At 43.5% G+C, this 54,956-nt stretch carries 45 protein-coding genes and 1 pseudogene; 35 read left to right on the forward strand and 11 right to left on the reverse strand.

Annotated elements, in window-relative coordinates; translation table 11 throughout:
- The first annotated feature begins 119 nt into the window (after window positions 1-119).
- Window positions 120-500 carry a CidA/LrgA family protein gene (locus HMPREF9389_RS04430; RefSeq protein ID WP_002929967.1) on the forward strand — a complete coding sequence of 127 codons (381 nt, stop codon included), beginning with the start codon at window positions 120-122 and terminating at the stop codon, window positions 498-500.
- On the forward strand, window positions 493-1,188 hold the full coding sequence (locus tag HMPREF9389_RS04425; RefSeq protein WP_002897855.1) for an LrgB family protein: 696 nt from the start codon (window positions 493-495) through the stop codon (window positions 1,186-1,188). Before HMPREF9389_RS04430 ends, HMPREF9389_RS04425 begins: the two co-directional genes overlap by 8 nt.
- 42 nt (window positions 1,189-1,230) lie before the next feature.
- On the opposite strand, the gene HMPREF9389_RS04420 is transcribed toward HMPREF9389_RS04425, so the two are convergent.
- Window positions 1,231-2,064 (reverse strand): hypothetical protein, encoded by an 834-nt coding sequence (locus HMPREF9389_RS04420; RefSeq protein ID WP_002929969.1) that lies wholly within the window; start codon window positions 2,062-2,064, stop codon window positions 1,231-1,233.
- Window positions 2,065-2,078: 14 nt separating this feature from the next.
- Window positions 2,079-2,786 (reverse strand): ABC transporter ATP-binding protein, encoded by a 708-nt coding sequence (locus tag HMPREF9389_RS04415; protein WP_002900663.1) that lies wholly within the window; start codon window positions 2,784-2,786, stop codon window positions 2,079-2,081.
- A 180-nt stretch (window positions 2,787-2,966) separates the two neighbouring features.
- On the opposite strand from HMPREF9389_RS04415, the gene HMPREF9389_RS04410 reads away from it, so the two are divergent.
- The 5 genes from HMPREF9389_RS04410 to HMPREF9389_RS04390 all read left to right on the forward strand — a co-directional run bounded on the left by HMPREF9389_RS04410 (window position 2,967) and on the right by HMPREF9389_RS04390 (window position 10,354).
- Window positions 2,967-6,077 carry a DNA polymerase III subunit alpha gene (locus HMPREF9389_RS04410; RefSeq protein ID WP_032906709.1) on the forward strand — a complete coding sequence of 1,037 codons (3,111 nt, stop codon included), beginning with the start codon at window positions 2,967-2,969 and terminating at the stop codon, window positions 6,075-6,077.
- Between the two features lie 84 nt (window positions 6,078-6,161).
- Window positions 6,162-7,172, forward strand: a complete 1,011-nt coding sequence (pfkA, locus tag HMPREF9389_RS04405; protein WP_002929981.1) for a 6-phosphofructokinase — start codon at window positions 6,162-6,164, stop codon at window positions 7,170-7,172.
- A 56-nt stretch (window positions 7,173-7,228) separates the two neighbouring features.
- The gene (pyk, locus tag HMPREF9389_RS04400; protein ID WP_002929995.1) at window positions 7,229-8,734 is read left to right on the forward strand and encodes a pyruvate kinase; all 1,506 of its coding nucleotides are present in this window, start codon (window positions 7,229-7,231) and stop codon (window positions 8,732-8,734) included.
- 183 nt (window positions 8,735-8,917) lie between these two features.
- Window positions 8,918-9,475 (forward strand): signal peptidase I, encoded by a 558-nt coding sequence (lepB, locus tag HMPREF9389_RS04395; protein ID WP_002929998.1) that lies wholly within the window; start codon window positions 8,918-8,920, stop codon window positions 9,473-9,475.
- A 141-nt stretch (window positions 9,476-9,616) separates the two neighbouring features.
- A complete protein-coding gene (locus HMPREF9389_RS04390) occupies window positions 9,617-10,354 on the forward strand; it encodes a hypothetical protein (protein WP_032906476.1) in 738 nt (245 codons plus the stop codon).
- 32 nt (window positions 10,355-10,386) lie between these two features.
- On the opposite strand, the gene HMPREF9389_RS04385 is transcribed toward HMPREF9389_RS04390, so the two are convergent.
- Window positions 10,387-11,583: a cation diffusion facilitator family transporter gene (locus tag HMPREF9389_RS04385; RefSeq protein WP_032906478.1), complete on the reverse strand. Its 1,197-nt coding sequence runs from the start codon at window positions 11,581-11,583 to the stop codon at window positions 10,387-10,389.
- A gap of 258 nt (window positions 11,584-11,841) precedes the next feature.
- Between HMPREF9389_RS04385 and pcrA the strand changes: the two genes are divergently transcribed.
- From pcrA to HMPREF9389_RS04345, 8 genes are all read left to right on the forward strand, one after another.
- Window positions 11,842-14,124 carry a DNA helicase PcrA gene (gene pcrA, locus HMPREF9389_RS04380; RefSeq protein WP_002930004.1) on the forward strand — a complete coding sequence of 761 codons (2,283 nt, stop codon included), beginning with the start codon at window positions 11,842-11,844 and terminating at the stop codon, window positions 14,122-14,124.
- The gene (locus tag HMPREF9389_RS04375) at window positions 14,121-14,519 is read left to right on the forward strand and encodes an NUDIX hydrolase (protein ID WP_002930006.1); all 399 of its coding nucleotides are present in this window, start codon (window positions 14,121-14,123) and stop codon (window positions 14,517-14,519) included. Before pcrA ends, HMPREF9389_RS04375 begins: the two co-directional genes overlap by 4 nt.
- A 98-nt stretch (window positions 14,520-14,617) precedes the next feature.
- A complete protein-coding gene (locus HMPREF9389_RS04370) occupies window positions 14,618-15,898 on the forward strand; it encodes an O-acetylhomoserine aminocarboxypropyltransferase/cysteine synthase family protein (RefSeq protein WP_002930009.1) in 1,281 nt (426 codons plus the stop codon).
- 159 nt (window positions 15,899-16,057) lie between these two features.
- Window positions 16,058-16,984, forward strand: a complete 927-nt coding sequence (locus tag HMPREF9389_RS04365; RefSeq protein WP_002930010.1) for a glycosyltransferase family 2 protein — start codon at window positions 16,058-16,060, stop codon at window positions 16,982-16,984.
- 24 nt (window positions 16,985-17,008) lie between these two features.
- Window positions 17,009-18,232 carry a hypothetical protein gene (locus HMPREF9389_RS04360; protein WP_002930011.1) on the forward strand — a complete coding sequence of 408 codons (1,224 nt, stop codon included), beginning with the start codon at window positions 17,009-17,011 and terminating at the stop codon, window positions 18,230-18,232.
- Window positions 18,233-18,341: 109 nt separating this feature from the next.
- Window positions 18,342-19,196 (forward strand): dTDP-4-dehydrorhamnose reductase, encoded by an 855-nt coding sequence (gene rfbD / locus HMPREF9389_RS04355; protein ID WP_002930012.1) that lies wholly within the window; start codon window positions 18,342-18,344, stop codon window positions 19,194-19,196.
- 280 nt (window positions 19,197-19,476) lie between these two features.
- Window positions 19,477-20,235 (forward strand): triose-phosphate isomerase, encoded by a 759-nt coding sequence (tpiA, locus tag HMPREF9389_RS04350; RefSeq protein ID WP_002930013.1) that lies wholly within the window; start codon window positions 19,477-19,479, stop codon window positions 20,233-20,235.
- A 64-nt stretch (window positions 20,236-20,299) separates the two neighbouring features.
- Complete coding sequence (locus HMPREF9389_RS04345) at window positions 20,300-24,178, forward strand: GBS Bsp-like repeat-containing protein (protein WP_002930017.1); 3,879 nt, start codon at window positions 20,300-20,302, stop codon at window positions 24,176-24,178.
- A gap of 33 nt (window positions 24,179-24,211) precedes the next feature.
- On the opposite strand, the gene HMPREF9389_RS04340 is transcribed toward HMPREF9389_RS04345, so the two are convergent.
- The 4 genes from HMPREF9389_RS04340 to HMPREF9389_RS04325 are packed head-to-tail and all read right to left on the reverse strand — an operon-like array spanning window position 24,212 to window position 28,788.
- Window positions 24,212-25,447, reverse strand: coding sequence for an aminoacyltransferase (locus tag HMPREF9389_RS04340; protein ID WP_002930019.1), 1,236 nt, complete (start codon window positions 25,445-25,447; stop codon window positions 24,212-24,214).
- 14 nt (window positions 25,448-25,461) lie between these two features.
- Window positions 25,462-26,676: an aminoacyltransferase gene (locus HMPREF9389_RS04335; RefSeq protein WP_002930021.1), complete on the reverse strand. Its 1,215-nt coding sequence runs from the start codon at window positions 26,674-26,676 to the stop codon at window positions 25,462-25,464.
- Complete coding sequence (gene yidA, locus HMPREF9389_RS04330; protein ID WP_002930022.1) at window positions 26,676-27,485, reverse strand: sugar-phosphatase; 810 nt, start codon at window positions 27,483-27,485, stop codon at window positions 26,676-26,678. Before yidA ends, HMPREF9389_RS04335 begins: the two co-directional genes overlap by 1 nt.
- A 1-nt stretch (window position 27,486) precedes the next feature.
- Window positions 27,487-28,788, reverse strand: a complete 1,302-nt coding sequence (locus tag HMPREF9389_RS04325) for an HD domain-containing protein (protein WP_002930024.1) — start codon at window positions 28,786-28,788, stop codon at window positions 27,487-27,489.
- Between the two features lie 115 nt (window positions 28,789-28,903).
- On the opposite strand from HMPREF9389_RS04325, the gene HMPREF9389_RS04320 reads away from it, so the two are divergent.
- From HMPREF9389_RS04320 to HMPREF9389_RS04310, 3 genes are all read left to right on the forward strand, one after another.
- The gene (locus tag HMPREF9389_RS04320; RefSeq protein ID WP_002930028.1) at window positions 28,904-29,290 is read left to right on the forward strand and encodes a DUF1934 domain-containing protein; all 387 of its coding nucleotides are present in this window, start codon (window positions 28,904-28,906) and stop codon (window positions 29,288-29,290) included.
- 285 nt (window positions 29,291-29,575) lie between these two features.
- On the forward strand, window positions 29,576-32,272 hold the full coding sequence (locus tag HMPREF9389_RS04315; protein ID WP_032906480.1) for a cation-translocating P-type ATPase: 2,697 nt from the start codon (window positions 29,576-29,578) through the stop codon (window positions 32,270-32,272).
- 88 nt (window positions 32,273-32,360) lie between these two features.
- Entirely contained in the window at window positions 32,361-33,152 is a 792-nt protein-coding gene (locus HMPREF9389_RS04310; protein ID WP_002930030.1) for a DUF2785 domain-containing protein, read from the forward strand.
- On the opposite strand, the gene HMPREF9389_RS04305 is transcribed toward HMPREF9389_RS04310, so the two are convergent.
- A complete protein-coding gene (locus tag HMPREF9389_RS04305) occupies window positions 33,146-34,006 on the reverse strand; it encodes a metallophosphoesterase (RefSeq protein ID WP_002930031.1) in 861 nt (286 codons plus the stop codon). The genes HMPREF9389_RS04310 and HMPREF9389_RS04305 overlap by 7 nt on opposite strands.
- A 311-nt stretch (window positions 34,007-34,317) precedes the next feature.
- On the opposite strand from HMPREF9389_RS04305, the gene prfB reads away from it, so the two are divergent.
- The 3 genes from prfB (at window position 34,318) to ftsX (ending at window position 37,069) form a co-directional block, all read left to right on the forward strand.
- Window positions 34,318-35,413, forward strand: a protein-coding gene (gene prfB / locus HMPREF9389_RS04300) for a peptide chain release factor 2 (RefSeq protein WP_097677707.1) whose coding sequence is annotated in 2 segments (ribosomal slippage) — window positions 34,318-34,389 and window positions 34,391-35,413 — 1,095 coding nt in all. Because the reading frame shifts where the segments join, the coding sequence is not laid out codon by codon here.
- 44 nt (window positions 35,414-35,457) lie between these two features.
- A complete protein-coding gene (gene ftsE, locus HMPREF9389_RS04295; protein ID WP_002895890.1) occupies window positions 35,458-36,150 on the forward strand; it encodes a cell division ATP-binding protein FtsE in 693 nt (230 codons plus the stop codon).
- Window positions 36,143-37,069: a permease-like cell division protein FtsX gene (gene ftsX / locus HMPREF9389_RS04290; protein WP_002930032.1), complete on the forward strand. Its 927-nt coding sequence runs from the start codon at window positions 36,143-36,145 to the stop codon at window positions 37,067-37,069. Before ftsE ends, ftsX begins: the two co-directional genes overlap by 8 nt.
- Window positions 37,070-37,151: 82 nt before the next feature.
- Here ftsX and HMPREF9389_RS04285 read toward each other — a convergent pair whose 3' ends face one another.
- Window positions 37,152-37,787, reverse strand: coding sequence for an MBL fold metallo-hydrolase (locus tag HMPREF9389_RS04285; protein ID WP_002930033.1), 636 nt, complete (start codon window positions 37,785-37,787; stop codon window positions 37,152-37,154).
- Between the two features lie 135 nt (window positions 37,788-37,922).
- On the opposite strand from HMPREF9389_RS04285, the gene HMPREF9389_RS04280 reads away from it, so the two are divergent.
- From HMPREF9389_RS04280 to HMPREF9389_RS04235, 11 genes and pseudogenes are all read left to right on the forward strand, one after another.
- Window positions 37,923-40,367 (forward strand): bifunctional DnaQ family exonuclease/ATP-dependent helicase, encoded by a 2,445-nt coding sequence (locus tag HMPREF9389_RS04280; RefSeq protein WP_002930034.1) that lies wholly within the window; start codon window positions 37,923-37,925, stop codon window positions 40,365-40,367.
- A gap of 99 nt (window positions 40,368-40,466) precedes the next feature.
- Window positions 40,467-41,447, forward strand: a complete 981-nt coding sequence (locus HMPREF9389_RS04275) for a YeiH family protein (RefSeq protein ID WP_002930035.1) — start codon at window positions 40,467-40,469, stop codon at window positions 41,445-41,447.
- 12 nt (window positions 41,448-41,459) lie between these two features.
- Window positions 41,460-42,692, forward strand: a complete 1,233-nt coding sequence (locus HMPREF9389_RS04270; RefSeq protein ID WP_002930036.1) for an FtsW/RodA/SpoVE family cell cycle protein — start codon at window positions 41,460-41,462, stop codon at window positions 42,690-42,692.
- Between the two features lie 72 nt (window positions 42,693-42,764).
- Window positions 42,765-43,313: a DJ-1 family glyoxalase III gene (locus HMPREF9389_RS04265; RefSeq protein ID WP_002930039.1), complete on the forward strand. Its 549-nt coding sequence runs from the start codon at window positions 42,765-42,767 to the stop codon at window positions 43,311-43,313.
- Window positions 43,314-43,547: 234 nt separating this feature from the next.
- On the forward strand, window positions 43,548-44,114 hold the full coding sequence (locus HMPREF9389_RS04260; protein ID WP_032906715.1) for an HAD-IA family hydrolase: 567 nt from the start codon (window positions 43,548-43,550) through the stop codon (window positions 44,112-44,114).
- Window positions 44,115-44,126: 12 nt separating this feature from the next.
- Window positions 44,127-46,076, forward strand: a complete 1,950-nt coding sequence (gyrB, locus tag HMPREF9389_RS04255; protein ID WP_002930044.1) for a DNA topoisomerase (ATP-hydrolyzing) subunit B — start codon at window positions 44,127-44,129, stop codon at window positions 46,074-46,076.
- A gap of 86 nt (window positions 46,077-46,162) precedes the next feature.
- A complete protein-coding gene (gene ezrA, locus HMPREF9389_RS04250; RefSeq protein WP_002930045.1) occupies window positions 46,163-47,887 on the forward strand; it encodes a septation ring formation regulator EzrA in 1,725 nt (574 codons plus the stop codon).
- Window positions 47,888-47,980: 93 nt separating this feature from the next.
- Window positions 47,981-48,650, forward strand: a pseudogene (locus HMPREF9389_RS0111315) (hypothetical protein).
- A 75-nt stretch (window positions 48,651-48,725) separates the two neighbouring features.
- Window positions 48,726-49,412, forward strand: coding sequence for a hypothetical protein (locus HMPREF9389_RS04245; protein WP_002930050.1), 687 nt, complete (start codon window positions 48,726-48,728; stop codon window positions 49,410-49,412).
- A gap of 96 nt (window positions 49,413-49,508) precedes the next feature.
- The gene (gene serB, locus HMPREF9389_RS04240; RefSeq protein WP_002930051.1) at window positions 49,509-50,156 is read left to right on the forward strand and encodes a phosphoserine phosphatase SerB; all 648 of its coding nucleotides are present in this window, start codon (window positions 49,509-49,511) and stop codon (window positions 50,154-50,156) included.
- 9 nt (window positions 50,157-50,165) lie between these two features.
- Window positions 50,166-51,284: a glycerate kinase gene (locus HMPREF9389_RS04235; RefSeq protein WP_002930053.1), complete on the forward strand. Its 1,119-nt coding sequence runs from the start codon at window positions 50,166-50,168 to the stop codon at window positions 51,282-51,284.
- Here the strand turns inward: HMPREF9389_RS04235 and HMPREF9389_RS04230 are convergent.
- Window positions 51,281-51,619 (reverse strand): nuclear transport factor 2 family protein, encoded by a 339-nt coding sequence (locus tag HMPREF9389_RS04230; protein WP_002930055.1) that lies wholly within the window; start codon window positions 51,617-51,619, stop codon window positions 51,281-51,283. The two genes, HMPREF9389_RS04235 and HMPREF9389_RS04230, sit on opposite strands and share 4 nt — an antisense overlap.
- 1 nt (window position 51,620) lies before the next feature.
- Window positions 51,621-52,070 carry a DUF1694 domain-containing protein gene (locus tag HMPREF9389_RS04225; RefSeq protein WP_002930058.1) on the reverse strand — a complete coding sequence of 150 codons (450 nt, stop codon included), beginning with the start codon at window positions 52,068-52,070 and terminating at the stop codon, window positions 51,621-51,623.
- Window positions 52,071-52,278: 208 nt separating this feature from the next.
- Here HMPREF9389_RS04225 and eno point away from each other — a divergent pair, with 208 nt between their 5' ends.
- The 3 genes from eno to HMPREF9389_RS04210 all read left to right on the forward strand — a co-directional run bounded on the left by eno (window position 52,279) and on the right by HMPREF9389_RS04210 (window position 54,756).
- Window positions 52,279-53,583: a surface-displayed alpha-enolase gene (gene eno, locus HMPREF9389_RS04220; RefSeq protein ID WP_002897814.1), complete on the forward strand. Its 1,305-nt coding sequence runs from the start codon at window positions 52,279-52,281 to the stop codon at window positions 53,581-53,583.
- A gap of 80 nt (window positions 53,584-53,663) precedes the next feature.
- Window positions 53,664-54,254 carry a hypothetical protein gene (locus tag HMPREF9389_RS04215; protein WP_002930059.1) on the forward strand — a complete coding sequence of 197 codons (591 nt, stop codon included), beginning with the start codon at window positions 53,664-53,666 and terminating at the stop codon, window positions 54,252-54,254.
- Window positions 54,255-54,351: 97 nt separating this feature from the next.
- Window positions 54,352-54,756 (forward strand): PaaI family thioesterase, encoded by a 405-nt coding sequence (locus HMPREF9389_RS04210; RefSeq protein ID WP_002930060.1) that lies wholly within the window; start codon window positions 54,352-54,354, stop codon window positions 54,754-54,756.
- The last annotated feature ends 200 nt before the right edge of the window (window positions 54,757-54,956 follow it).

Genomic DNA, 54,956 nt, shown 5'->3' on the forward strand with positions numbered 1-54,956 from the left:
CAGACAATAGAGGGAATTTTTATAAGCGGATTTTTTATGTAAAGGTTTTAATTTCTGAAAGCACCTTGATATTTTCCTGAAAAGGAGTAAACTGGATATACAAGTGATGGAGGTTTAGTATGAAATTATACGTTCAGTTGATGATTATTTTTATGATTTCCCTTGTTGGAGAAGGGATTTCAAGTGTTTTCCACCTGCCTATTCCGGGCAGTATCATTGGTTTAGTCTTGCTGTTTTTGGCTCTGCAGTTCAAGCTCCTGCGCCTGCGCCATATCAGCATGGTTGGCAATTTTCTTTTGGCAAATATGACCATTCTTTTTCTGCCTCCTGCGGTTGGTATCATGGATAAATTTCAGGTCATTGCGCCTTATCTGCTGCCAATTATTTTGATTGTTTTAGGAGCGATTGTGCTCAATGTCTGCGTGATTGCAGTTGTGGTGCAGCTGATTAAGACTCGTTTTGAAGGAGATTATGAGGAAGGAGACGCCAGCAATGTCTGATTTATGGAGCAATCCTCTCTTTGGCCTTGCCTTGTCTATCTTGGCCTATCTGTTCGGCCTATTGATTTTTCGTAGATTTCCTCATCCCTTGACAACTCCTTTGCTGATTGCAGCAGTTTTGGTCATTGCTTTTTTAAAATTAACCGGTATTTCCTATAAGGATTACTATGTCGGCGGCTCCTATTTAAACAACCTAATTGTGCCATCTACGGTTGCTTTGGGGATTCCGCTTTACAAGACTTTTCATTTGATGAAGCACCATGCGCGCAGTATTTTGATTGGGACCTTTGCGGCGGTTGTAGTCAATACTAGCTTTACTGCCCTGTTGGCTAAGTTTTTCGGCATGGATTTCTTTCTGGCTGTCTCTCTTTTTCCGAAGTCTGTCACAACGGCCATGGCTGTCGGTATCACAGACAAGCTGCAAGGGCTTGCTACTGTGACATTAGTTGTGGTGGTTGCGACGGGCATTCTGACCAGTGTCTTAGGGCCAACGCTTCTTAAGCTCTTAAAAATCACAGATCCAGTAGCTATTGGTCTAGCTTTAGGGGGAACCGGCCATGCGGTAGGAACGGGAACCGCCTTTAAATACGGTCAGGTTGCAGGAGCTATGGCGGGACTTGCGATTGGCGTGACCGGGCTCATGTATGTTCTGGTCAGCCCCATCGTGGCAGCCATTATTCTGAAGTAAAAATAAACAATGTTGAAACGTTTTGTTTCAACATTGTTTTGCTTATTGAAGATTTAGCTTCTTTTTCACGATGAAATAGATGGTAAAATAGAAACCAAAAACTTTCACGAGCTCAAAGACAATTTGGATAATCAGAGAGAGGTCTAGCATCATTTCAAAATCCGTAGCGGAGTAACTATAATCGTATGGAACAAATAGGCCATACGGATTGAAGAGACTAGGTAAGAAGATTGACAGGACCGCTAGAACACTCCAAATCAAAAATCCGAAAAGCACAGCCATCATAATCCGATTCTTCTTAAATAGCTGTCCAACTGAGATTGCTAGATAAAAGAAGAGGATACCAGAAAGGATTTGAAGGAGATTAAGGAAGCCGTATTTGACAATCCAAAGCCACAGATTTGGGATTTCACCAATATATTTAAAAATTTCATTAAATGAATAGCCGGTAATAGGGAGGGCAATGCCAAAAATGACAAGGCCGCTAATAAACATGGTTAGCATACACAAGAGGGTCCAAACAAATGCGGAAAGAAGCTTAGACAGAAGAATCTGATGCGGGGTAACTGGCAGAGTCCAAGTCAAGTAACCTTCTCGCCCAAAAACATTTTTATAAAACCGACGGATGATAATGATGGTATTGGACAGAAAGACAGCGCAGGATGCAGAAAACAGCAAGAGGAAGAGTAGGTATAAAGTGACAATAACACCACTAGTAGCCATTGGGTAGTCACTATAGCGTTCCATGACCTCCGGTCTCAAGCTGCTGCCAGTTATGAATCCCATCAAGATAGATAGAGTGAGAAGAATGGCAAAGGTGATACAATACCATTTGTAATTAGACTTAAAATCGTATTTAAACAGTTTTCCAAACATATAATGAAGACCTCCTAATAAAAGCGAAACTGGCTGCGGAAAAGATTATCAATGGATTGATTGTACTGTTGACGCAGCTGATTAGCATTTTCATGCAAAAAGATCTGACCTTGGTTAATCAGGATGACTTCATCCAAAATTGGCTCGATATCCGCAATCAAGTGGGTGGAAATGATGACAGAAGACTGAGGCGTACGATTTTGGATAATGGTCTGCAGGATATAGTCACGAGCAGCCGGATCAACACCACCGATAGGCTCGTCTAGGATATACAGTTCCGCATGGCGGCTCATGACCAAAATGAGCTGCATTTTTTCCTTGTTTCCTTTTGAAAGGCTTCCGATGCGCGCTTGAGGATCAATATGAAGATCCTTTAGGAGCTGCATGGCTTTCGCGCTGTCAAAATTATCATAAAAATCTTGGAAATATTTTACAGCTTCGATTACTTTAGAGCTGTCGCTTAGATAAGTCGTATCTGGCAGATAGGAAACGATTCTTTTCGTATCAGGAGAAGGTTTGACGCCTTTGAGATAAATATGGCCAGAGGTGGGCTGCAAGAGACCATTGATAAGCTTGATAATAGTTGTCTTGCCGCTGCCATTAGGACCTAGAAGTCCGATGATTCTGCCAGGCTGGATGTTTAAGCTTACATCATAGAGGGCGGGTGCGTCACCATAATTTTTATGGACATGGTCAAGATAGACCAGAGGATACTGATTCATACATGTCTCCTTCATTTTCTTCAATTTACAATTATTATACCTTTTCCTTAGGAAAATGGCAAAGAAAGCCGGAAAGGGTGAATGGAATCTTTATGTTCGGTCAAACTCCTATTTCCCTCATTCAGTGAATTGCGGTATAATAGTTATAAGAAGAAGCAAAGCATGTTCAAGGAGAAAAATGTGGTGATACAACTTGATACCAAGACTGTTTACAGTTTTATGGATAGCTTGATCCCGATAAAGAAATATGTGCAAAAAGCCAAGGACTTAGGATACAGTCATCTGGGCATGATGGATGTGGACAATCTCTATGGGGCTTATCATTTCTTAGAGGAAGCCGAATCTGCGGGACTGCGGCCGCTTTTAGGCTTGGAGCTGAGTCTGATCAAGGCAGAGCAGGAGCTTCATCTCCGTCTGCTGGCTTTAGACAGTCAGGGATATCGCAATCTGATGAAAGTCTCGACTCTCAAGATGATGGGACAAAAGAATTGGGAGTCTTTCCAGCATCTCTTTAAGGGATTGGCTGTGATTGTTCCTGCTTTTGACGGAGTAGCAGATCTGGATTTGGGGTTGGATTTTTATGTTGGAGTCTTTCCAGCAACGCTCCAGCAGGAGTTTGGTCGGCCAACCCTGCCCTTGCATACCGTCCGATATTTTGATAGGGGAGATTTGGAAACCTTGCAGATGCTCCGGGCTATTAGAGAAAATGCCAGCCTGCGAGAGATTGGCAGTCTCCCCAATCATGAGTTTTTGCTGGCACCAGATGCTCTGGCAGGAGCTTTTAAGGAAACTTTCCCAGAGAGTCTGGCTAATCTTGAGAAGCTAGTCCGTGATGTTCACTATGATATCAATAGGGAGCTGAAACTGCCCCGCTTTAATCGAGAGCGGCCAGCCGTGGAAGAGCTAAGGGAGCGATCCGAAGCTGGCTTAAAAAAACGCGGTTTAACAGGTAAACTTTATCAGGAACGACTGGACCAGGAGCTGGGTGTCATTCATCAGATGGGCTTTGATGATTACTTTCTTATCGTCTGGGATTTGCTGCGCTTTGGTCGCAGTCAGGGCTATTATATGGGCATGGGTCGAGGATCTGCTGTTGGCAGTCTGGTGGCCTATGCTTTGGAGATTACTGGGATTGACCCAGTCAAGAATAACCTGCTTTTTGAGCGCTTTCTAAATCTAGAGCGCTATACCATGCCCGATATTGATATTGATATTCCTGATGTTTACCGGCCAGAGTTTATCCGCTATGTTCGGGACCGCTATGGCAGCATGCATGCGGCTCAGATTGTGACCTACTCGACCTTTGGAGCCAAGCAGGCCATTCGTGATGTCTTCAAGCGCTTCGGTCTACCAGAGTATGAGCTGACCAATATCACCAAGAAAATCCGCTTTGGCGATAGTCTGACCTCTGCTTATGAGAAAAATATGGCCTTTCGTCAGATTATCAATAGTAAGCTGGAATATCAAAAGGCCTTTGATATTGCTAAAAAAATCGAAGGCAACCCCCGTCAGACCTCTATCCACGCAGCCGGCGTTGTGATGAGTGACAATGACCTGACAGACCAGATACCGCTCAAATACGGTGAGGACATGTATATCACCCAATATGATGCCCACGGTGTGGAAAGCAACGGTCTGCTCAAGATGGACTTTCTGGGCTTGCGTAATCTGACCTTTGTCCAGCGGATGAAGGAAGCAACCCTGGAAAAATATAAGGTAGATATTGAGATTGCAGAGATTGACTTGGAGGATGCAGAAACTCTGAAACTCTTTGCAGCCGGCCAGACCAAGGGGATTTTCCAGTTTGAGCAGCCGGGGGCTATCAGCCTGCTCAAGCGGGTTCAGCCAGTTTGCTTTGAGGAAGTAGTAGCCACAACCTCTCTCAATCGTCCTGGAGCCAGTGATTATATAGATAATTTTGTCAAGAGAAAGCATGGAATGGAACAAGTGGAGTTGATTGATGACAGTTTGGCTGATATTCTAGCTCCGACTTACGGTATCATGCTCTACCAAGAGCAGGTCATGCAGGTGGCCCAGCGCTTTGGTGGCTTTAGTCTGGGGAAAGCCGATATTTTGCGGCGGGCCATGGGTAAGAAAAGTGCTGCTGAAATGCACCGCATGCAGGAGGACTTTGTTGCAGGTGCTCTCAAGCTAGGTCACTCGGAAACTAAAGCCAAGGAAGTCTTTGCTATTATGGAGAAGTTTGCTGGCTATGGCTTTAACCGCAGCCATGCCTATGCCTACTCAGCTCTGGCCTTTCAGTTGGCTTACTTCAAGGCTCACTATCCAGATGTTTTCTTTGATGTCATGCTCAATTATTCAAGTAGTGACTATATCACCGATGCCCTGAGTTTTGACTTTGAAACAGCCCCCCTCAGTATCAACAATATTCCCTACCATGATAAGTTTCAGGATAAGAAAATTTTTTTGGGCATGAAAAATATCAAAGGCCTGCCTAGGGATTTGGCTTACTGGATTATCGAAGAGCGACAAAATGCTGCCTTTACTGGGGTGGAAGACTTTATTCTGCGCCTGCCTCAGAATTACCATAAGATTCCGCTGCTGACTCCTCTGATCCAGCTGGGGCTCTTTGACAGTTTTGAGAAAAATCGCCAAAAAATTCTAGCCAATTTGCCTAATCTATTTGTATTTGCGGATGAGCTAGGTAGTCTTTTTGCGGATACGACCTATTCTTGGACAGAGGCTCAGGATTTTAGCGATACCGAAAAGTTTGAGTTGGAACAGAGCATAATCGGTGTGGGGCTTAGCGATCATCCCTTGGTTAAACTGGCCAAAGAAGCGGACCAGCCCTTTAGCTGGATTAGTGATTTGACGGAAAATAGCAGAGCTAGGATTTTGGCTGAAGTCCAGACTATTAAGACTATCCGGACTAAAAAGGGCGAGAATATGGCCTTCTTGCAGGTTTCAGATACCAAGAAAAAACTGGATGTTACCCTCTTTCCTGATACTTATAGACAGCTGGGTGAACGCATTAAGGAGAAGGGTATTTACTACTTGAGCGGCAAGGTGCAGGAGCGGGATGGTCGTTTACAGTTGGTCTTGTCAAATATAGAAGAAGCCACTACAGAACGCTTCTGGATAAAACTTGCGGGCCATGAGCATGATCGGGAAATATCTCATGTTTTGCAGAAATACCCTGGCAATATTCCAGTTGTCCTGCGCTATGAAGATGAGAAGCGAACCATATCTGCACCTCATTTCCGAGTGGAGAGATCAGAGCAGCTGCAAGAGGAATTGAAGAATTATACTATGAAAACGATTTTTCGTTAAAAAATATGGAAAATAAGAGAATTTTCATGATGATTGTGGTATAATCTATAAGAATGTTAAAAAGAAAAAGGAGCAAAAAGCGAAATGAAACGTATTGCTGTTTTGACTAGTGGTGGTGATGCCCCTGGAATGAATGCTGCTATCCGTGCAGTTGTTCGTAAAGCAATTTCCGAAGGAATGGAAGTCTACGGGATTTATGATGGTTACGCTGGAATGGTTGCTGGCGAGATTTACCCACTTGATGCGACATCAGTTGGTGACATTATTTCTCGCGGTGGAACCTTCCTTCACTCTGCTCGTTACCCTGAGTTTGCCCAAGTTGAAGGGCAGCTGAAAGGGATTGAGCAGCTTAAAAAACATGGAATTGAAGGTGTCGTTGTTATCGGTGGTGATGGATCTTACCACGGTGCTATGCGCTTGACAGAGCATGGATTCCCAGCTGTCGGTGTTCCAGGAACCATTGACAATGATATCGTCGGAACAGACTTCACTATCGGTTTTGATACAGCTGTTACTACAGCTATGGATGCGATTGACAAGATTCGGGATACCTCATCCAGTCACCGCCGTACTTTCGTTATCGAAGTAATGGGACGTAATGCTGGTGATATTGCTCTCTGGGCAGGTATTGCATCTGGTGCGGACGAAATCATCGTTCCTGAAGAAGGTTTCAAGATCGAAGAAGTTGTTGAAAGCATTAAGAGTGGCTATGCTAAGGGTAAGAAGCACAACATCATCGTCTTGGCTGAGGGTGTCATGTCAGCGGATGAATTTGCTGAAAAGCTGAAAGAAGCTGGAGATATGAGCGATTTGCGTGTCACAGAGCTCGGACATATCCAGCGTGGAGGCTCACCGACTGCGCGTGACCGTGTTCTTGCATCTCGTATGGGAGCACATGCTGTTAAACTGCTTAAAAAAGGTATCGGCGGAGTTGCTGTTGGAATCCGCAATGAGCAGATGGTTGAAAGCCCAATCCTGGGAACTGCTGAAGAAGGAGCACTCTTTAGCTTGACTGCTGAAGGCAAGATTGTCGTCAATAATCCGCACAAGGCTGATCTGGACTTGGCTGATTTGAACCGCAGCATCAATATTTAATTATTATTTGTTATTCAGGCCAAGAGGCCAAATAGAAGAAGGAGTTTCATACAATCATGAATAAACGTGTAAAAATCGTTGCAACATTAGGTCCTGCGGTAGAAATCCGCGGCGGTAAAAAATTCGGTGATGACGGATATTGGGGAGAAAAGCTGGATGTTGAAGCATCAGCTCAAAACATTGCTAAGTTGATTCAAGCTGGCGCAAACACATTCCGTTTCAACTTCTCACACGGTGACCATGCTGAGCAAGGAGAGCGCATGGCAACTGTTAAGCGTGCAGAAGAAATTGCCGGCCAAAAAGTTGGTTTCCTTCTTGATACAAAAGGACCAGAAATTCGTACAGAATTGTTTGAAGGCGATGCAAAAGAGTATTCATACAAGACTGGTGAAAAAATCCGTGTTGCTACTAAGCAAGGTATCAAATCTACTCGTGAAGTAATTGCTTTGAACGTTGCTGGCGGATTGGACATCTACGATGATGTTGAAGTTGGCCGTCAAGTATTGGTTGACGATGGTAAACTTGGTCTTCGTGTTATTGCTAAAGACGATGCTACTCGTGAATTTGAAGTAGAAGTTGAAAACGACGGCATCATTGCTAAGCAAAAGGGTGTGAACATCCCTAACACTAAAATTCCTTTCCCAGCACTTGCTGAGCGTGACAATGACGATATCCGCTTTGGTCTTGAGCAAGGAATTAACTTCATCGCGATTTCATTTGTACGTACTGCAAAAGACGTCAACGAAGTTCGTGCAATCTGTGAAGAAACTGGTAATGGCCATGTTCAATTGTTCGCGAAAATCGAAAACCAACAAGGTATCGATAACTTGGACGAAATTATTGAAGCTGCTGACGGTATCATGATTGCCCGTGGTGACATGGGTATCGAAGTACCATTCGAAATGGTTCCAGTTTACCAAAAGATGATCATCACTAAGGTAAATGCAGCTGGTAAAGTGGTTATCACAGCAACTAACATGCTTGAAACCATGACAGAAAAACCACGTGCAACTCGTTCAGAAGTATCAGACGTATTTAACGCTGTTATCGACGGAACTGACGCAACTATGCTTTCAGGTGAGTCTGCAAATGGTAAATACCCACTTGAGTCAGTAACAACAATGGCTACTATCGATAAGAATGCTCAAACCCTTCTTAACGAATATGGCCGCTTGACAACTGATAACTTTGAGCGTAACTCTAAGACTGAAGTTATGGCTTCAGCAGTTAAAGATGCTACAAACTCAATGGATATCAAGTTGGTAGTTACCCTTACTAAGACTGGTCACACAGCTCGTTTGATTTCTAAATACCGTCCAAATGCTGATATCTTGGCTATCACTTTTGACGAATTGACTCAACGCGGTCTTATGCTGAACTGGGGTGTAATTCCAGTGACTACAAACACTCCATCTAACACAGATGATATGTTTGACATCGCTGAGAAGATTGCAGTTGAGCAAGGCTTGGTTGAATCTGGTGATGATATCGTTATCGTTGCTGGTGTGCCGCTTGGTGAAGCAGTTCGTACCAACACAATGCGTATCCGTACAGTACGTTAATCTAAGAAAATAAAAAAGAACCGTTGATTGAAAAATCATCGGTTTTTTCTCTTGTCGAAGTGATGACCATTATCTTGTGTGGGAAGAAGGACACGCCAGCGTTTTGATTTTTGAAATAAGATTGTCCCTTTGTCTATTTTGTCTAAAAATGATATAATGGTATAAAAGAGATGGGAGAGACAGATGTTAAAGAGAGATTTATTAAGAAATGTCATTATTTTTTCAGTTCTAGCAGCTATTATTATAGGGCTGAGAGTTTTTATTTATACGCCTTATCGGGTGACTGATCAAGACAGCAATGCTTATTTGGCAAAGAATGACTTGGTCTTGGCAACGAGAAAGCAAGACATCAAGCGTGGAGACTTTGTCCTCTATGAAGTGGACGGCAAAGACTATGTCGGCCGGGTCATTGCCCAGGAAAAAGATCAGGTAACCTATATGGATGACCTCCTTTACCTGAACGGTCAGGTCATGTCGGAAGAATACATTGAGAAAATGCGCGAGAAATATTTGGCTTCAGCAGGAAGTTCGGGCTATTATACGCATGATTTCTCTATTATGGATTTAAAAGACTCAAAGTCTGATAAAATTACTAAAGATTCTTATCTGATTCTTAATGACCGACGGGAAAATACCAAGGACAGCCGAGAATTTGGGCTCATCAAAGCCAGTCAAATCAAGGGAGTGGTGGAGTTCCGACTCTCACCTCTGAATGAATTTGGTTTTATTAAGAATAAGTAAACTGAAGTCTATTTTCAACCAAGGCAGGGCAAGCCTTGGTTTTTTTCTTTGAAAATCAACTTTAAAGTTACAAGTAAACATAAAGATACTTTTCCTGATGTGGTATACTAATATCAAAAGACCGCAAAAAGGAGATTGCTTTTGAAGTCAAGAAAGAAGAAATTATTATTTTTTGCTATACTGGCTCTAAGTTTTTTGACAGCATGCAGCAGTATAGTAAATAGAGATGGTGAAAAAATATGGATGTCAGATACTGAAATGTCGGAGCTTCGTAAGAAAGAGGAAAAGATTGCACTTTATATCATTAATCATTATGAAGATGTTCAAAAAATTGAATTTGATGAATTTTCCAAGGGAAATTTATGGAAAGGGGATTCCGTTAGTCTCATTGTAAATGATACCAGTTATATCCCACATGTTTCTTTGGACTCAAAAGATGAAAACTATAATATAAATGATAACTCTCGCACTGATTCGACAGAATTGACTTTTCGTCTTAAAAAGAAAGAGAAGGTCACAAATTTTAAAGATGCGGGTGAGACGGATGTTATTTACTCTGGACAAAATGTTTGGCTGACGACTGAGGAAAAAGTAAAGGTGCGCAACCAGGAAGAGGGGCTGGCTTTATTTTTACTGAATCACTATGAAAATGTTGAAAAAATTGAATTTACAAAGATTTCAAGAAAGCCTTTTGGACAGGCAAGAGAAGCTACGTTAGTTGTTAATGATAAGATAAAGATTTATTCCTACCTAGATGATAGCTATGACAACTATCATTTGTCTTATAATCCTGAAAAAGACGGCCTGAAAGCTAAAGATAATCAAACAAATTTGCAAAGTCTAGATAGCATTACTGTTATCTATTATACGGGGAAATGAATGATGTGTTGCAAAGAAAAAGCCAGACTGACTTAATTATCAGACTGTTTTTTTCGTGTTTCTTGATGAAAGATGTTTTGCCATACTTCGTGGCGACGCCAGAGGCTGGTATGGATAACACCGTCCATTTCATAGCGGATGAGCTTGGTTTTCTGGCTGACAGAGAGGAGTTCAAAGTTTTTGATAGGTGTTTTTGAGGCTCTTTCTGCCTGAAATTCAGACTTGTTTAGCTGTCGGCCATCTTGGGAAATATAGAGAAATTCGGCGGACAGAAGCGTATCCAGTTGGCTGCCTTGCTCTACGAGCTGCTCACGCATGAGTAGGTTTGGATAAAGATTTTCCAATCTCTCATCTTCAGGAATGGGAGCGGGCTCGATATGAATGTCAATGTCAAAGACCCCAAAGCGCTTCATCAACATATCCTCAACCTGGTCCGCAATATCATGGCTTTCAAAAACAGACAAATCGGGATTCATTTCCAAGATAATATCCAGGTAGATATTACTGCCATAGGTCCGGCCGCGTTGTGACTTGACCTGGGTGATTTTAGGAATTTCCAGGATAGCTTGCTTATAGTCTTGGAGTAGGCTTTCATCAAATCCGTCGGACAGGCTGAAAGAAGATTCCATAAAGATATCATAGGCTGTCTTGAGAATGAAGAAGGTAATTACAATGGCTGCCAGCTTATCAACGATTGGGAAATTAAAGGCGCTGGCAATGATAGCAACTGAAGTGCCGATAGAAGTGACAGCGTCTGACAGGTTGTCCTTGGCTGCAGCATCCAGAGCCTTGGAATGAGCTTTTTTAGCTAGCGTTTTATTGTAAAAATAAACACCCAACATAATGATTGCCGAGATGATTCCGACCATGGCACCAACAGGGTCAATCTTGGTTTCTTGGTTGGAGATAATCTTCTGAATGGTCTCTATCAAGACATCAAATCCAACGAAAAACATGATAAAAGATGTGATGAGACTGGCCAGATCTTCTATCTTCCAGTGGCCGAAGCGATGGTCACGGTCGGCTGGTTTTCTGGCCATACGCAGGCCAATTAAAACGGCGATATTAGCCACGATATCAGATACATTGTTGAAGCCATCGGCCGTCAGACTGGAGGACTGGAGGGTCGAGCCAGCGATGATCTTGATCGCCGAGAGAATCAGATAGGTAGCGATGGAAAGGATGGCTCCTCTCTCTGCTAGCTTCAGATTGTTGCTAGGATTTTTCATGACAGCCTTTCTTTCTAATAGGGTAGCAGAATGGAAAAGAGACTTGAGAAGAAATGTCATCTCTTGACAGATGTTCTAAGTCTCATATGGGCTTATTATAGCAAAAATAGGCCTGATTTTCAATTTCCTTCGGGTTTAGGGCGTCTTAAATGACTTGCCGAAAATCTAATCTAAAATCAGAAATTCCTCTTCTTTCTGGTTTAGCTTCATCAGGATTTTTGTTATAATAATAGCATTGACTTTGAAAGAGGAAGAAAAATGCATCCTTTATTAAACGGTATGAATGACCGTCAGGCTGAGGCGGTCCAGACAACAGAAGGGCCTTTGCTGATAATGGCGGGAGCTGGTTCGGGTAAGACCCGTGTCCTGACCCACCGCATCGCCTATTTGATTGATGAAAAGGAGATTAATCCTTGGAATATCCTAGCCATTACCTTTACCAATAAGGCGGCGAGGGAGATGAGAGAACGGGCTGAAAAACTTAAAACCGAGGCCCAAGATTGCTTAATCGCTACCTTCCACTCCATGTGTGTGCGCATCCTGCGACGAGAAGCAGACCATATTGGCTACAACCGTAACTTTACCATCGTTGATCCGGGCGAACAGCGGACTCTGATGAAGCGGATTCTCAAAAATCTCAATCTAGATCCTAAAAAATGGAATGAGCGCGCCATTCTGGGGACTATTTCCAATGCTAAGAACGACCTGATTGATGAGGTGGCCTATGCAAATCTAGCTGGTGATATGTATACAGAGATTGTGGCCAAGTGTTACACGGCTTATCAAAAGGAATTGCGCCAGTCTGAGGCTATGGACTTTGATGACTTGATTATGCTGACTCTAAGGCTTTTTGACCAGAATCCTGACGTCCTGACCTACTACCAGCAACGCTATCAGTATATCCATGTAGACGAGTATCAGGATACCAACCATGCCCAGTACCAGCTAGTCAAGCTCTTGGCTATGCGCTTTAAGAATATCTGCGTGGTCGGGGATGCTGACCAGTCTATCTATGGCTGGCGGGGAGCCGATATGCAGAATATCCTGGACTTTGAAAAGGATTATCCTGAAGCTAAGGTAGTTCTGCTTGAGGAAAATTATCGTTCTACCAAAACCATTCTTCAGGCGGCTAATGAAGTCATCCGAAACAACCGCAACCGCCGTCCTAAAAATCTCTGGACTCAAAACGAAGATGGTGAGGAAATTGTCTACTATCGGGCTAATGACGAGCAGGACGAGGCTCTCTTTGTCGCCCGAACTATTGATCAGCTGAGCCGAGAGGGCTACAGTCATAAAGATTTTGCAGTTCTGTACCGGACCAATGCTCAGTCACGGACGGTGGAAGAAGCCCTGCTCAAGTCTAATATTCCCTATACCATGGTCGGTGGAACCAAGTTCTACAGCCGCAAGGAAATCCGCGATGTTATTTCTTACCTCAATCTCATCGCCAATCCTAGCGACAATATCAGTTATGAGCGCGTGGTCAATGAGCCCAAACGTGGTGTCGGTCCAGGAACGGTGGAGAAGATTCGAAATTTTGCGTCCAGCCAGGAAATCTCTTTGCTAGATGCGTCGGCCAATATCCTGCTGTCACCGGTCAAGGGCAAGGCGGCTCAGGCAGTCTATGATTTTGCCAATATGCTTCTCGATTTGAGGGAGCGTTTGGATGATTATACCCTGACGGAGCTGGTAGAAGCTGTATTGGAAAAGACAGGTTATGCTGCTTCCTTGGCAGCCCAGGCGACCTTGGAGAGCCAAGCACGGATTGAAAATATCGAAGAATTCCTGTCTGTAACCAAGAACTTTGACGAAAGTCCAGACAATCCTGCTGATGAGTCTGGTCTTGACAAGCTCAGCCGTTTTCTTAATGACTTAGCCTTGATTGCAGACACAGATGACGGAGATCAGGAGAGTTCCGAAGTGACTCTGATGACCCTCCATGCAGCCAAGGGATTGGAATTTCCGGTCGTCTTTCTGGTTGGTATGGAGGAAAATGTCTTCCCTCTAAGTCGGGCGTCTGAAGATGAGGATGAGCTAGAAGAAGAGCGGCGTCTGGCCTATGTCGGTATCACCCGAGCAGAGAAGATTCTCTATCTGACCAATGCCAATTCCCGTATGCTTTATGGTAAAACCAACTATAATCATCCTACTCGCTTTTTGAGAGAAATCAGCTCAGACTTGCTAGACTATCAGGGACTGGCTCGACCGGCAAATAGCTCTTTTAAGGTTAGCTATACCAATAGCGATACTAGCAAATTCGGTCAGGGCATGAGTCTGGCTCAAGCCCTGCAGGAGCGGAAGCGTCAGGCGGCACCAAGTTCCATTTCTACAGGCGGTCTGCCTTTTGGAAAGAGCAGTCAGTCATCTAATCCAGAAGTTGCTTGGGCTATCGGAGATATTGCCCATCATAAGAAATGGGGCGATGGGACGGTTCTGGCAGTCTCTGGCAGTGGAAATAGTCAAGAGCTTAAGATCAATTTCCCAGAAGTCGGTTTGAAGAAAGTATTGGCCAGCATAGCGCCGATTGAGAAAAAATCATGATGAGACAGTCGATTGAAGCCTGGATCTATCATCCAAAGGAACGAGAAATCTTGCTCTTGAAAGTTGAGAATGAGCCAGTTTCCTTTTGGCAGCCCATTACTGGTGGGATTGAGAGCGGCGAGAGTCCAGAAGAAGCCTGCCTTCGTGAAATAAAAGAAGAGACCGGCTTGCTTTTAGCTTGTTCAAACCTGACGGGTCTTGGAGATTTTAGGGTAAAGATTGATGAAAATCTGTCCATCCACAAGAATCTCTTTCTAGTTCTGACAGAGCAGAAGGAAATCCAGATTTCTGATGAGCATGTGGGAGCTCAGTGGATAGCTTTAGAAAAAGTTTCGTCGCAGTTGTACTGGCCCAGCAATCAAGCAACTTTTGCGATTATATCCGAGAAGCTATAAGATATAGCTTCTCTTTATTTCTTTTGATAAGGAAATTCTATTAGTCAAGCGAGACGTTTAGTGGTAGACTTATCACATAACTATAGTGAGGTGACCTTATGACACGTGAATTTAAATTTGAAACCCTGCAGCTTCATGCCGGACAGACAGTTGACCCGACAACTAAGTCGCGGGCTCTGCCTATTTACCAGACAACTTCCTATGTGTTTGACGATACTCAGGAAGGAGAAGATCTCTTTGCTCTACGCAAACCGGGCAATATCTACACTCGGATTACCAATCCGACCCTGTCTGCTTTTGAGGAGCGTATTGCGGCTTTGGAGGGTGGAGTCGGAGCTCTAGCAACAGCTTCTGGTATGGCGGCCCTTACCTATACCGTTCTAGCTTTGGCGCATGCTGGCGACCATGTAGTGGCAGCCTCCACCATCTACGGCGGCACCTTTAATCTGCTCAAGGAAACCCTGCCTCGCTATGGCATTACCACGACTTTTGTTGATATTGAAAATCTGTCTGAAGTAGAGGCAGCCATTCAGGACAATACCAAGCTGGTTCTGATTGAAACCTTGGGCAATCCTCTGATTAATATTCCTGACTTTGATGCTTTGGCAGAGCTGGTTCATGCTCATAAAATTCCGCTGATTTCTGACAATACCTTTGCTACTCCTTATCTGATCAATGTCTTCTCTCACGGAGTGGACATTGCGGTTCATTCTGCGACCAAGTTTATCGGCGGTCACGGAACCAGCATCGGAGGTGTGATTGTGGACAGCGGTCGCTTCGACTGGGAAGCTTCTGGCAAGTTTCCGCAGTTTGTCGATCCAGATCCAAGCTACCACGATATCAGCTATACGCGGGATGTTGGAGCGGCTGCCTTTGTCACTGCTGTCCGGACCCAGCTCTTGCGCGATACGGGCGCAGCCATGTCCCCCTTCAATGCTTTTCTCTTTCTGCAGGGGTTGGAAACTCTCTCTTTGCGTGTAGAGCGCCATGTGTCCAATGCTGAGAAGATTGTGGAATTCTTAGCAGGGCATCCTAAGGTCGAGCAGGTCAATTATCCCAAGCTTGCTGAGAGTCCTTATCATGCTTTGGCAGAAAAATATTTCCCTAAAGGCGTAGGCTCTATCTTCACCTTTAATGTCAAAGGCGGAGAGAAAGAAGCTCGTAAGGTTATTGACAGCCTAGAGATTTTCTCTGACTTGGCCAATGTAGCAGATGCTAAGTCCTTGGTCGTCCATCCAGCCACGACAACTCATGGTCAGATGTCACCAGATGCTCAGCTGGCAGCAGGCATTACACCAAATCAAATCCGTCTCTCTATCGGCTTGGAAAATGTGGATGACTTGATAGAGGATCTCAAGCTAGCCTTGGAATCTATCTAATTTTCAATGCCTCTAGACTGAGCAAATAAGAATAAAACTAGGTTGGAAATAAGCTGCACCCCAAAAGCTAGATTTTTTGTGTCTAACTTCTAGGGTGCAGTGCATTTCGCCTAGTTTTTTGTTATAATGAGAGATATTAAAAAATAGCAGGTAATCAAAATGACAATTTCAGTGATTGTTCCGTGCTTCAATGAAGAAGAGTCTATTCCTCTGTTTCATGAAGCTATGGAAGCGGTGAAATATCAAATCCGTGACCAGTTTGAATATATTTTTGTCAATGACGGATCGACAGACCAAACCTTGGCTGTTTTGCGTGAGCTCAGCAGTCGCTGTCCTGACGTGCACTATCTGTCCTTTTCTCGTAATTTCGGAAAAGAAGCAGCCCTCTATGCTGGTTTGCAAGAGGCGAGAGGGGAATTTGTGACGGTCATGGATGTAGATTTGCAGGATCCGCCTGAGCTCCTGATTGAGATGAAGGCCATGCTGGACTCGAATCCTGAGCTGGACTGTGTAGGAACCCGTCGCACTACTCGAGAGGGCGAGCCGCCAATCCGAAGCTTTTTTGCCAATTTGTTTTATAAGCTGATTAACAAAATTAGTCAGGTAGAGATGGTAGATGGTGCGCGCGACTTCCGACTGATGCGCCGTCAGATGGTAGAAGCCATTCTGGAGGTTTCAGAGTACAATCGCTTTTCTAAGGGGATTTTTGCCTGGGTGGGATTCAATACCGAATACTTGGAATACAAAAATGTTGAACGAGTGGCTGGCAAGACTTCATGGAATTTCTGGTCTCTTTTCAACTATTCTTTGGAAGGTATTGTCAATTTCTCTGATGCGCCTCTCAACATTGCCTTTTTAGGGGGTATTCTGTCTTGGATTTTAGCTTTTATCCTGATGGCGGTGATTATTATCCGTACCTTGGTTTTTGGTGACCCGACATCGGGCTGGCCGTCCCTTATGACCGTCATTCTCCTTATCGGAGGCTTCCAGCTGCTGACCATCGGTATCCTAGGTAAATACATCGGCAAAATCTTCATGGAAACCAAGCATCGCCCAATCTATGTGATTAAAGAGAAGAGTAAGTGAGTCTTATTTAGCTGAGGAGAGATTGTGAAAAATAAAAGAATTAATATTGTCTTATACTTGTCTTCGTTTATTTATGCGATACAGTTTTACATCAATAATAAAATCACCCCAGTAGGAGACCAAACAGCCTTTTTAGAATATGCTAAGGAATTTCATTACAATTATTTATTTTTTGGGATTGATCGTTATTTTACCTGGAGCAGTAGACTGCTCATTGAGTCAGCCACCTTATTATTTTCCGTACACGAAAAGCTGTTTATAGCAGCAGCCTTTCTGGCAACTTTGCTTTTGGTCTATGCTTTAAGGAAGCTGACCCCTTCCTTGCCTTGGCTGCCAGCTTTACTAATTTTTATATTCCTTCCGGCAACTGAATTTTTAAGCGCGGGCTCTATTCCGACTTATGTCAATTACATTTTCCCTACTTCCTTGTTGCTTTTCGCACTCTTTTTCAGAGAATCTAAAAATATTTGGATTAATATGGCTAGCCTTTTGTGCTTTTTAGTTGCTATCATGCAAGAACAATTAGCAGTCTATGCTTTTTTGTGGCTTCTGTTTGAAACTGTCCTTGCAAAGAAAGATAAAAAACCTTTACTGGGTAATTTATGCTATTTGGCATTGAGCGGTGTAGGAATCTTATCAGCCAAGCTGTCTCCTGGGAATGCTCTGCGTTTGGAAAAGAATATTGTCAGTTGGTTCCCCAACTTTCCTAACTTGAATATCTTCCAAAAGCTTGGGCTGGGCTTTCTGGAGACAGGGGATAATATGCTTTCCACGTCCTTTGCCTTTGTGATGGTCTTCTTGCTTGTGCTCTTTGTTTATGCTCTTCACAAGAAAAATGTAACAGCCATAGCTCTGAGCGGTTTTGTCATACTCAATATTTTTTCACAAAAAATGGGCTGGAATACTATTTTTGGTACCTTAACAGGTATCAGTAAAGCAGCCAGAGAATCAGGGACATTTTCTTTTAATATTACTTATCTGAGCGCGGTCGCTTTTTATGGCTTGCTGCTATTAATGATTCTTTACGCTTTGTGGCTTGTAGTTTCAGATTTTAGAGAAAAATTATGGCTGACCTATTTATTTGTAATTGGCTTTATTGGCCGCATGGTCATTTCATTATCCCCCACTCTCTACGCTTCAAGCACTCGAACCTTTTTGCCTCTAATGATAAGTCTATTCATTATTACTTGCAGATTGTTGTATCACTTGTATACAGAATATCAAAAGCGGCAAGAGGCTGTTCTCTAGCTCATACTATTAAGTATATTTTCCGATAGGGATTCGACCAAGCAGATTTTTTCTGCTTTTTTTGTTATAATAAACTCATTGAATGTTTATGATGTGAAAGGAAAGACAAATGATTTTAATTACAGGTGCGAATGGACAGCTGGGTACAGAGCTTCGCTATCTTTTGGATGAGCGCAATGAGGAGTATGTGGCTGTTGATGTGGCAGAAATGGATATTACCAATGCCCAAATGGTGGACAAGGTCTTTGCGGAGGTCAAGCCAAGCTTGGTCTATCACTGCGCAGCCTATACCGCTGTTGATGCGGCAGAGGACGAAGGAAAAGAGCTGGACTATGCCATCAATGTGACCGGTACTGAAAATGTGGCAAAAGCTGCTGAAGCACACGGAGCAACCTTGGTCTACATCTCAACAGACTATGTATTTGACGGACAAAAGCCTGTCGGTGAGGAGTGGGAAGTAGATGACCGGCCGGATCCGCAGACTGAGTATGGCCGTACCAAGCGCATGGGTGAGGAGCTGGTTGAGAAATATTCCAGCCGTTTCTATATCATCCGTACTGCCTGGGTCTTTGGTAACTACGGTAAAAACTTTGTCTTTACCATGCAAAATCTTGCCAAGACGCACAATACTTTGACCGTAGTCAACGACCAGCATGGCCGTCCGACTTGGACTCGTACGCTGGCTGAATTTATGACTCATCTGGCTGAAAACCAAAAGGAATTTGGTTATTACCATCTGTCTAATGATGCGGCAGAGGATACGACATGGTATGACTTTGCAGTGGAAATTCTCAAAGATACAGATGTGGAAGTTCAACCAGTTGATTCCAGCAAGTTCCCAGCCAAGGCTAAGCGGCCTTTCAACTCAACTATGAGTCTGGCCAAGGCCAAGGCTACAGGCTTTGTCATTCCGACTTGGCAGGATGCCTTAAAAGAGTTTTACAAGCAAGAGAAGAAACAGTGATTTTCTTTGAAGTTGATAACAGCGACAGAACTTAGTTTCAGACTAGGTTCTGTTTTTTCTTCTGGCAGATTCAAGAAGTGATTTTGAGGTGCGTGCTCTGGTGGAGAAAGAGCTGTCTTGAAGATACGAGGGGAAAATGATAATGAGAAGAATTTTCCACAGATCTTATCCCCTTAAAATAAAGATGTTTCAATTTGATGAAATTCTGTGGATAACCTTTATTATTTCATTCAACTGTGTTACAATGTTACTATAAATAAAATAGAAGAGGTGTGTGAATATGTCACGTAAACCATTTATTGCTGGTAACTGGAAAATGAACAAAAATCCTGAAGAAGCAAAGGCTTTTGTAGAAGCAGTTGCTGCTAAGCTGCCTTCTTCAGATTTGGTAGAAGCTGGTATCGCTGCTCCAGCAATTGATTTGACGACTGTTTTGGCAGCAGCTAAAGGAAGCAATCTTAAGGTAGCAGCCCAAAACGCTTACTTTGAAGATGCAGGTGCCTTCACTGGTGAAAACAGCCCTAAAGTTCTTGCAGAAGTTGGAGTTGACTACATCGTTATCGGTCACTCAGAACGCCGCGATTATTTCCATGAAACAGACCAAGACATCAACAAAAAAGCGCACGCTATCTTCCGCAATGGTCTGGTGCCAATCATCTGCTGTGGTGAGTCGCTTGAAACTTACGAAGCTGGCAAAGCTGTAGATTTCGTTGGTGCTCAAGTATCAGCTGCTTTGAAAGACTTGACAGCAGAGCAAGTTGCATCATTGGTTATCGCTTATGAGCCAATCTGGGCTATCGGTACTGGTAAGTCAGCAACTCAAGATGACGCTCAAAAGATGTGTAAAGCAGTTCGTGACGTTGTAGCAGCTGACTTTGGTCAAGAAGTAGCAGACAAGGTTCGCGTTCAGTACGGTGGTTCTGTAAAACCTGAAAATGTTGCGTCTTACATGGCTTGTCCAGATGTTGACGGTGCTCTTGTTGGTGGTGCATCACTTGAAGCTGAAAGCTTCTTGGCATTGCTTGATTTTGTAAAATAAAAAATGTTGAAAAAAGACTTGTCCTCCCAAAGGTGACAAGTTTTTTAAAAGTTGGAGAGAAAAGTTGAAATCGAAAGAATTGGTTTATTTAGCGAGTACGGCTATTTTGTTGGCAGCGACTGCCAATGTTGCAAAAGCCGAGGAACATACTGTCGCTGAGTCAGAAATTTTAAAAACAGAAAGGTCTGTTAGTTCCCAGAATCAGATAGTGAATGCGGCTGCATCACAAGCGTCTAAACAGCCGACTGTAGCAGTATCATCTGCAGAACAGTCATTTCAAGCAGTTAAGCAAGAGGAGCAAGTAACGAATGCTGTAGGAACAGCTGTTGAGTCTGGAGGAGCAGCTCAATCAGCCACTGCAGAAACTCAGGTGGCACCTGCTAAGCCAGAAGGGCAAACTCAGTCAGATGCAACTCCTTCTAATCAGAATGAAACTGCAGCTGATCAGTCAGCAAAAGCAAGCTCTTCTGTTGCAGATTCTGTTACTGCTTCAGAGCCAAAGGCCAGTCCTGCAGTAGCATCAGCACCAAAAGCTAGTAATGCTGGAAAAACTGTATTTTATAATGCTGGGTCAAAGGCTCAGGCAGCCCGCGGGAATTCCCAAGCAGAGATTAAAGGCACTTCCTTTGTAGATGTCAGCAGCCACAATGGCCATATCAGCGTGGACGACTATCGTAAATTAGCCCAGCAAGGGGTTGGCGGTGTCGTTGTCAAACTGACAGAAGGAACCCATTACACGAATCCATTTGCCGAGTCTCAAGTGAGAAATGCTCAGGGAGCTGGTTTACAAGTATCGACCTATGCCTTCTCGCACTATACTAACGATGAAGAAGCGAGAGCAGAAGCTCGTTATTATGCTGCCTTTGCTAATAGACTAGGTCTGCCTAAAAACACGGTCATGGTCAATGACATGGAAGATCCTAAAATGCAAAATGGGATCAACCAGCATACCCAGGCTTGGGCGGATGAGATGCGCAGACTGGGTTATTCTAACCTGATGTACTATACCAGTGCCAGCTGGCTGGATCAAAATAATCTTCGCAGCAAGGGACCGGTTAATACATCGCAATTTGGCTATAGCAACTTCTGGGTGGCCCAGTATCCGTCTTCTAATTTAAATCTTGATGGAGCTAAATCTCTCAAATACAATAGTGGCGCTGGAGCATGGCAGTTTACAGCCCAGGCTCAGCTTTTAGCTGGCAAGCATGTATTTGACCATAGCGTTGATTACACTGGGAGATTTACCCAGCAGTCTGCTCTTGCTAAGCAGCCTTTAAAGGGTAACATCAGTATTCAGAATAAGAATAATGTCAACGGCAGCTTTGATGTTGTTATTTCAAACGTTTCTGCTCCTTATGGAGTGTCTGTTGTTAGTGTTCCAGTGTGGTCTGAAGCTAATGGTCAAGACGATATTATCTGGTACACAGCCACTCAGCAGGCCAATGGTACTTATAAAGTTTCTGTTGATTCTAGCAGACATAAGGATTCAGTTGGCAAGTACAATGTCCATCTCTACTATGTCCGCAATGACGGCCAATTAGTCGGTGTTGGCGGTACTACAACCAATGTATCTGTCATCAAGCCACAGGGAAAAATCAGCATCCAGAATCGTAACAGCGAAACTGGTGATTTCGATATTGTTGTTTCAGGTATTTCATCTCCAGGAGGTCTCAAGACTGTTTCTCTGCCGACTTGGTCAGAGGCCAACGGCCAAGATGATATCAAGTGGTATACTGCTGAACGTCAGGCTGACGGTACCTATCGGAAGCGGGTACGCATCAGCGATCACAATCATGTGCAGGGCGAGTACAATGTCCATCTCTACTATGTCCAAAATGACGGCCGCTTGGTTGGTGTAAGCGGCACTAAAACGACCGTTTCTCTTGGCAAACCTAAGGGCACCATCAGTATTCAAAATCGAAACAAAGAAACCGGCGATTTTGATATCGTAGTTTCAGGTATTTCATCTCCGGGCGGTCTGAAAAGCGTTTCTCTGCCAACATGGTCTACTGTGAATGGTCAAGATGACATCAAGTGGTATGACGCAGAGCGTCAGGCTGACGGCACTTATCGTAAGCATGTCCGTCTGAGTGATCACAATAATGTTGAGGGCGAGTACAATGTGCACCTTTACTATGTGCAGAATGACGGCCAGTTGGTTGGTGTGAGCGGCACTAAAACGACTATTTCCATAGAGAAACCAAAAGCCCAAGGCAAAATCAGCATCCAGAATCGCAACAATGAAACCGGCGATTTTGATATTGTGGTTTCGGGTATTGTCTCTCCGGGCGGTCTGAAGGGAGTTTCCCTGCCAACATGGTCTGAAGCCAACGGTCAAGATGATGTTAAATGGTACACAGCGGAGCGCCAAGCTGACGGCACTTATCGGAAACGAGTTCGCCTGAGCGACCATAACAATGTCCAAGGCGAATATAATGTGCATCTTTACTATGTGCAAAATGATGGCAAGTTGGTAGGAGCAGGCGGCATCAAGACCAATGTTTCTATCAGCAAGCCGCAAGGTAAAATCAGCATCCAGAATCGCAACAGCGAAACTGGCGATTTTGATATCGTGGTTTCGGGTATTGTCTCTCCAGGCGGTCTCAAGAGCGTATCATTGCCGACTTGGTCAGAGGCCAATGGCCAAGATGATATCAAGTGGTATGATGCAGAGCGTCAGGCTGACGGTACTTATCGGAAACGAGTTCGCCTGAGCGACCATAACAACGTTGAGGGCGAATATAATGTGCACCTTTACTATGTGCAGAATGATGGCAGCTTGGTTGGTGTGAGTGGCACTAAAACGACTATTTCCATAGAAAAACCAAAAGTTCAAGGTAAAATCAGCATTCAGAATCGCAACAGCGAAACCGGCGATTTTGATATTGTGGTTTCAGATATCGTATCGCCAGGTGGTCTTAAGACAGTTTATCTTCCAACCTGGTCAGAGGCTAATGGTCAAGACGATGTCCAATGGTACACAGCAGATCGTCAGGCTGATGGTACTTATCGTAAGCATGTATATGCGCGTGACCATAACAACGTTCAGGGCGAATATAATGTACATCTTTACTATGTCCAAAATGATGGTAAGCTAGTAGGAGCAGGTGGCATCAAGATCAACGTTTCTATCAGTAAGCCGCAAGGTAAAATTAGTATTCAAAATAAAAATAACGATACTGGAGAGTTTGACATTGTAGTATCAGGCATTGTGGCACCAGAAGGTCTCAAGACAGTTTACCTGCCGACTTGGTCAGAGGCCAACGGCCAAGATGATGTCCAATGGTACACGGCTGATCGTCAGGCTGATGGTACTTATCGTAAGCATGTATATGCGCGTGACCATAAGAATAATGCAGGTGAGTACAATGTTCACTTGTATTACTTAAATAATCAAAATCAGCTGCAGGGAGCTGGTGGAGAAAAGACCTCTATCTCTGTAAACCGTCCTCAGGCAGCTAGTCAGCGAGACCGTGTTCTTGCGGCGGCAGCTGCTATGGTAGGTGTCAGGGGAGGCAGTGCTGAGCATCAGCGCTTGGTCAACGATTATAACAGTGTCAGACCGCTGCCGGTTGGCTATGCTGTGAAGAACACGGATGACTGGTGCGACATTTTTACTACAGTTATTTTCCAAAGAGAGGGCTTGAGCGATCTTATCGGCCGCGAGTGTGGCGTAGAGCGTCATATTCATATTTTCCAAAGACTAGGTATCTGGAATGAAGATGGCAATTCGACTCCTAGCGCAGGCGATATTATCACCTTTAACTGGGACAAAGATACCCAGCAAAACGATGGCTGGGCTGATCATATCGGTATTGTCGAAAAAGTTGAAAATGGCATCATTCACACGATTGAAGGCAACAGCAATAACGTAGTTAAACGCAATACTTACCGCATCGGTCATGGGAATATCCGTGGTTTTGCGACACCTCGTTATAGATAAACATACAAAAAACCAAGGGAAACCTTGGTTTTTTTAACGTCTTAGAATTTTCTTTATGAGCTGAAGTAGCTTAAACTTGAGTGGGTTAGGATAATAACGGAAAGTTCCCATTTTTCGGACGATGAAGCCGTTGAAGTTCTGTTTGAAGCGCAGAACACCGTCAGAACCGTCGAAAATTCCCATTATACCGAGGAAATTATAAAATGGGATACCTTTCTTGATACTTTCGGTCATAACGTATTCCTGCAGCAGGGCTGGAGCGTAGAATTTATTAAACTCAGGATAGGAGCCGCTGAAAAGATAGGTTGCTTCCTGAGGGGTATAGATAAAGAGGCTGGCAGCCAGAATCTGGTCTTGGTCGCCGTACTTATCAATCAGCTCTTGAGCCTCTGCTTTGCGGGTTTCAAAGCTATCAAACTGGCTGGAAAGTTCTCGCAGCTGATTTTGTTTCTTTTCAGATTGAGGATTGTTTTCCAAGTCCGCCTGCAGTTTCTGAATTTTCTGGCCCAGTTTCTCTTGGTCTTTTTGTAAGTTCTGAAGGTAGTCCTTGAAGTTAAGACTGGCTGTCATAAAGTCCGCTTGCTTACCAAAGCTATCATAAAAATCTTGATAGTAGTCTAGCGGCTTGTCATCATATTCACGTCGGTCAGAAGTAGCAGCTGTGATGTCTTTGAAAACGCTGAGTTGGTCACGTTCCAGCCTTTTTAGCTTGATACCAAAGGTATTAGCCTTTTTGACAGTCGCCTTGCCATTTTTACTGAAGGATTTGAGCAGGTCTTTCTCCGTCAGACCAGCTAAGTCTTTGACATAATGCCAATCAGGCTCGCCGCCTGGATAGCCTGTCTGTAGGCCGTCAAAGTCAAAGCCCAAATCAGTCAGTTGCTGGATAAGCTCGACTTTTTCATCAGATGTAGGCTGGCCATTGCTGTCAAAGGTCTGATAAGTCTCGTAGGGCTTGATGATGAGCTCCAGGGCGCCTTCTTTTTTAGCATAGGCCTGCAAAGCTTGATAGAAGGGGGGCAGGTATTGAGCATCGGTAGAGACAGGACCGCAGTTGATTTCCATATGGAGGCCGCCAGTCATAGGCATACTGTAGAGGACAGCAGATACCACTACCTGTCCCTGCGGGTCGGTGTAGCCAACATACTGGGTACTGAAGCCACGCTTGCTCAGCAGCTCTGCCATTTCCACGGTCTGCATAAAAGAGCGTTGGGAGCTAGCTGAGGTATGCTGGATGAATTCTTCTTGGCTGAGAAGTTTAAAGGTCATAGGCTTCCTTTCTTTTAATGCTTGCTGCGCAGTTTCTTTCTGAGAGTGTAGGCCAGATTGGAGAGGTGGTAAAGAGGATTAGTTGGCAGGTTAAATTCACCAGCAAATTCCTCAATGGTCGGATTGAACTTGGATTTAAAACTGTAGAGACCGCCCTTGAGGTCGTTTTCGATTCCTCCCATATTTTGCCAATCTGCTCCGCGCTCAAAAGCATGTTTGGCCGTTTCGTACCAAGTGATGATAGCTGGTTGGTAACGACGGTATTCCTCGTCCATTCCGGCATAGATATTTTCAGAAGTCTTGCCGTATTCTAGGACCAGGGTGCCAGACAGGGGAACGACAGCAGCACCTTGGCTGATTTTGTCCTGCAGAAAGTCAATCTCTTCCTGGAGGCGTTTCTGTTCTTGCTGGTTATTCTCAATCTTGCCGGGCTTGGTTTTCTCGGTAAATTTCTCAGCTTCTTTGAGTGTCTTGGTCAGCTGAGCCTGCAAGTCTTCCAAGCGTGCCTTTAGATTAATGCTGGACAAGGTGATGTAGGAATGCTCAGGATAAGTATCCAAGAGTTTTTGGTAATAGTCTTTGCCACGCAGGTGGATGTTTTTTCTATTTTCCGTTTTCTTCATCAGGGCTGAAAAATCATCTAGTAATTCTGCTCCGCCAAATTGGATTTGAATACCTTTGTTACGGGCTGTACGAATAGCCTGCCGAGTACTTTTAGAAAGCAGATCCTCGCTGAAATCTTCTTTATGAATATTGGCCTGCAAGCGAGGCTGTATGGTTTCGTCCAGAGACTCAGTCCGCCCGACCCAGACAGCTCCTGCTTGCTGCAGTTCTTGAATCAGCTCAACTGTCTCTGCTTTGTCTTGCAATTCACTGCCCATCTTGCTTTCTGCCAGAAAGAGGCTAGGATCAAACTTGACAAAGAGCGCTTTTTTCTCCTTGGCAAATTTCTTGAGCGACGCCAAAACAAAGGTCAGCAGCTCCTTGTCACTATAGTCCATGATGGGACCGCGCGGGATATAAAGCATGGTCATCCCCAAGGGCAGTGGTTTGATCAGGACACTGGCTGCAGCAACCAAGTGGTCGTCTTTATAGAAGCCCAAGCGCTCATTTGCCCAGTTATCCTTAATCTGAGCCCAGGCTGAGCTCTGTAGAAGATTGGCCTGCGGATGAGCCGTGACAAAATCGTCGTGTTCCTGAGCTGAAATTCCAATTTTGTAACTAAACATTATTTTAAAACCCACTCTCTAATAGCGTGTGCTACGCCGGATTCGTCGTTCGATTTGGTGATATATTTGGCGATTTTCTTGAGTTCTTCCTTGCCATTTTCCATGACAACAGGAGATCCAACGGCTTCCAGCATGGCGCGGTCGTTTTCTTCATCACCGATAGCCATGGTCTGCTCCTTGCTCAAGCCCAGTTTTTCGGCCAGATGGAGGATAGCAGCCCCTTTGTTGACAGTCTTTTTTACAATTTCCAGATAGAAAGGAGCTGATTTAACCAGTGTATATTTTTCGGCTAATTCTGATGGCAGCTTAGCAATAGCTGCATCCAGAATTTCTGGTTCATCAATATACATGCACTTAACGATTTCTTTATTGGCCATTTCTTCAGGTGTGCGGTAGAAGATAGGCATGCTGACCAGATTGGACTCGTAAACAGTGTACTTACCGATGTTGCGATTGGCTGTATAAATGCCGTCCTTGGTGATGGCATGCATGTGAACACCTAATTTTCGCCCGAGCAGTTCGATATCCAGATAGTCGTCATAAGTCAGTGTTTCTTTGATTAATTCTTGACCTGTAACAGTATCCTGCACCAGTCCGCCGTTGAAGGTAACGACATAGTTGTCTGGCTGATTAAGCTCTAGCTCCTCGAGAAGCTTTTGAACACCCGCAATAGGACGGCCTGTTGCAATGACGATTTTAACGCCAGCAGCCTTGGCATCCTGAACAGCGCTGAAGACTTCAGGAGTGATTTCTTTTTGGTTATTTAAAAGGGTGCCGTCAATGTCAACGGCAACTAATTTGATAGACATATTATTCTCCGTAGGTAAATTGGTCGTTTTTGATATAGTGCATAAAGGTCTGGTTTTTTTCGCTGAAAAGTCCTGTATCTGCTAGCATTTCCTTAGGGAAGTAGAAGCGATTATCGCCCTGTCTGGTCCCTGCTAGCGAATGGACGATAGGTGACAGGCTGGACAGTTCTGCTAAGCTGCCATCTTTTTGCAGAATTTCGATCTGGGTCCGAGGTTTTTCAACGTCAGGCCGGTAGAAATCATAAGGCAAATCAAAATTACGATGGATAGCAGTATAGTAATCAGGGTCAAAACCAACCTGTCCAACTAGGTCTCGCATGATATCCAAATGCGCTTCGTTTTCCTGAGAGAAGACGATAGACTTAAAGACTTTGCGGTTGATAAAACGCTGAGCCAAGTCAGATAAAATCTTGTCTGGACTAGCCATCCAAACTTGGAAATAGGTATTCATAACACCATCATCCAAGGCCAGATAATCCTGCAGGGTCACTCTATTTTCAAAGAATGGAATGAGATTGGGAGATGATAGGGCAAAATAATCCTTCTGAGCTGGATAGAGAAACTTGGCCCGCTTGAGCAGATTTTGCAGCAGAACTTCCATAGCTCGGCTGGCCGGGTGGAAATAGACCTGCATGTACATCTGGTAGCGGCTGACTACGTAGTCTTCTACCGCATGCATGCCATTGCGCTTGAAGGCGATGCCCTTTTCTACAGGACAAATCACTCGTAAAATTCTAGTCAAGTCAAATTGCCCATAGGAAGCGCCAGTAAAGAAGGAATCTCGCAAGAGATAATCCATCCGGTCCACATCAATCTGGCTGGAAATCAGCTGGACCACCTGCTTATTGGGATAGGTATGGTTGATGACGCTAGCTACCTTTTCTGGAAAATCTGGTGAAACCTGCACCAGGGCCTGATGAATCTCTGTCTCTGGACTGGTGATGATTTGCCGCGTAATGTCCTCGTGATTAGTATCAAAGAGGCGCTCGAAAGTGTGTGAATAAGCTCCGTGTCCTAAGTCATGAAGGAGAGCAGCTGTCATGGTCAGCAGGCTTTCGTGGCTGTCCCAGTTGGCTTGGTATTTTTCATTGAAAATCTTGGTGATGCGCCGGGCAATCTCATAGGCTCCCAGACAATGCGAAAAACGGCTGTGCTCCCCGCCGTGGAAAGTATAGCCGGAAGTACCCAGCTGTTTGATGCGGCGCAGCCGTTGAAATTCTTTGGTATTGATTAAATCATAAATAACCTGATGGTCCACATGAACATAATTGTGAACCGGGTCCCGAAATACTTTTTCAATCATGCTACCATTATACCACAAATCATAGTAGGAAAAAAATCAAAGCTGCGACTGAAAGAAGAGCAATTTTGTCATTTTTTTGGTAGAATAGGGAAAGAAAAACAGAAACGAGATAAAGATGCAAATCAGAATAAAAAATCAAATCCAGCTGGACGGGCATACCGAGCTAATTGATCAGGTCTACGATACGGACTGGACGCAAAAAGGAGACTTTCATTATCTGCTATATAAAAATGAAGAAGGAGAGAAAGTAGTTCTGAAGTTTCACGATAAAGAGCTGCTTATGACCCGCTTTTCTGAGCCCAAGTCCATCATGCGCTTCATCAGTCAAGGGCAGGCGTTGGTTGGCATCCATACACCTGTGGGCGTGCAGCAGTTTGTGACTGATACTTCTTTTTATAAGGTTGATTTGACCAAGCAGATTCTGCAACTTCATTATCAGCTAAAAACTCTTGATGGGGAGCAGATTTTTGCCAGCTATGAGATGGAGATTAGCTGGGGTTAGCTGCTATTCTTCGAGAAAACTCTTGAAAATCATAATGTTTCCCCTTGCAAAAGCTTGAAAATTTGGTATAATAGTTTCTAACTCAAGGGAGTAGCTAACGGAATAACCGTTACAAGGTCGTCAATACGAAAGAAATTTCCGGCCTTGTATGAAATAGCGAGACTTGTTAATAAACAGGTCTCTTTTTTGTTTCTGACTTTTTGGATATGACTGATGTGGCTCAAGATGATGAGTCGTAGTGGTCAGAAAACTTCAGGAATAAAAGAGGCCAAGAGGAGGAATACATTGTCAAAAGAACAAAAGCGCCAAGCTTTTTACACCCAGAGTCCTGAGGAAATTTTCAAAACTTTGGACGCTTCAGAGCAAGGTTTATCCAGTCAAGAAGCAGCCAAGCGTTTAGCTGATTATGGCCGCAATGAACTGGATGAAGGGGAGAAAAAATCTCTCTTGATGAAGTTTTTGGAGCAATTTAAGGATTTGATGATTATCATCTTGTTGGTAGCAGCGGTCTTGTCTGTTGTCACATCAGGTGGTGAAGACATTGCGGATGCCTTGATCATCCTAGCGGTAGTAATCATCAATGCCATCTTCGGCGTCTATCAGGAAGGCAAGGCTGAAGAAGCGATTGCGGCTCTCAAATCCATGTCTAGCCCAGCTGCGCGTGTCCTGCGTGATGGCCATGTCACAGAAGTAGATTCTAAGGAGTTGGTACCTGGCGATATCGTTAGACTGGAAGCCGGGGACGTTGTTCCAGCAGATATGCGGCTTTTGGAAGCTAATTCACTGAAAATCGAAGAAGCGGCTCTGACAGGTGAGTCTGTGCCGGTTGAGAAAGATTTGACTGTAGAGGTAGCTGCAGATGCTGGTATTGGCGACCGTGTTAATATGGCCTTCCAAAACTCAAATGTGACCTATGGTCGTGGGGTTGGATTGGTTGTTAATACAGGGATGTACACCGAAGTCGGCCATATCGCAGGTATGTTGCAGGATGCGGATGAAACGGACACACCGCTCAAGCAAAATCTTAATAGCCTGTCTAAGGTTCTGACCTATGCTATCTTGGTGATTGCTGCAGTGACCTTTGTAGTCGGTGTCTTCATTCAAGGGAAAAATCCACTAGATGAGCTGATGACCTCTGTAGCCTTGGCAGTTGCTGCTATTCCAGAAGGTCTGCCTGCTATCGTTACCATCGTGCTGGCTTTGGGAACTCAGGTTTTGGCTAAGCGGAATTCGATTGTCCGTAAGCTTCCAGCTGTTGAGACTTTGGGATCAACTGAGATTATCGCTTCAGATAAGACTGGTACCCTGACCATGAATAAGATGACGGTCGAAAAAGTCTTTTACGACGGAGTCCTGAATGAAGCTGGACAAGATATTAAACTTGGACTAGAGCTGCCGCTCTTACGTTCGGTTGTCTTAGCCAATGATACCAAGATTGACCAGGAAGGGAAGCTAATTGGTGACCCAACAGAAACAGCCTTTATCCAGTATGCTCTGGACAAGGGCTATGATGTGAAGGCCTTTTTAGAGAAATATCCTCGAGTAGCTGAGCTGCCCTTTGATTCAGACCGTAAGCTCATGTCTACTGTCCATCCATTGCCAGATGGGAAATTCCTTGTGGCAGTAAAGGGAGCGCCAGATCAACTCTTGAAACGCTGTGTTGCCCGTGATAAGGCTGGAGATGTTGCAGAAATTGATGATGCTACTTCACAGCTGATTAAGTCGAACAACTCAGACATGGCTCACCAAGCTCTGCGTGTGCTGGCTGGCGCTTACAAGATTATTGATGCAGTTCCGTCTGAACTGACATCTGAAAATCTAGAAAATGATTTAATCTTTACTGGTTTAATCGGTATGATTGACCCAGAACGTGCAGAAGCTGCAGAAGCTGTTCGTGTAGCCAAGGAAGCAGGTATTCGTCCAATTATGATTACCGGTGACCATCAGGATACAGCTGAAGCTATCGCTAAGCGTTTGGGTATCATCGAAGAAGGAGATACTGAAGACCATGTCCTGACTGGCGCAGAGCTCAATGAGCTTTCTGATGCAGAATTCGAAAAGGTTGTTGGCCAATACTCTGTCTATGCCCGAGTTTCGCCTGAGCATAAGGTACGGATTGTCAAAGCTTGGCAAAACCAAGGTAAGGTCGTAGCCATGACAGGTGATGGTGTCAATGACGCACCAGCTCTGAAGACTGCGGATATTGGTATCGGTATGGGCATTACAGGTACAGAAGTATCTAAGGGTGCCTCTGACATGATTCTGGCAGATGATAACTTTGCGACCATCATTGTAGCCGTGGAAGAAGGACGCAAGGTCTTCTCTAATATTCAAAAGACCATCCAGTATCTCCTTTCAGCTAATACAGCTGAGGTGCTGACTATTTTCTTGGCAACCCTCTTTGGTTGGGATGTGCTGCAGCCAGTTCATCTGCTTTGGATTAACCTAGTAACGGATACCTTCCCTGCCATCGCTCTGGGAGTTGAGCCTGCTGAGCCAGGTGTCATGAGTCATAAGCCTCGCGGCCGTAAGTCTAGCTTCTTCTCAGGTGGAGTGATGAGCTCTATCATCTATCAGGGGGTCCTGCAAGGGGCTTTGGTTCTGGCGGTTTATGGTTATGCTATCTCTAATCCCGTTCATGCCGGTGATATCAAGGCTATCCATGCGGATGCTCTGACAATGGCCTTTGCAACGCTTGGCCTCATCCAGCTCTTCCATGCTTATAATGTAAAATCTGTTTATCAGTCTATCTTTACAGTTGGTCCATTCAAGTCTAAGACCTTTAACTGGTCTATTCTGGTTTCTTTCATCCTATTGATTTCGACTATTGTAATTGATCCACTGGAAAAGATTTTCCATGTGACCAAGCTGGACTTGTCACAATGGACAGTTGTTCTGATTGGTAGCTTTTCCATGATTGTCATTGTTGAAATTGTTAAGTTCATCCAACGTAAATTAGGTATGGACAAGAATGCTATTTAAGAGCAAAAAGTCATCTTCGGATGGCTTTTTTGCGTACAAGGCGATATAATCAAATTCAAAGAAAGCAACTCGAAAGGACGGTGAAAGTATGTATCAAAATTTACGAAAGAAGTTGGAAGAGGCTTCTCCTTTATATTATGAGGAAGAAATCTTATGGTTACTGGATCATATTGGTCATCCAGAAGCGACAATCCGTGATGAGTTAGTCTTTTCGTCCTTAGCAAGGGGACTTCAGACTGACATATTTTCAGCTGAACAGTTTCGTTTCTTGGCTCAAGAAGCAGTTAACAGACAAGGACTTTTTTACAAGAGTGATAAAAATGGTCAAGCTACCTTAACACGCTCCTTCACAGCTTTACTTTATGCCAATCTCTTAAACTGTGATGGTAATCCAAACTCTTCGTATTATCAGGCATTATCAGTGCAAGGAAGAAAATATTTACTAGATAAGGGGCTAACCTACCTGTCAGTAGAAAGAGACACAAGGGGTTACTCCAGGAAATACGGTTGGGTTCATGCCTTCGCTCATGGAGCAGACTTATTGACAGAAGTGGCTTGTCATCCGGACTTTCCCTCTAGTAGGATGCCAGAGGTTTTAGAGGTCATTCATCAAGTTTTTAAAAGAGTTTCAGTCCGTTTCGGAAATGATGAGGATTGGCGCTTAGCCCAGATGCTCTATCAAGCTGTCTTAAAGGAAAAACTGTCGCAGCGTGAACTTAGACTATGGCTTCAATCACAGAGTTTTCCATTGGAAAACAACCAAGACTTCATTTCTTTTTCCAATTTTCGCTCCTGCTTATTAGAAGTCTATGTGAAGTTGGACAGCAAAAAGCAGCTCTCAGATGAGCTGAGAGCTGCTATTCAACATTTCCATTACTGAACTTCAATTACTGTTAAAGCATCTCGCAGTTCAGCTGCCAGGTGTTTTTTCTTATAGTCTCGAAATTCGACTAAATCTTTAACAGCATTATAACGCTTGTGCAGGCGGTACATCTGGGGGATCTTATACTGAGGAAAGTCATTAAAAAAGTTCCGAGTCAGTTCCCATTCGCGGATGTAGCCCAGAGGACGCATATGGTAACGGACACCTTCGATAACACGGCTTTGGTGGCGGTGGTGGAGATGACCAAAAATCACTTCTTTCACCCTGTATTTGACAAAGAGCTGATGAAAAGCTTGGCTTCCTAGGAAGGCGTTGAAGCGCTGGAAATAGGGATGGTCGTATAGAAAGTCTTGATGGGGGACAAAATGCAGAGCAACAATAATGGGACCATCTAAAGTCATCAGCAGTTTTTCTAACTCTTGCAACGTCTGAGCTGTAATACTAGGGTCGTCTAAGGCTCTCTTTAATCTGCGATCAAACCAGAAATTGGTCTTGGTGCGCAGATGCTCTTCTTTGCTTTTTTCTGGAACAAAGCTGTAGTCGTACCAGCCAGAAAAGCTGACGAGCTTGGTCTGGCCGAACTGTTGGACCTGAAAATCATAGTTTGAAATTTCTTGCTCAGAAAGTCCCAGCATATCGTGATTTCCCAGATTAAAAGAAAGGGGAATCTCTTGCTTCAAAGTTTCAAGAAAGGGCAAACTGATATTGGTCAGGTCGTTGGACAAATCCCCTGCGATGTGTAGGTGGTCAATCCCTTCTTCTCTTAAAAGCTGGCGGAGTGCTTGTCGCTCAAAGTCTCCAAATTGATTGGAATCCAGATGGAGGTCGCTCATAAATCCGATTCTTGTCATGGTTTTAGTCTAGCATATTTTTCAAAACTTGAAAATGCTTAAGGCCCTATGGAGAGTCTCCCTTTTTATCAAAACACCTCATAAATTTTCGTAATCTTGTATTTCGTTTATCCATGAATGAAGTCTAGGAAGTCTTGAAATAATTCTTCCAACCCCATGTCATTATATTACTTTTCTAACAATTAGGTGACAAGGAGTCGCTTGTCTTGCCTAGCTAGGGAAAATCCGATAAAATGTAAGCTGCTGAATGTGAGATTAGGCAAACTGTTTAATTTATGTTATAATTAAACGATATGTGAAAAGAGGTATTTATGGACATTTCAGAAATTCGTCAAAAGATTGACGCAAATCGTGAAAAATTAGCTTCTTTCAGGGGGTCTCTTTGACTTAGAAGGTCTGGAAGAAGAAATTGCCATCTTAGAAAATAAGATGACAGAACCCGATTTTTGGGATGACAACATTGCAGCCCAGAAGACATCTCAAGAGCTGAATGAACTTAAGCAAACCTATGAGAATTTCCATCAGATGACTGAGCTTTTTGATGAATCGGAAATCTTGCTTGATTTTCTGGCTGAAGATGAGTCGGTTCAGGGAGAGTTGGAAGAAAAGCTGGCGGAACTCGAGAAAATGATGACCAGCTATGAAATGACCCTGCTCCTATCTGAGCCTTATGACAATAACAATGCCATCCTTGAAATTCACCCAGGCTCTGGTGGTACAGAGGCCCAGGATTGGGGAGATATGCTGCTGCGTATGTATACACGCTTTGGCAATGCCAAGGGCTTCAAAGTTGAGGTCTTAGACTATCAAGCGGGAGATGAAGCGGGAATTAAGTCGGTGACTCTTTCATTTGAAGGGCCGCACGCTTATGGTCTGCTCAAGTCAGAAATGGGAGTCCACCGATTGGTTCGGATTTCGCCATTTGACTCAGCTAAACGTCGCCATACTTCTTTTACTTCAGTAGAGGTCATGCCAGAGCTGGATGACACCATTGAGGTGGAAATTCGCGATGACGATATTAAGATGGACACTTTCCGCTCGGGAGGAGCCGGCGGGCAGAACGTCAATAAAGTTTCTACTGGTGTGCGGCTGACCCATATTCCTACGGGAATTGTGGTGCAGTCTACGGTTGACCGGACTCAGTATGGAAACCGCGATCGGGCTATGAAGATGCTACAGGCCAAACTTTATCAGCTAGAACAAGAGAAACAAGCGGCCGAAGTCGATTCACTCAAGGGAGATAAGAAGGAAATTTCCTGGGGCAGCCAAATCCGCTCCTATGTCTTTACGCCTTATACCATGGTCAAAGACCATCGGACCAGTTACGAAGTAGCACAGGTGGACAAGGTGATGGACGGAGATTTGGATGGTTTCATCGACGCTTATTTGAAGTGGCGTTTGAACTAGGAAATGCAAGAGATTAGAATTAGATTGAAAGGAAATTTCAATAGATGTCAATAATTGAAATGAAAGACGTTGTCAAGAAGTATGGCAACGGGACCACTGCCTTACGTAGTGTGTCTATTAACGTAGAACCTGGGGAGTTTGCCTATATTGTAGGTCCTTCAGGAGCAGGAAAGTCAACCTTTATTCGTTTGCTTTATCGGGAGATAAAGCTGGATAAGGGAAGTCTGAAAGTAGCTGATTTTGACTTAGCTAAGATTAAGAAGCGTGATGTTCCAATGCTGCGCCGTCAGGTTGGAGTAGTCTTCCAGGACTATAAACTTCTTCCTAAAAAGACAGTGTATGAGAATATTGCCTATGCCATGGAAGTTATCGGTGAGCGCCGCCGCAATATTAAAAAGCGGGTTATGGAAGTGCTGGACCTGGTTGGTCTTAAGCACAAGGTCCGCTCATTCCCTAATGAGCTGTCCGGTGGTGAGCAGCAGCGGATTGCCATTGCGCGTGCTATTGCCAACAACCCTAAAGTCCTGATTGCGGATGAGCCGACAGGAAACTTGGACCCAGATAATTCTTGGGAGATTATGAATCTGCTGGAGCGGATTAACCTTCAGGGAACGACTGTCCTGATGGCAACCCACAACAGCCAGATTGTAAATACTCTGCGTCACCGCGTTATTGCTATTGAAAATGGCCGTGTGGTACGTGATGAAGCGGAAGGAGAATACGGATACGATGATTAGAAGATTTTTTCGCCATTTGATTGAGTCGCTTAAGAGTCTTACGCGGAATGGTTGGATGACTGTAGCGGCTGTCAGCTCGGTTATGATTACCTTGAGCTTAGTGGCTGTCTTTGCTTCAGTAATTTTAAATACAGCTAAGCTGGCAAATGATATTTCAAATAATGTCCGCGTTATGGTCTACATGCGTAAGGATGTTGCCGACAATAGCGAAACGATTGTAAAAGAAGGCCAAACAGTTCAGAATGAGGACTACCATAAGGTCTATGATGCTCTGACTTCTATGAAAAATGTAGATAAGGTTACTTTTTCTAGTAAGGAAGAACAATATGAGCAGCTGACAGAAACCATGGGTAGCGAGTGGAAGATTTTTGACGGTGATGCCAACCCACTTTACGATGCTTATATTGTTGAGACCAAGGCGCCTAAGTATGTAGAATCTGTTACAAAAGATGCTCGGAAGATTGATGGTGTTTCAGAGGTTCAAAATGGTGGTACCAATACCAAAAAGCTCTTTGCGCTTTCTAATTTTATCCAAACGTGGGGCTTGATTGGTGCAGCGCTTCTGATTTTTGTTGCTGTCCTTCTCATTTCCAATACTATTCGGATTACCATTATTTCCCGCAGTCGCGAGATCCAAATCATGCGCTTGGTTGGTGCCAAGAATAGCTATATCCGTGGACCTTTCTTGTTTGAAGGGGCCTGGATTGGCTTGCTAGGGGCAACAATTCCGTCAGTGGCAGTGTATTTTATATACAAAATAGCCTTCCAGACTATGAATAAGAGCCTAGTCGGTCAAGGGCTTTCTATGATTGATCCGAAACTCTTTAGTCCGATTATGATAGCAATACTCTTCGTATTGGGTATTCTTATCGGATCATTGGGATCTGTCTTCTCTATGAGACGCTTCTTGAAGATTTAATAATACATAAAAAACCAGAGTTTGAAGAATTTCAAACTCTGGTTTTGTTATAGATAACTATAGGTAATTGCTTAAATGTCTACTAAGCTAAAAATGGATTAAAGACTTTTTCATGTGAAATAGTGGTGTCATGCCCATGACCAGGATAAACAGCATAGTCTTTGGGCAATACCAGAAGTTTTTCACGAATGGACGTCAGCAATTGTTCCATGTTTCCTGTCGGCAGATCCGTTCGTCCGATGCTTTCCCGAAAGAGGGCATCGCCCGTCAAAACAAGGCGGTCATCTGGAAAGACTAGAGAGACACCTCCGATAGAGTGGCCAGGTGTTGCAAGCGCATAGAAATGAAAGCCTCCAAGGTCATTGTCTGTCTCGTAGGAGAAAAACTCCTCTGCTGGTCGACAGATGATATCATCCATATCAGCATGGCGCGCCAGACCAGATAGGTTATCTGTCGGTGTGTAAAGCCAGCTGCTTTCACTCTCAGCCACATAGACAGGTGGGGCAGCATAGTGCTCTCGGACCTTTTCTAAGCTCATAATGTGGTCATAATGGGTGTGAGTCAAAAGAATAGCAATAACAGGCTTGGCGAGTTCCTCCAGCTTTCGCTCAATCTTTTTCCAGTCACTGCCAGGATCGACGACTAGGAGGCCCTGATCATTCTCTAAGATATAGGTATTTTCAAAAGCTACAAGGTTGATAATTTTATGAATTTTCATCTGATTTCCTCGGAAAATATATTCTGCTATTGAGTGTAACAGAAAAGCGGTTTTTTTGCACAGAATTGCTTTCTAGGCTAGAGCTGAAAATTTTCAGATGTCTCAGAATGGCTTTTATGATATAATCTTAGCAGTATGACACAAAATGATTATAAGTATGCCGTTGTGGACTTGGAGGCTACAGGAACGGGCAGCAGTGCAAAGATTATCCAGATTGGCATTGTTCTGATTGAGAATGGAATCATTACCAAGACTTATGAAACAGATGTCAATCCTCATGAGGAACTGGATGAGCATATCAAAGAGCTGACAGGTTTGGATGATGAGCGGCTTGGGCGAGCTCCTGAGTTTTCTCAGGTAGCAGCGGAGGTATATGAGCTGATTCAGGATGCGATTTTTGTCGCTCATAATGTCAAGTTTGATGCAAATCTATTAGCAGAGGCCCTTTTCTGGGAAGGGTTTGACTTGCTGACACCGCGTGTGGACACGGTAGAGTTGGCTCAGGTCTTTTACCCGACCTTTGATAAATATTCCTTGGGCAATCTCTGTAATTTGCTGGATATTTCTCTGGAAAACGCCCACACTGCTCTGGCAGATGCTCAAGCAACGGCTCAGCTTTTTTTAAAAATACAAGACAAAATCAAGAGCCTGCCCAAGGCCTTGGTTGAGAAAATGCTAACTTTGGCGGACAGCGTTATCTATGAGTCGCGCTTGGCAATCGAGGAAGTTTATCAGACGATGCCGGATCAGCAAGAGAAGGAACTGCAATCCTGCCATGGCATTTTCCTGCGACGTCCCCAAAAGCTGACTTCGGAAAAGAAACTGTCGCAGGATTTCCTGACCAATCTATACCTTCTGGGCTTAGAAGAGCGGCCTGAACAGCTCAAATTTGCTCGTTTTATGGAGGAAGCTCTGGACCAGCAGGAGCCTAGTTTTTTAGAGGCGCAGACAGGCTTGGGAAAGACCTTTGGTTATTTGCTGCCCATTCTATCTAGAGGTCAAGAAAAAGTACTAGTGACGGTTCCGACTAAGATCCTGCAGGATCAGCTGCTACAAAAGGAAGGACAGTTGTTGGAGGAAGTATTTGGTATTTCCTTTCACAGTCTTAAGAGTCCGGAGAATTATCTCAAGCTGGACCATTTCTATCAGACATTGGATAGGGAATATGACAACCGTTTGGTTAATCGTTGCAAGTTGCAACTCTTGGTCTGGCTGACAGAAACCAAAACAGGTGATTTGAATGAAATCGGGCAGGCTCATCGCTTCTCAAGCTATTTCAATGAAATCCGTCATGATGGCAAGCTAAGCAAACATTCTCTTTTTTATGAGGAAGATTTTTGGCGGTTGGGACAGGTCAAGTCAGCTACCAGTCGAGTCGTGATTACCAATCATGCTTACCTACTGACGCGTTTAGAGGATGACCAGTCTTTACTGGACAATCGCATTCTGGTAGTTGATGAAGCTCAGAAGATGTTTTTCGCCTTGGAAAGCTTCTCTCAGGCCAGTATAAATCTAACTAAAACGCTGCAGCAGATAAATCATCTCCTTCAGGAAGAAGGGGAACTTCTGCAACAACGGCTTTTGCAAAGCATTCAGTTTGAGCTGGCTGATGCTGCAGAGAAGCATCGCAAGAAAACATCTGAGCTCAGTCCGGAAAAGATTGATCGACTGCTTCAGGATGTGTCCGAGTTAAAGACAAGTGCACTTCCTGAGCTGCAGCACTTGTTCAGTGGCAAATACCAGTATTATTGGTTGGTTGATGAAGTTTTGGCAGACCATCGCTTGATGACGCTGCATGCTGGCCGTTCAGAATTGCAGCATTTCACAGACTTTTTACCTGAAAGGGCCAAGGTTGTATTGGTTTCATCTACTCTGGAAATCAGCTCAAAGGTCAATTTGGCGCAGTTGCTAGGCTTTGAAAGTTATCACTTTTACAAGCTGAAAAGCAAGAAGAAGCCACTGCAGAAGCTCTTTTTAGATGAAAGTTTTCCAGCAGTAGTGGATTTGTCAACTGAAGATTTTGCTCGAGAGATTGTTGCTTGCCTGCAAGAAGTGGCAGCACTTGGTCTGCCTATCGTCGTCCTCTTCACCTCTAAAGACTTGCTTTTGACTGTTTCGGACTTGCTGGCTTTGCCGCATTTGGCCCAATATAAAAATGGGGATGCTGGCAATATCAAGCGGCGTTTTGATAGAGGAGAGGCAGGAATTCTTTTGGGCTCTGGCAGCTTCTGGGAGGGGGCGGATTTTGCTGAGCAAGACCAGATTATTCAGCTGGTTACTCGGATTCCTTTTGACAATCCCAAGGATTTCTTTGTGCAGAAGATTAACAGCCGCCTGAAAACGGAAGGTAAGAATGCCTTTTATGATTATCAACTGCCTCTTGCCATCTTACGGCTTAAGCAGGCTATTGGCCGGACCCGTCGAAATGAACATCAGAAGTCAGCTGTTATTTTTTTGGACAACCGAATCTCTAGTAAACGCTATGGCAAGCAGATTCAGCATCATTTGTCACAATTAGCTTCTTTGGACATTCTGCCAGAGGCAGTCATTATGCAGGAGTTACGAGACTTTTTTGACTGAAACTTTCTAAAATCAGCTGAGTTTTATTGGCTGATTTTTTAGGTTCATTCAGATTTTTGGGATAAAATTTGTTATAATGAGAGGCATAGGAAAGAAGGGGTGTTCGTGAAAAAATATTTACCAGGAGTTCTGTTATCCTTTGGCATAGCGGCTGTTTCTATCTTTTTAGGCGGTTTGCTTCCCTTGATAGGCTCTAGTGTTTTGGCTATTGTCTTTGGGATTGTTTTGAACAACAGCATGAAGCTGCCGGCTATGTTTCAGGAAGGACTCAGCTATTCAGGAAAGAAATTGCTGCAGTATTCCATTATCTTTTTGGGATTTTCCATGTCCATTGGTCAGGTTTCTGAGACGGGGCTTTCTTCACTCCGTATAAGTCTTATCACCATTCTGATAGCCTTTCTGGCTGCCTATTTGGCTGGCCGTTTCTTTAAAATGAACCGCGTCTTGACTATTTTAATCGGTTTTGGAACAGCCATCTGCGGTGGCTCTGCCATTGCGGCCGCCTCACCAATCTTGGAAGCTGATGAAGAAGAAATCGCCTTGTCCATCTCCACTATTTTCTTTTTCAATATCTTAGCGGTATTCATTTTCCCTTTTTTAGGGCATTTGTTACAGATGTCGGATACCTTTTTCGGGACTTGGGCCGGAACAGCTATCAATGATACTTCGTCAGTAGTGGCAGCAGGCTATACATATAGCCCGTCAGCTGGGGACTTGGCGACCATTGTCAAGCTTAGTCGGGCTCTGATGATTGTACCGGCCTGCTTGATCTTCGCAGCTTTTCGCTACATTAAGTCTAAGCAGTCAGCACAAAAGACGAACTTGAAACAAATTTTTCCTTGGTTTATAGCTTGGTTTGTCCTAGCCTCACTTGTCAGCAGTCTTGGATTTCTGCCGGCTGCTGTCATCCCCTATACAAAATTCATTTCTCAGTGGCTGATGGCTATGGCCTTAGCAGCTATTGGCGCAAAGGCTTCCTTTAAGCAGTTTAAGCAAGCAGGAGCAGCGCCTTTGCTGACTGGTGCCTTCGCTTGGTTTTGCGTCGCTGTTTCTAGCTTGATTATCCAGTATTTTTTCTAAAAAGGAGGGACTATGCCTTATCAAAGACGGACGTTTGAGTCCCGGATTGATTATAGTTTAATTTTGCCAGTTTTGATGCTGCTTTCAATCGGTGTTGTAGCTATATACATTACTGTTAGTCATGATTATCCTGATAATGCCTGGCCCATGGTTGGTCAGCAGATCGCCTGGATTGCGGTAGGCTTCTTGCTCAGCTTTATCCTCATGTTTTTTAATACCAAGTTTCTCTGGAAAATCACGCCCTATCTCTATGTTTTTGGTCTTGGCCTCATGGTCTTGCCTCTGATTTTTTACAGCCAATCTCTGGTAGCCTCCACTGGTGCTAAAAACTGGATTGCTATTCGTGGTGTGACCCTCTTTCAGCCCTCAGAGTTTATGAAGATTTCATATATTCTCATGCTGTCGCGGCTGGTGGTCCATTTTCTCCAGCAGCACAAGCAGGATGAGCGAACCTTGGCTTTAGACTTTTTTCTGATCCTGAAGCTTGGACTCTACACTGTGCCTGTTCTGGTTCTATTAACCCTTCAGAGTGATTTGGGAACAGCTCTAGTTTTTGTTGCCATATATGGCGGTATCGTTCTTCTGTCAGGTGTTTCTTGGAAGATTATCCTGCCGGTCTTTCTGACGGGAGTCCTGCTGTTGGGAGGATTTCTCTTTATCTTTATTTCCGATGGTGGCCGTGCCTTTCTGCATAATCTAGGCATGCCAACCTACCAAATCAATCGGATTTTGGCTTGGCTTCATCCTTTTGACTACGCTCAGACGACCACCTTCCAGCAAGCACAGGGACAAATCGCTGTCGGAAGTGGCGGTCTGACTGGTCAAGGCTTTAATGTTTCGAATCTCTTGGTTCCTGTTCGGGAAAGCGATATGATTTTCACCGTCATTGCAGAAGATTTTGGATTTTTGGGCTCGACCTTGGTTATCATGCTCTATTTACTGCTGATTTATCGCATGCTCAAGATTACGATTAAATCCAACAACCAGTTTTATACTTATATCTCAACTGGCTTTATCATGATGCTGCTCTTCCATATCTTTGAAAATATTGGAGCGGTGACAGGAATTCTGCCTCTGACAGGGATTCCGCTGCCCTTTATCTCACAGGGTGGCTCTTCCATTATCAGTAATCTTATCGGAGTCGGTCTCCTGCTGTCCGTCTCCTATCAGAACAGCCTGACGGATGAAAAGAAGGGGCGAATTCCTGCAGTCCGAAAAAAAGTCGTACTGAAGAAATTAAAATAAATAGATAGCAAGTTTTTGACTCACAAATCAGATGCGATTTTGTGATTGGCTCATATCAGAAAGGATATTTTCATGAAAAAAGCAGCTTTACTCTTAGCTCCCGGCTTTGAAGAAATCGAGGCCCTGACGGTTGTGGATGTCTTGCGCCGTGCAGGTCTTGTCTGTGATATGATTGGTTTTGATAAATCAGTGACTGGGTCTCATGCCATCACTGTTCAAGCGGATCAGGTCTGGAAGGGCCGGCTGGATGACTACGATATGGTCATCTTGCCAGGAGGGATGCCAGGATCGGCCAATCTTCGTGACGATGACCGCCTGATGAAGCTTTTGCAGGATTTTCAGCAAGCGGATAAATTCATCGCTGCCATCTGTGCCGCTCCCATTGCTCTTGACCGTGCAGGTATCTTGACTGGTAAGTATTTCACTTGCTATGACGGTGTGCAAGACAATATTAAAAATGGAACTTACCGTAAAGAAACAGTTCTTGTTGATGAGAAGTTGATTACTAGCCGTGGTCCATCGACTGCCTTGGCTTTCGCCTATGAGCTGGTTCGTCAGCTGGGAGGAGACGCTGACCAGTTGGCTGATGCCATGCTTTACACAGATGTATTTGGGAATTAAAATATGCTGGGATTCATAATGTGTCCCAGCTTTTTTGAAGTCTAATTTACCTTAGCGCTCCTCTATATGGAGCGGGTTTAGAGATGTTGAACAGGACGAAACCAACATCCATTTTTAAATTTTAGATTCTTTGAGATATTTTGTTTAGAAAAAGGCTTGAAAAAAGTCGGAAAAGTGCTGGATTCGGGCAAATATTAGCCCCTTTTTCATGAAAATTATGGTATAATGAAAGGTATGAATTATCAAGATTACATCTGGGATTTAGGTGGAACACTCTTGGATAATTATGAAACTTCGACAGCAGCTTTTGTTCAAACCTTGAAAGAGTTTGGTCTGCAAGCTGGTCACGACGAAGTTTATAAGGCCCTCAAGGTGTCTACAGACTATGCTGTCCAGCAGTTTGCTCCCCAAGAAAAAGACTTTTTAAAGTTTTATAAGGCCAATGAAGCAGAAGAGTTGACTCACCCTGTCTTATTTGACGGTGCGGCAGAGTTGCTTAGGCGGATTGTGGCCAAGGGCGGTCGGAATTTTCTGGTCTCCCACCGGGACAACCAAGTGCTGGAAATCTTGGAAAAGACTGCCGTTGCATCAGCATTTACAGAAGTGGTGACAGCAGCAAATGGTTTTCCAAGGAAACCCTCACCAGACTCCATGCTCTATCTAAAAGACAAGTATCAGATTTCCTTTGGCTTGGTCATTGGTGACCGGCCGCTGGATATTGAAGCAGGGGAGGCAGCTGGCTTTGATACCTATCTCTTTGATAATATGCAGCATCTTGAAGAATTTATAGATATTGATTAGAAAAGGAACACTATGACAGAAGAAAAGCAACAAGATATACAGGCCCAAGAATATGATGCCAGTCAGATTCAGGTCTTAGAAGGCCTAGAAGCCGTTCGTATGCGTCCAGGGATGTATATCGGTTCGACCTCCAAGGAAGGTCTGCACCATTTAGTATGGGAAATTGTTGACAACTCGATTGATGAGGCTCTAGCTGGTTTTGCCAGCCACATTCAAGTCTTTATCGAAAAAGATAATTCCATCACAGTAGTGGATAACGGTCGGGGAATTCCTGTTGATATTCAGGAGAAAACAGGCCGTCCGGCCGTGGAAACCGTCTTTACCGTTCTCCATGCCGGAGGAAAATTCGGCGGTGGCGGATACAAGGTATCAGGAGGTCTGCACGGTGTGGGCTCTTCCGTTGTAAATGCCCTGTCCACCCAGCTGGATGTCCGCGTTTATAAAAACGGCCAGATTCATTACCAAGAATACAGTCGCGGTCAAGTAGTCGCTGATCTAGAAATCATTGGTGAGACAGACCGTACAGGTACGACAGTTCACTTTACACCGGATCCAGAGATTTTCACTGAAACAGTAGAATTTGACTTTGAAAAGCTCAATAAGCGGGTGCAAGAACTGGCCTTCCTCAACCGTGGTCTCAGAATTTCCATCACTGATAAGCGAGATGGAATGGAGCAGGTCAAGGATTACCACTATGAGGGTGGGATTGCCAGTTATGTTCAATACATCAATGAAAACAAAGATGTAATCTTTGAAACGCCGATTTATACTGATGGCGAAATGGACGACATTACGGTTGAAGTAGCTATGCAGTATACGACTGGCTACCACGAAACAGTCATGAGCTTTGCCAATAACATCCATACCCACGAGGGTGGAACGCATGAGCAAGGTTTCCGGACAGCCCTGACAAGGGTTATCAATGACTATGCCAAGAAAAACAAGCTTCTCAAAGAAAACGAAGACAATCTGACTGGGGAAGATGTTCGTGAGGGACTGACAGCGGTCATCTCTGTCAAGCACCCCAACCCTCAGTTTGAAGGTCAGACTAAGACCAAGCTAGGCAATAGCGAAGTGGTCAAGATTACTAATCGTCTCTTTAGCGAAGCCTTCTCAGATTTTCTTTTGGAAAATCCTGCGGTAGCTCGAAAAATCGTTGAAAAAGGAATTTTGGCTTCTAAGGCTAGAATTGCTGCCAAGCGAGCTCGGGAAGTAACCCGCAAGAAGTCTGGCTTGGAAATTTCCAATCTGCCCGGTAAATTGGCTGACTGCTCGTCCAACGACCCACAGGAAACAGAACTTTTCATCGTGGAGGGGGATTCCGCGGGTGGTTCAGCTAAGTCCGGCCGTAACCGTGAATTTCAGGCCATTCTGCCAATTCGCGGTAAGATTCTCAACGTTGAAAAAGCCAGCATGGACAAGATATTGGCCAATGAAGAAATCCGCAGTCTCTTTACTGCTATGGGAACTGGCTTTGGAGCTGACTTTGATGTCAGCAAGGCCCGCTACCAAAAATTAGTCATCATGACCGATGCCGATGTAGACGGTGCTCACATTCGGACCCTGCTCTTGACTTTGATTTACCGCTATATGAAGCCAGTTCTGGAAGCTGGATTTGTCTATATCGCTCAGCCGCCAATCTACGGTGTCAAGGTCGGAAGTGAAGTCAAAGAATATATCCAGCCAGGTGCTAATCAGGAAGAAGAGCTTCAGGCTGCTTTGGCACGTTACAGTGAAGGTCGCTCCAAGCCAACCATTCAACGCTATAAAGGTCTCGGAGAGATGGATGACCATCAGCTGTGGGAGACAACTATGAATCCTGAACATCGCTTGATGGCACGGGTTTCAGTGGATGATGCAGCGGAAGCTGACAAGATTTTTGACATGCTGATGGGGGATCGCGTTGAACCTCGTCGTGAATTTATCGAAGAAAATGCTGTATACAGTACGCTCGACGTCTAAAAAAATCAGAAAAATCAACCATTATGGGCAAAAATATGATATAATCATTATGTTTGCTTTATAGTAACAATGTGAAGGAGTTCTATATGTCTATTGGACTAGTTATTCTCGTTGCTGTGGTAGCTCTGCTTTTGGTTGTCGGCTATGGTACTGCAGTTCTGATGAGAAAGAGAAATGAAGCTTTACTTCAAAATTTGGAGGAGAGAAAAGAAGCACTCTATAATCTCCCTGTGAATGATGAAGTTGAAGAAGTAAAAAATATGCATTTGATTGGGCAGAGTCAGGTAGCCTTCCGTGAATGGAATCAAAAATGGGTAGACTTGTCCTTAAATTCATTTGCTGATATCGAAAATAATCTATTTGAAGCAGAAGGTTATAATAATTCTTTCCGTTTCATAAAAGCCAAGCATGCCATTGGCAATATTGAGAGTCAGATCGACTTGATTGACGAAGACATCAAGATGATTCGAGCAGCCTTGGAAGATCTTAAAGAGCAAGAGTCTAAGAATAGTGGTCGTGTGCTCCATGCCCTGGATTTGTTTGAAAAACTGCAAACCCAGGTGGCGGAGAATGCAGAGTCGTATGGGCAAGCCTTAGCTGAGATTGAGAAACAGCTGGAAAATATCCAGTCAGAGTTTTCTCAGTTTGTGACTCTTAATTCTTCGGGTGACCCGGTTGAAGCAGCTGAAATCTTGGATAAGGCAGAGGATCATATTCTTGCACTAACACATATCGTTGAGAAAGTTCCTGCCATTGTCGAAGAGTTGACTGTGAAATTGCCAGATCAGTTGGAAGACTTAGAATCTGGTCACCGTAAGCTCTTGGAATCTGGTTATCACTTTATCGAAACAGATATAGAGTCTCGTTTTCAACAGCTTCATGCAAGTCTCAAACGCAACGAAGCTAATATTTCAGCCCTAGAGCTGGATAATGCTGAGTATGAAAATGAGCAAGCGCAAGAAGAGATTAACGCTCTCTATGAAATCTTCACTCGGGAAATTGAAGCCCACAAAGTAGTTGAGAAGCTGATTAAAAACTTGCCTAGCTATCTGGCTCATACAAAGGAAAACAACCAGCAACTCCAAAAAGAGATAGAACGTTTATCTCAAACCTTCCTTCTCTCTGATACGGAAACTTCTCATGTCAAGGAGTTGCAGGCTGAGCTTTCTGCCCAGGAAGATGTGGTGTTGAGCGCGGTAGAAGATTCTTCTGAAACCAAGCAAGCTTATTCTGTGGTTCAGGAAGAGTTGGAAGCTATCCAAGAGCGTTTGAAAGAAATCGAAGATGAGCAGATTTCTCTTGGTGAAGCACTTGCAGAGATTGAAAAAGATGATGCTAATGCTCGCCAGAAAGTCAATATCTATGCTAACAAATTGCATACCATTAAGAGATATATGGAAAAACGCAATTTGCCAGGTATCCCAGACTCTTTCTTAGAAATTTTCTTCTCAACCAGCAACAATATTGAAGAGTTGGTTAAGGAATTGGAAGCTACACGAGTCAATATCGAATCAGTTAACCGTTGGCTGGAAATTCTAGGAAATGATATGGAGCAATTGGAAGAAGAAACCTATCGTATCGTCCAAGATGCTACCTTGACTGAGCAGCTGCTGCAGTATTCAAACCGCTATCGTTCCTTTGACGATAATGTACAAGCAGCCTTCAACAAGTCCTTGTATGTCTTTGAACATGACTACGACTATGCTCAATCATTGGAAATCATTTCAAAAGCTTTGGATCTTGTCGAGCCAGGCGTGACAGAGCGCTTTGTGACATCCTACGAAAAAACACGCGAGAATATTCGTTTTTAAAAGAAGTTCCTTCGGGAGCTTCTTTTTCCATTCTCAGCAAAAAGGGTCTTATGTTATAATAGAGGGACAGATTAAAGTAGAAAGTCTAAAAAAATGAAAAAGATTAAAAAATATATTACTCTCATTTTTCTTGGAGGTGTAGCAGTTTTATCGATAGCATTGATAAATGGCTGGCGTCTGGATGATTACACTGTCCCAAAAAACAGAACAAGAGAACAGTATGATTTTGAAGGCACTTTTGAACCAATGTTTAAGTTTTTAGAACAAGAGAAAAAGGATTTTACTGGATTAAAAGGTTACATAAGTCGTGTTTATATAGAACATGGAGACGAAGTCAAAAAATATTCAGTGGACTTAGATATTATACAATCTGATCTTAAGGGTGACTACACAATAACAATCGGTGATAAAGAAGAGATTGCTCCTGTTACTTATTCTAACGGTAAGCTGACTTACAGCTCGGAGATAACTCCTTTATTTGATGAAGAGATTCTTAATTTAGTTGTTCAAAGAGATTATTTCGCTTCCTTGGATGTGAAAGAGACTTTTAAGAGTGCAGAAACAGAGCTTCGTGATATCATCTACAAGCCAGAAAATCACTCTGAACTCTTTAAATATCTCAAAAAATAAGTATAATATGTCAGAGGATACTACCTGTCGAATAAGATTAGATCACTCTAGTGGAACAATCTATGGGATTTCAATACGAATGGAATCTAAGGATGAGGCTGTTCAAATAGATTTAACTATATTTAAAAAATAGGTGGGGATAATCAATGAATGGAATTGAAAAAAGTAACCGACGAGTTGAAATGTCTGATTAGGTAGAGAGCAAAGAATGAAAAAACAGAACTGGTTATTAGGGATAGTGATAGCAGGGCTTCTCCTATTTTTTGTCGTATCACTACATGGATGTGATTTTGGCTGCGAAACTATTCCAAAAAACAGAACAAGAGAACAGTATGATTTTGAAGGCACATTTGAACCAATGTTTAAATTTTTGGAGCAAGAAAAGAAGGATTTTACGGAGATTGAAACTTACTCTCCATCATTGACTATAATTGACTCAAATGGTGAAATGACAACATATGACATTTTTTTAAAGCTCCAAGCTGGTTCTGGTAAAGGTACATATACCATCAGCAAAGGGAAGTATAAAAAAGATGCTCAAGAAGTTGGTGTGACTTATACTGATGGGAAACTGCAATACGAGGGAGAATTGGAGCCACTATTTGATGAAGAAATATTCAATCTTTTAATTGACAGGAACTATTTCGAAGCGCTTGAGGTTAAAGAAACCTTTAAGAGTGCAGAAACTGAATTGAGTGACATTATTTATAAAGCTGAAAATCAGTCAGTATTATATAAAAAAATAGTGGAAAAATATAATCTACCATCGGATACGAAACTTTCGTTTAGTCTTAGTCATGCATACTATAATAGATATGATGTCTTATTAAATTTTGAATCCAAGCAAAAGGTGATACAAATTAGTACAGCAATTTATTTAGTTAAAAGGAAGTGAATTTATGAATCCAATTGGAAAAAGTAACCGACGAGTTGAAATGTCGGCAGTCCTATCTGCTGCTGCTATAGATGTCAATAGAAAAGGAGTCAAGAGATGGATAAAGTTAAAGGTCTCTTAGTCATGGATGTAGACAGCACCTTAATCATGGAAGAAGGGATTGACCTGCTAGGAGAGGAGGCGGGTGTAGGAGCTCAGGTTGCGGCTATTACCGAGCGTGCCATGCAAGGAGAGTTGGACTTTGAAGCTGCCTTACGTGAACGTGTCGCTCTTTTAAAAGGCCTGCCAGAGGATATTTTTGATCGAATTGCTGAAAGGATTCACTTCACTCCGGGAGCCGAGGACTTGGTCAAGGAGCTGCATAAACGTGGTTATAAAGTAGGTTTGGTGTCAGGTGGTTTTCATGAGACGGTGGACAGACTGGCTGAGCAGCTTGGAATTGACTACGTCAAGGCAAATCGTTTGGAAATCCAGCAGGGGTTTTTGACAGGACAAGTCTTAGGAGAGATTGTCACTAAGGATACCAAGCTTGCCATGCTAAAAGCATGGGCAGCTGAAAACAATTTGGAATTAAATCAAACAATTGCTATGGGAGATGGCGCAAATGATCTGCCTATGATTCAAGCAGCAGGGATAGGAATTGCCTTTATGGCCAAGCCAATTGTGCGAGTGCAGGCTCCTTATCAGATTCAAGAATGCAATCTCTATCGGGTCATTGATCTTTTAGACAATAGAAAAGAATAGGAGAGAAGCATGCATATTCTTATTGCACCGGATTCTTTCAAGGAAAGCTTGTCAGCTCCTCAGGTTGCTCAAGCTCTTCAGACGGGCTTTTCTCAGGCCTTGCTAGATGCCAGCTTTGACTTGCTACCGGTCGGTGACGGGGGCGAGGGGACAATGCCTGCGCTGACAGCAGCCTTGGGCTGGCCTGAATTTTACCACACTGTGACTGGGCCCTTTGGTCAGCCAGTAAAAATTCCCTACGCCAGAAATGGTCAGCAAGCACTTTTTGAAATGGCTGACTTGGTCGGACTCGCATCTATTCCGCAGGAAAAACGAAATCCCTTGGCCATAGAGACCAAAGGATTGGGAGAATTGATTTTGCACCTGGCTGAAGACGGTGTCAGAAAGATTTTAGTTGGTGTTGGTGGTTCGGCCAGTAACGACGGTGGGATTGGACTGGCAGCGGGCCTGGGCTATGAATTTTTCGATGCGGATAATCATAGACTGCGCCCCATTGGCTCGTCTTTGGGAAAGGTCGCTCGAATTTCAGCTGAGCAGGTTCCTGCTTTCTTGAAAGAAGTTGAGATTGAGATTTTGACTGATGTAGACAATCCTCTTTGTGGAGCTCGCGGTGCGACAACTGTTTTCGGAGGTCAGAAAGGTCTAGCTCCCCTACTCTTTTCTCAAGTAGACCAAGCTATGTCTGATTTCTATCAGTTGGTCGCTCCTCAGGTAATTGATATGGATGGAGCTGGGGCTGGAGGCGGAATGGCAGCAGGACTGGTTGCTTTTGCCGGAGGAAAAATTGTTTCGGGTATTGAAACCTGTCTAAATTTACTGGATTTTGATGACAGAGTCAAAAAAGCGGACTTGGTCGTAGTGGGCGAAGGACGGATGGATCGTCAATCTTTGGCGGGCAAGGCACCAGTCGGGATCGCAAGACGAACACCAGAAGGCATCCCTGTACTGGCGATTTGCGGCAGTCTGGCAGATGATTTACCGGATTTCCCAGTTGAGAATATCCAGGCAGCTTTTCCGATTATTGCGCGAGCAGATAGTTTGGATAGGATTCTAGAGCAGGCGGAGCAAAATTTGATTCGCACAGCAAGAAATATTGGCAATGTACTAAAAATGAAAAAAAGCGGTTAGTCCGCCTTTTTTAGTAGGTATTCAATTTCTTTAACTATCATGCCCTTTTCAAAGAAGAAGATATCACAAGACAGGTCACCAAAATCATTTTCTAAAATGGTCACAATCCGATTCTGGTCGGGACTAAGCTGATAATAGGTGCAACGAAACTGGACGGGGTTGTTATGGTAGACTTTTTGAATTTTAGTCAGGTAGTCAGCTTTACCTTTGATGATTTCGATTGTATCACCCTGTAATTCCCAGCTAACTTGATCAGAAAGAAAGGTCTCATAGGTTTGCCAATCGCGCTGATTTTCAGCTTCAAAAAAGGCAAAAAGTTTTTCTAAATTTGTCATCTTACCCAAACCATTTTTTCCAGAGAGGGCGCTTTTCCTTTGCAGGTTTTTCTGCTGGCTGAAGGAGACTAGCAAACTGTTGGCTTATGTCCTTGTCATCTACTTGGACAAGATGGTCGCTATGGACAATCAGGCCAAAAGGAGAAGACTGGTAATCGCTAGAGACGATAGTGGCTTCGCAGCCTAGCTCCTTAGAGGTTTTTAGATAAAAGATTTGATTGCCAGACTCGACTTCTGGGGAAATTTTGACAAATACAGGTTGGCAGTTTTTCATGATGCTGTTGAGCATTTCCTTGAAATGACTGCGAATGAGAGAGCCGTTAGCTTGTTCAATAGAGCAGGAAGCCAGCACTCGCTCCTCAAAAGTCCCTAAAAATTTGCGTTGTTCATCAGGGTTGAGCTTGACTCCGCCCTGAGATTTTTCCATGATTACTTTATTAATATCAGTCATAATAAAATTGTACCATAAAAGGAGAAATTCTAAAAGGTCGAATCTTCTTTCTGATTTGCCGGAAAAACATTTATATAGTAAATTTGGAATCGTTTTCTTGTGCAAAAATTCTCAAATTTGCTTAGATTCTCTATTTTTCCTTGAAAAAAAAGCGTTTTTGAGGTATCATAGACTAGTAAATAATTTTAAATAATAAGGAGAGTAAGAAATGTCAATTATTACTGATGTTTACGCTCGCGAAGTCCTAGACTCACGCGGTAACCCAACACTTGAAGTAGAAGTTTATACTGAATCAGGTGCTTTCGGACGTGGTATGGTTCCTTCAGGAGCTTCTACAGGTGAGCACGAAGCAGTTGAACTTCGTGATGGCGACAAATCTCGTTACGGTGGTCTTGGTACACAAAAAGCAGTTGATAATGTAAACAACGTTATCGCTGAAGCTATTATCGGTTACGATGTTCGTGACCAACAAGCCATCGACCGTGCAATGATCGCTTTGGACGGTACTCCTAACAAAGGTAAATTGGGCGCGAATGCAATCCTTGGTGTGTCTATCGCTGTAGCTCGTGCTGCTGCTGACTACCTTGAAGTGCCACTTTACAGCTACCTTGGCGGATTCAACACTAAAGTTCTTCCAACTCCAATGATGAACATCATCAACGGTGGATCTCACTCAGATGCTCCAATCGCATTCCAAGAGTTCATGATCCTGCCAGTTGGTGCTCCAACATTCAAAGAAGCTCTTCGTTACGGTGCTGAAATCTTCCACGCTCTTAAGAAAATCCTTAAATCTCGTGGTTTGGAAACTGCCGTTGGTGACGAAGGTGGATTCGCTCCTCGTTTTGAAGGAACTGAAGATGGTGTAGAAACTATCATCGCTGCTATCGAAGCTGCTGGTTATGTTCCAGGTAAAGATGTATTTATCGGATTTGACTGTGCATCATCAGAATTCTACGATAAAGAACGTAAAGTATACGACTACACTAAATTTGAAGGTGAAGGCGCTGCTGTTCGTACATCTGCAGAACAAATCGACTACCTTGAAGAGTTGGTTAACAAATACCCAATCATCACTATCGAAGATGGTATGGATGAAAATGACTGGGATGGTTGGAAAGCTCTTACTGAACGTCTTGGTAAGAAAGTACAACTTGTTGGTGACGACTTCTTCGTAACAAACACTGACTACCTTGCTCGTGGTATCAAAGAAGGTGCTGCTAACTCAATCCTTATCAAAGTTAACCAAATCGGTACTCTTACTGAAACTTTTGAAGCGATTGAAATGGCTAAAGAAGCTGGTTACACTGCAGTTGTATCACACCGTTCAGGTGAAACTGAAGATTCAACAATCGCTGACATCGCAGTTGCAACTAACGCAGGTCAAATCAAGACTGGTTCACTTTCACGTACAGACCGTATTGCTAAATACAACCAATTGCTTCGTATCGAAGATCAACTTGGTGAAGTTGCTCAATACAAAGGTCTTCAAGCTTTCTATAACTTGAAAAAATAATTCATTCAGATTGAATGAAGTAAAAATCCCTCAAGCTTGACTTGAGGGATTTTTCAATAAAGTAAAGGGAGATTCGGGAGATGTTTTATTTTTTTCTATATATTCTAAGTAGAGAATGGCCAGCTCTTATGCTCTTAGCTGTTGGATTGATTATATCTTATTGGTTGAAGTCGTGGCGTCTGGCACTTTTGGCGGTCCTTGTATTCTTTCTGGTCACCAGTATATTGTGGCGAGCTCAGTTGAGTCCGTGGGTTGCTTTTCTCTTTTTATTCCTCGCTTTCTATTTATTGATTAAAAGATACAAATGGGTTCTTTATCCTGCCCTTGCTTTAGGTTTGTTGCTATTGGCAGTTTCTCCTATAATTGGCTATCTTTTTACAGTTTATGTTCCAGTAAGCCATTATGCCTATCTAGAGGAGAAAGGACAGACGGTAGTGGTTCGAGAAGACTATTATGGAGCTTTTTTTGGTGATAGTAATATAGAGATTACAACTTATGTAGAAGGGCAGCTTACATCATCAAAGGTAAAACGGTATGATAATGTCCCTATGAATAAGTTTTATAAAGAGAAAGATGTTAACTTAGATGCTTTTCTTGAACAACCCCTAACAAGTAAACGATTAGAGGAGTTAAAAGGTTTTATTAAGGAGAGGGAGCGTCAAGAACCGTAGTTTACCAAGAAGTTGTTTTGATAGACCTATTGGGAATTTTCCTTGCCCGAATCGATAAAAAGTAGTATGATAAGACACAGATTGTGAGGAGAAATAAATGAAAGACTTTCACTTTGATGCGATTTCAGCATTTGAAAACTATGAGATTGAAAAGATGAAGGACGGTCAGGTTATTGTCACGACAGAAGTCGTTCAGTCTTCTTTGAACTATTATGGTAATGCTCACGGGGGTTATCTGTTTACTCTCTGTGATCAGATTTCTGGTTTAGTCTTGATTTCTCAAGATTTAGATGGGGTGACGCTTCAGTCTTCTATCAACTATATGCGAGCGGGACATCTGGGTGATAAATTAATCATTTCAGGAAACTGTGTTCACCCAGGGCGTAAAACACGAGTTGTAGATGTTACTATTACGAATCAAGATAAAGAAAATGTCTGCAAGGCAACATTTACCATGTTTGTTACTGGACAGAGAAAAGAAACTAGCCAAATTAATATTTAGTTAAAAAGCCCGATTTCTAACTGGAAACGGGATTTAAGGTTTAAAAAGATACTAACCAGTATCTGAAATCGTGCACAAAAAAAGCATCGCTCAAAGAGGATGCTTTTTATGTTTGTGACTTTCAGTCTGTCTCGCTCCGTAAGGTGCGAGACAAATAAACCACCCGCTATGCGGGTGCGCATCGAAGGTTATACCAAAAA

The organism is Streptococcus sanguinis SK355 (assembly GCF_000212855.1).
Taxonomy (GTDB): domain Bacteria; phylum Bacillota; class Bacilli; order Lactobacillales; family Streptococcaceae; genus Streptococcus; species Streptococcus sanguinis_A.

Excerpts from the sequence above, each read along its gene's own strand:
- gyrB (WP_002930044.1), top strand. The coding sequence starts at position 44,127 with ATGACAGAAGAAAAGCAACAAGATATACAGGCCCAAGAATATGATGCC.
- HMPREF9389_RS04245 (WP_002930050.1), top strand. The coding sequence starts at position 48,726 with ATGAAAAAACAGAACTGGTTATTAGGGATAGTGATAGCAGGGCTTCTC.
- pyk (WP_002929995.1), top strand. The coding sequence starts at position 7,229 with ATGAATAAACGTGTAAAAATCGTTGCAACATTAGGTCCTGCGGTAGAA.
- HMPREF9389_RS04270 (WP_002930036.1), top strand. The coding sequence starts at position 41,460 with ATGCCTTATCAAAGACGGACGTTTGAGTCCCGGATTGATTATAGTTTA.
- ezrA (WP_002930045.1), top strand. The coding sequence starts at position 46,163 with ATGTCTATTGGACTAGTTATTCTCGTTGCTGTGGTAGCTCTGCTTTTG.
- HMPREF9389_RS04365 (WP_002930010.1), top strand. The coding sequence starts at position 16,058 with ATGACAATTTCAGTGATTGTTCCGTGCTTCAATGAAGAAGAGTCTATT.
- tpiA (WP_002930013.1), top strand. The coding sequence starts at position 19,477 with ATGTCACGTAAACCATTTATTGCTGGTAACTGGAAAATGAACAAAAAT.
- HMPREF9389_RS04215 (WP_002930059.1), top strand. The coding sequence starts at position 53,664 with ATGTTTTATTTTTTTCTATATATTCTAAGTAGAGAATGGCCAGCTCTT.
- HMPREF9389_RS04425 (WP_002897855.1), top strand. The coding sequence starts at position 493 with ATGTCTGATTTATGGAGCAATCCTCTCTTTGGCCTTGCCTTGTCTATC.
- HMPREF9389_RS04225 (WP_002930058.1), bottom strand. The coding sequence starts at position 52,070 with ATGACTGATATTAATAAAGTAATCATGGAAAAATCTCAGGGCGGAGTC.
- HMPREF9389_RS04340 (WP_002930019.1), bottom strand. The coding sequence starts at position 25,447 with ATGACCTTTAAACTTCTCAGCCAAGAAGAATTCATCCAGCATACCTCA.
- HMPREF9389_RS04370 (WP_002930009.1), top strand. The coding sequence starts at position 14,618 with ATGACACGTGAATTTAAATTTGAAACCCTGCAGCTTCATGCCGGACAG.
- HMPREF9389_RS04230 (WP_002930055.1), bottom strand. The coding sequence starts at position 51,619 with ATGACAAATTTAGAAAAACTTTTTGCCTTTTTTGAAGCTGAAAATCAG.
- HMPREF9389_RS04420 (WP_002929969.1), bottom strand. The coding sequence starts at position 2,064 with ATGTTTGGAAAACTGTTTAAATACGATTTTAAGTCTAATTACAAATGG.
- HMPREF9389_RS04335 (WP_002930021.1), bottom strand. The coding sequence starts at position 26,676 with ATGTTTAGTTACAAAATTGGAATTTCAGCTCAGGAACACGACGATTTT.
- HMPREF9389_RS04325 (WP_002930024.1), bottom strand. The coding sequence starts at position 28,788 with ATGATTGAAAAAGTATTTCGGGACCCGGTTCACAATTATGTTCATGTG.
- eno (WP_002897814.1), top strand. The coding sequence starts at position 52,279 with ATGTCAATTATTACTGATGTTTACGCTCGCGAAGTCCTAGACTCACGC.
- HMPREF9389_RS04260 (WP_032906715.1), top strand. The coding sequence starts at position 43,548 with ATGAATTATCAAGATTACATCTGGGATTTAGGTGGAACACTCTTGGAT.
- HMPREF9389_RS04285 (WP_002930033.1), bottom strand. The coding sequence starts at position 37,787 with ATGAAAATTCATAAAATTATCAACCTTGTAGCTTTTGAAAATACCTAT.
- ftsX (WP_002930032.1), top strand. The coding sequence starts at position 36,143 with ATGATTAGAAGATTTTTTCGCCATTTGATTGAGTCGCTTAAGAGTCTT.
- rfbD (WP_002930012.1), top strand. The coding sequence starts at position 18,342 with ATGATTTTAATTACAGGTGCGAATGGACAGCTGGGTACAGAGCTTCGC.
- HMPREF9389_RS04210 (WP_002930060.1), top strand. The coding sequence starts at position 54,352 with ATGAAAGACTTTCACTTTGATGCGATTTCAGCATTTGAAAACTATGAG.
- serB (WP_002930051.1), top strand. The coding sequence starts at position 49,509 with ATGGATAAAGTTAAAGGTCTCTTAGTCATGGATGTAGACAGCACCTTA.
- HMPREF9389_RS04375 (WP_002930006.1), top strand. The coding sequence starts at position 14,121 with ATGATGAGACAGTCGATTGAAGCCTGGATCTATCATCCAAAGGAACGA.
- HMPREF9389_RS04305 (WP_002930031.1), bottom strand. The coding sequence starts at position 34,006 with ATGACAAGAATCGGATTTATGAGCGACCTCCATCTGGATTCCAATCAA.
- pfkA (WP_002929981.1), top strand. The coding sequence starts at position 6,162 with ATGAAACGTATTGCTGTTTTGACTAGTGGTGGTGATGCCCCTGGAATG.
- pcrA (WP_002930004.1), top strand. The coding sequence starts at position 11,842 with ATGCATCCTTTATTAAACGGTATGAATGACCGTCAGGCTGAGGCGGTC.
- HMPREF9389_RS04415 (WP_002900663.1), bottom strand. The coding sequence starts at position 2,786 with ATGAATCAGTATCCTCTGGTCTATCTTGACCATGTCCATAAAAATTAT.
- HMPREF9389_RS04310 (WP_002930030.1), top strand. The coding sequence starts at position 32,361 with ATGTATCAAAATTTACGAAAGAAGTTGGAAGAGGCTTCTCCTTTATAT.
- HMPREF9389_RS04280 (WP_002930034.1), top strand. The coding sequence starts at position 37,923 with ATGACACAAAATGATTATAAGTATGCCGTTGTGGACTTGGAGGCTACA.
- ftsE (WP_002895890.1), top strand. The coding sequence starts at position 35,458 with ATGTCAATAATTGAAATGAAAGACGTTGTCAAGAAGTATGGCAACGGG.
- HMPREF9389_RS04320 (WP_002930028.1), top strand. The coding sequence starts at position 28,904 with ATGCAAATCAGAATAAAAAATCAAATCCAGCTGGACGGGCATACCGAG.
- HMPREF9389_RS04430 (WP_002929967.1), top strand. The coding sequence starts at position 120 with ATGAAATTATACGTTCAGTTGATGATTATTTTTATGATTTCCCTTGTT.
- lepB (WP_002929998.1), top strand. The coding sequence starts at position 8,918 with ATGTTAAAGAGAGATTTATTAAGAAATGTCATTATTTTTTCAGTTCTA.
- HMPREF9389_RS04235 (WP_002930053.1), top strand. The coding sequence starts at position 50,166 with ATGCATATTCTTATTGCACCGGATTCTTTCAAGGAAAGCTTGTCAGCT.
- yidA (WP_002930022.1), bottom strand. The coding sequence starts at position 27,485 with ATGTCTATCAAATTAGTTGCCGTTGACATTGACGGCACCCTTTTAAAT.
- HMPREF9389_RS04265 (WP_002930039.1), top strand. The coding sequence starts at position 42,765 with ATGAAAAAAGCAGCTTTACTCTTAGCTCCCGGCTTTGAAGAAATCGAG.
- HMPREF9389_RS04385 (WP_032906478.1), bottom strand. The coding sequence starts at position 11,583 with ATGAAAAATCCTAGCAACAATCTGAAGCTAGCAGAGAGAGGAGCCATC.